The sequence below is a fragment of the Mycobacterium sp. 94-17 genome (assembly GCF_035617725.1).
Classification (GTDB): Bacteria; Actinomycetota; Actinomycetes; order Mycobacteriales; family Mycobacteriaceae; genus Mycobacterium.
On record NZ_JAPIYN010000001.1, the window covers coordinates 170,517 to 225,627 of the forward strand.

59 protein-coding genes (2 of these 59 only partly in view) are annotated in these 55,111 nt (G+C 67.1%); 30 read left to right on the forward strand and 29 right to left on the reverse strand.

What is annotated here, in order from left to right; genetic code table 11:
* A protein-coding gene (locus OQ789_RS00815; protein WP_420716016.1) for a metal ABC transporter solute-binding protein, Zn/Mn family crosses the window boundary here: on the reverse strand, positions 1-284 show its start. The gene continues 658 nt to the left of window position 1, outside the view; the window shows 284 of its 942 coding nt (coding positions 1-284); its start codon is at positions 282-284; the stop codon falls past the left edge of the window.
* Positions 285-406: 122 nt separating this feature from the next.
* Between OQ789_RS00815 and OQ789_RS00820 the strand changes: the two genes are divergently transcribed.
* Positions 407-1,486, forward strand: a complete 1,080-nt coding sequence (locus OQ789_RS00820) for a LacI family DNA-binding transcriptional regulator (RefSeq protein ID WP_324682774.1) — start codon at positions 407-409, stop codon at positions 1,484-1,486.
* A gap of 6 nt (positions 1,487-1,492) precedes the next feature.
* Here the strand turns inward: OQ789_RS00820 and kstR are convergent, their stop codons facing one another.
* Positions 1,493-2,092 carry a cholesterol catabolism transcriptional regulator KstR gene (kstR, locus tag OQ789_RS00825; RefSeq protein WP_324683338.1) on the reverse strand — a complete coding sequence of 200 codons (600 nt, stop codon included), beginning with the start codon at positions 2,090-2,092 and terminating at the stop codon, positions 1,493-1,495.
* A gap of 343 nt (positions 2,093-2,435) precedes the next feature.
* Here kstR and OQ789_RS00830 point away from each other — a divergent pair, with 343 nt between their 5' ends.
* A complete protein-coding gene (locus OQ789_RS00830) occupies positions 2,436-4,559 on the forward strand; it encodes an acyl-CoA dehydrogenase (protein ID WP_324682776.1) in 2,124 nt (707 codons plus the stop codon).
* A 22-nt stretch (positions 4,560-4,581) separates the two neighbouring features.
* Here the strand turns inward: OQ789_RS00830 and OQ789_RS00835 are convergent, their stop codons facing one another.
* Positions 4,582-5,115, reverse strand: a complete 534-nt coding sequence (locus OQ789_RS00835) for a hypothetical protein (RefSeq protein ID WP_324682778.1) — start codon at positions 5,113-5,115, stop codon at positions 4,582-4,584.
* 50 nt (positions 5,116-5,165) lie between these two features.
* The gene (locus OQ789_RS00840; RefSeq protein WP_324682780.1) at positions 5,166-6,260 is read right to left on the reverse strand and encodes a ferredoxin--NADP reductase; all 1,095 of its coding nucleotides are present in this window, start codon (positions 6,258-6,260) and stop codon (positions 5,166-5,168) included.
* A 158-nt stretch (positions 6,261-6,418) separates the two neighbouring features.
* Between OQ789_RS00840 and hsaA the strand changes: the two genes are divergently transcribed.
* The 4 genes from hsaA to hsaB are packed head-to-tail and all read left to right on the forward strand — an operon-like array spanning position 6,419 to position 9,949.
* Complete coding sequence (hsaA, locus tag OQ789_RS00845; RefSeq protein ID WP_324682782.1) at positions 6,419-7,603, forward strand: 3-hydroxy-9,10-secoandrosta-1,3,5(10)-triene-9,17-dione monooxygenase oxygenase subunit; 1,185 nt, start codon at positions 6,419-6,421, stop codon at positions 7,601-7,603.
* A complete protein-coding gene (gene hsaD / locus OQ789_RS00850) occupies positions 7,603-8,478 on the forward strand; it encodes a 4,5:9,10-diseco-3-hydroxy-5,9,17-trioxoandrosta-1(10),2-diene-4-oate hydrolase (RefSeq protein WP_324682783.1) in 876 nt (291 codons plus the stop codon). The genes hsaA and hsaD overlap by 1 nt, the downstream gene beginning before the upstream one ends.
* Entirely contained in the window at positions 8,478-9,380 is a 903-nt protein-coding gene (gene hsaC / locus OQ789_RS00855; RefSeq protein WP_324682785.1) for an iron-dependent extradiol dioxygenase HsaC, read from the forward strand. Before hsaD ends, hsaC begins: the two co-directional genes overlap by 1 nt.
* A gap of 2 nt (positions 9,381-9,382) precedes the next feature.
* Entirely contained in the window at positions 9,383-9,949 is a 567-nt protein-coding gene (gene hsaB, locus OQ789_RS00860) for a 3-hydroxy-9,10-secoandrosta-1,3,5(10)-triene-9,17-dione monooxygenase reductase subunit (RefSeq protein WP_324682787.1), read from the forward strand.
* 12 nt (positions 9,950-9,961) lie between these two features.
* Here the strand turns inward: hsaB and OQ789_RS00865 are convergent, their stop codons facing one another.
* The gene (locus OQ789_RS00865) at positions 9,962-10,456 is read right to left on the reverse strand and encodes a hypothetical protein (protein WP_324682789.1); all 495 of its coding nucleotides are present in this window, start codon (positions 10,454-10,456) and stop codon (positions 9,962-9,964) included.
* A gap of 100 nt (positions 10,457-10,556) precedes the next feature.
* Positions 10,557-11,000, reverse strand: a complete 444-nt coding sequence (locus OQ789_RS00870) for an SgcJ/EcaC family oxidoreductase (protein ID WP_324682791.1) — start codon at positions 10,998-11,000, stop codon at positions 10,557-10,559.
* Between the two features lie 36 nt (positions 11,001-11,036).
* On the opposite strand from OQ789_RS00870, the gene OQ789_RS00875 reads away from it, so the two are divergent.
* A complete protein-coding gene (locus OQ789_RS00875) occupies positions 11,037-11,867 on the forward strand; it encodes an arylamine N-acetyltransferase (RefSeq protein ID WP_324682792.1) in 831 nt (276 codons plus the stop codon).
* An 18-nt stretch (positions 11,868-11,885) separates the two neighbouring features.
* On the opposite strand, the gene OQ789_RS00880 is transcribed toward OQ789_RS00875, so the two are convergent.
* From OQ789_RS00880 to fadD3, 5 genes are all read right to left on the reverse strand, one after another.
* A complete protein-coding gene (locus tag OQ789_RS00880; RefSeq protein ID WP_324682793.1) occupies positions 11,886-13,052 on the reverse strand; it encodes a pyridoxal phosphate-dependent aminotransferase in 1,167 nt (388 codons plus the stop codon).
* Positions 13,049-13,999 carry an acyl-CoA dehydrogenase family protein gene (locus OQ789_RS00885; RefSeq protein ID WP_324682795.1) on the reverse strand — a complete coding sequence of 317 codons (951 nt, stop codon included), beginning with the start codon at positions 13,997-13,999 and terminating at the stop codon, positions 13,049-13,051. Before OQ789_RS00885 ends, OQ789_RS00880 begins: the two co-directional genes overlap by 4 nt.
* A gap of 100 nt (positions 14,000-14,099) precedes the next feature.
* Positions 14,100-15,044: an acyl-CoA dehydrogenase family protein gene (locus OQ789_RS00890; protein WP_324682797.1), complete on the reverse strand. Its 945-nt coding sequence runs from the start codon at positions 15,042-15,044 to the stop codon at positions 14,100-14,102.
* Complete coding sequence (locus OQ789_RS00895; RefSeq protein WP_324682799.1) at positions 15,041-16,186, reverse strand: acyl-CoA dehydrogenase family protein; 1,146 nt, start codon at positions 16,184-16,186, stop codon at positions 15,041-15,043. Before OQ789_RS00895 ends, OQ789_RS00890 begins: the two co-directional genes overlap by 4 nt.
* Positions 16,186-17,721, reverse strand: a complete 1,536-nt coding sequence (gene fadD3, locus OQ789_RS00900; RefSeq protein WP_324682801.1) for a 3-((3aS,4S,7aS)-7a-methyl-1,5-dioxo-octahydro-1H-inden-4-yl)propanoate--CoA ligase FadD3 — start codon at positions 17,719-17,721, stop codon at positions 16,186-16,188. The genes OQ789_RS00895 and fadD3 overlap by 1 nt, the downstream gene beginning before the upstream one ends.
* 118 nt (positions 17,722-17,839) lie before the next feature.
* Here fadD3 and ipdE1 point away from each other — a divergent pair, with 118 nt between their 5' ends.
* From ipdE1 to fadA6, 4 genes are all read left to right on the forward strand, one after another.
* Positions 17,840-18,988 carry an acyl-CoA dehydrogenase IpdE1 gene (gene ipdE1 / locus OQ789_RS00905; protein ID WP_324682802.1) on the forward strand — a complete coding sequence of 383 codons (1,149 nt, stop codon included), beginning with the start codon at positions 17,840-17,842 and terminating at the stop codon, positions 18,986-18,988.
* Entirely contained in the window at positions 18,985-19,773 is a 789-nt protein-coding gene (gene ipdF / locus OQ789_RS00910) for a (5R,7aS)-5-hydroxy-7a-methyl-1-oxo-2,3,5,6,7,7a-hexahydro-1H-indene-carboxyl-CoA reductase (protein WP_324682803.1), read from the forward strand. Before ipdE1 ends, ipdF begins: the two co-directional genes overlap by 4 nt.
* Before the next feature lie 350 nt (positions 19,774-20,123).
* On the forward strand, positions 20,124-20,726 hold the full coding sequence (kstR2, locus tag OQ789_RS00915; RefSeq protein ID WP_324682805.1) for a TetR family transcriptional regulator KstR2: 603 nt from the start codon (positions 20,124-20,126) through the stop codon (positions 20,724-20,726).
* A gap of 3 nt (positions 20,727-20,729) precedes the next feature.
* Positions 20,730-21,890 (forward strand): steroid 3-ketoacyl-CoA thiolase FadA6, encoded by a 1,161-nt coding sequence (gene fadA6, locus OQ789_RS00920; RefSeq protein WP_324682806.1) that lies wholly within the window; start codon positions 20,730-20,732, stop codon positions 21,888-21,890.
* 154 nt (positions 21,891-22,044) lie between these two features.
* Here fadA6 and OQ789_RS00925 read toward each other — a convergent pair whose 3' ends face one another.
* The 3 genes from OQ789_RS00925 to OQ789_RS00935 form a co-directional block, all read right to left on the reverse strand.
* The gene (locus OQ789_RS00925) at positions 22,045-22,782 is read right to left on the reverse strand and encodes a hypothetical protein (protein WP_324682808.1); all 738 of its coding nucleotides are present in this window, start codon (positions 22,780-22,782) and stop codon (positions 22,045-22,047) included.
* On the reverse strand, positions 22,779-23,426 hold the full coding sequence (locus tag OQ789_RS00930; RefSeq protein WP_324682810.1) for a SatD family protein: 648 nt from the start codon (positions 23,424-23,426) through the stop codon (positions 22,779-22,781). The genes OQ789_RS00925 and OQ789_RS00930 overlap by 4 nt, the downstream gene beginning before the upstream one ends.
* 218 nt (positions 23,427-23,644) lie before the next feature.
* Positions 23,645-24,259, reverse strand: coding sequence for a TetR/AcrR family transcriptional regulator (locus tag OQ789_RS00935; protein ID WP_324682812.1), 615 nt, complete (start codon positions 24,257-24,259; stop codon positions 23,645-23,647).
* Between the two features lie 75 nt (positions 24,260-24,334).
* Between OQ789_RS00935 and OQ789_RS00940 the strand changes: the two genes are divergently transcribed.
* Positions 24,335-25,042: a DUF899 domain-containing protein gene (locus OQ789_RS00940; RefSeq protein WP_324682814.1), complete on the forward strand. Its 708-nt coding sequence runs from the start codon at positions 24,335-24,337 to the stop codon at positions 25,040-25,042.
* On the forward strand, positions 25,039-25,428 hold the full coding sequence (locus OQ789_RS00945; RefSeq protein WP_324682816.1) for a VOC family protein: 390 nt from the start codon (positions 25,039-25,041) through the stop codon (positions 25,426-25,428). Before OQ789_RS00940 ends, OQ789_RS00945 begins: the two co-directional genes overlap by 4 nt.
* A gap of 1 nt (position 25,429) precedes the next feature.
* Here OQ789_RS00945 and ipdC read toward each other — a convergent pair whose 3' ends face one another.
* Genes ipdC through echA20 form a run of 4 tightly spaced genes read right to left on the reverse strand, consistent with a single transcriptional unit; the run spans position 25,430 to position 28,870 of the window.
* Complete coding sequence (ipdC, locus tag OQ789_RS00950; protein ID WP_324682817.1) at positions 25,430-26,497, reverse strand: (3aS,4S,5R,7aS)-5-hydroxy-7a-methyl-1-oxo-octahydro-1H-indene-4-carboxyl-CoA dehydrogenase; 1,068 nt, start codon at positions 26,495-26,497, stop codon at positions 25,430-25,432.
* Positions 26,497-27,237 (reverse strand): cholesterol ring-cleaving hydrolase subunit IpdB, encoded by a 741-nt coding sequence (gene ipdB, locus OQ789_RS00955; RefSeq protein ID WP_324682819.1) that lies wholly within the window; start codon positions 27,235-27,237, stop codon positions 26,497-26,499. Before ipdB ends, ipdC begins: the two co-directional genes overlap by 1 nt.
* A complete protein-coding gene (gene ipdA / locus OQ789_RS00960; protein ID WP_324682821.1) occupies positions 27,234-28,118 on the reverse strand; it encodes a cholesterol ring-cleaving hydrolase subunit IpdA in 885 nt (294 codons plus the stop codon). Before ipdA ends, ipdB begins: the two co-directional genes overlap by 4 nt.
* Positions 28,115-28,870, reverse strand: coding sequence for a (7aS)-7a-methyl-1,5-dioxo-2,3,5,6,7,7a-hexahydro-1H-indene-carboxyl-CoA hydrolase (echA20, locus tag OQ789_RS00965; RefSeq protein ID WP_324682823.1), 756 nt, complete (start codon positions 28,868-28,870; stop codon positions 28,115-28,117). The genes ipdA and echA20 overlap by 4 nt, the downstream gene beginning before the upstream one ends.
* A gap of 60 nt (positions 28,871-28,930) precedes the next feature.
* Between echA20 and OQ789_RS00970 the strand changes: the two genes are divergently transcribed.
* Both OQ789_RS00970 and OQ789_RS00975 read left to right on the forward strand, forming a co-directional pair.
* Positions 28,931-29,728, forward strand: coding sequence for an SDR family oxidoreductase (locus OQ789_RS00970; protein WP_324682825.1), 798 nt, complete (start codon positions 28,931-28,933; stop codon positions 29,726-29,728).
* A gap of 13 nt (positions 29,729-29,741) precedes the next feature.
* Positions 29,742-30,647, forward strand: a complete 906-nt coding sequence (locus OQ789_RS00975) for an SDR family oxidoreductase (protein WP_324682827.1) — start codon at positions 29,742-29,744, stop codon at positions 30,645-30,647.
* 273 nt (positions 30,648-30,920) lie between these two features.
* Here OQ789_RS00975 and OQ789_RS00985 read toward each other — a convergent pair whose 3' ends face one another.
* Genes OQ789_RS00985 through OQ789_RS00995 form a run of 3 tightly spaced genes read right to left on the reverse strand, consistent with a single transcriptional unit; the run spans position 30,921 to position 32,961 of the window.
* Positions 30,921-31,379 carry a nitroreductase family deazaflavin-dependent oxidoreductase gene (locus tag OQ789_RS00985; protein WP_324682828.1) on the reverse strand — a complete coding sequence of 153 codons (459 nt, stop codon included), beginning with the start codon at positions 31,377-31,379 and terminating at the stop codon, positions 30,921-30,923.
* 8 nt (positions 31,380-31,387) lie between these two features.
* A complete protein-coding gene (locus tag OQ789_RS00990; RefSeq protein ID WP_324682830.1) occupies positions 31,388-31,774 on the reverse strand; it encodes a hypothetical protein in 387 nt (128 codons plus the stop codon).
* A 23-nt stretch (positions 31,775-31,797) separates the two neighbouring features.
* Complete coding sequence (locus OQ789_RS00995; protein WP_324682832.1) at positions 31,798-32,961, reverse strand: steroid 3-ketoacyl-CoA thiolase; 1,164 nt, start codon at positions 32,959-32,961, stop codon at positions 31,798-31,800.
* Positions 32,962-33,093: 132 nt separating this feature from the next.
* Here OQ789_RS00995 and OQ789_RS01000 point away from each other — a divergent pair, with 132 nt between their 5' ends.
* Genes OQ789_RS01000 through OQ789_RS01025 form a run of 6 tightly spaced genes read left to right on the forward strand, consistent with a single transcriptional unit; the run spans position 33,094 to position 39,041 of the window.
* On the forward strand, positions 33,094-34,344 hold the full coding sequence (locus OQ789_RS01000) for a cytochrome P450 (protein ID WP_324682833.1): 1,251 nt from the start codon (positions 33,094-33,096) through the stop codon (positions 34,342-34,344).
* The gene (locus OQ789_RS01005; RefSeq protein ID WP_324682834.1) at positions 34,344-35,351 is read left to right on the forward strand and encodes an acyl-CoA dehydrogenase family protein; all 1,008 of its coding nucleotides are present in this window, start codon (positions 34,344-34,346) and stop codon (positions 35,349-35,351) included. The genes OQ789_RS01000 and OQ789_RS01005 overlap by 1 nt, the downstream gene beginning before the upstream one ends.
* On the forward strand, positions 35,351-36,514 hold the full coding sequence (gene fadE29 / locus OQ789_RS01010; protein WP_324682835.1) for an acyl-CoA dehydrogenase FadE29: 1,164 nt from the start codon (positions 35,351-35,353) through the stop codon (positions 36,512-36,514). Before OQ789_RS01005 ends, fadE29 begins: the two co-directional genes overlap by 1 nt.
* A complete protein-coding gene (locus OQ789_RS01015; protein WP_324682836.1) occupies positions 36,511-37,473 on the forward strand; it encodes a bifunctional MaoC family dehydratase N-terminal/OB-fold nucleic acid binding domain-containing protein in 963 nt (320 codons plus the stop codon). Before fadE29 ends, OQ789_RS01015 begins: the two co-directional genes overlap by 4 nt.
* Positions 37,470-37,871: a MaoC family dehydratase gene (locus tag OQ789_RS01020; protein WP_324682837.1), complete on the forward strand. Its 402-nt coding sequence runs from the start codon at positions 37,470-37,472 to the stop codon at positions 37,869-37,871. The genes OQ789_RS01015 and OQ789_RS01020 overlap by 4 nt, the downstream gene beginning before the upstream one ends.
* Positions 37,872-39,041: a lipid-transfer protein gene (locus OQ789_RS01025; protein ID WP_324682838.1), complete on the forward strand. Its 1,170-nt coding sequence runs from the start codon at positions 37,872-37,874 to the stop codon at positions 39,039-39,041.
* Between the two features lie 91 nt (positions 39,042-39,132).
* Here OQ789_RS01025 and OQ789_RS01030 read toward each other — a convergent pair whose 3' ends face one another.
* Entirely contained in the window at positions 39,133-39,993 is an 861-nt protein-coding gene (locus tag OQ789_RS01030) for a MaoC family dehydratase (protein WP_324682839.1), read from the reverse strand.
* 1 nt (position 39,994) lies between these two features.
* Entirely contained in the window at positions 39,995-41,677 is a 1,683-nt protein-coding gene (gene kstD, locus OQ789_RS01035) for a 3-oxosteroid 1-dehydrogenase (protein ID WP_324682840.1), read from the reverse strand.
* Between the two features lie 72 nt (positions 41,678-41,749).
* Between kstD and OQ789_RS01040 the strand changes: the two genes are divergently transcribed.
* The 7 genes from OQ789_RS01040 (at position 41,750) to OQ789_RS01070 (ending at position 48,098) form a co-directional block, all read left to right on the forward strand.
* Positions 41,750-42,535: a 2-keto-4-pentenoate hydratase gene (locus OQ789_RS01040; RefSeq protein WP_324682841.1), complete on the forward strand. Its 786-nt coding sequence runs from the start codon at positions 41,750-41,752 to the stop codon at positions 42,533-42,535.
* Positions 42,536-42,587: 52 nt separating this feature from the next.
* Complete coding sequence (locus tag OQ789_RS01045) at positions 42,588-43,520, forward strand: acetaldehyde dehydrogenase (acetylating) (protein WP_324682842.1); 933 nt, start codon at positions 42,588-42,590, stop codon at positions 43,518-43,520.
* Entirely contained in the window at positions 43,517-44,569 is a 1,053-nt protein-coding gene (gene dmpG / locus OQ789_RS01050) for a 4-hydroxy-2-oxovalerate aldolase (RefSeq protein WP_324682843.1), read from the forward strand. Before OQ789_RS01045 ends, dmpG begins: the two co-directional genes overlap by 4 nt.
* A 50-nt stretch (positions 44,570-44,619) precedes the next feature.
* The gene (locus OQ789_RS01055; RefSeq protein ID WP_324682844.1) at positions 44,620-44,931 is read left to right on the forward strand and encodes a hypothetical protein; all 312 of its coding nucleotides are present in this window, start codon (positions 44,620-44,622) and stop codon (positions 44,929-44,931) included.
* Between the two features lie 97 nt (positions 44,932-45,028).
* The gene (locus OQ789_RS01060; RefSeq protein ID WP_324682846.1) at positions 45,029-46,168 is read left to right on the forward strand and encodes a hypothetical protein; all 1,140 of its coding nucleotides are present in this window, start codon (positions 45,029-45,031) and stop codon (positions 46,166-46,168) included.
* Positions 46,169-46,170: 2 nt separating this feature from the next.
* Positions 46,171-46,953 carry an SDR family oxidoreductase gene (locus OQ789_RS01065; RefSeq protein WP_324683341.1) on the forward strand — a complete coding sequence of 261 codons (783 nt, stop codon included), beginning with the start codon at positions 46,171-46,173 and terminating at the stop codon, positions 46,951-46,953.
* Positions 46,953-48,098, forward strand: a complete 1,146-nt coding sequence (locus tag OQ789_RS01070; RefSeq protein WP_324682847.1) for a sulfotransferase — start codon at positions 46,953-46,955, stop codon at positions 48,096-48,098. Before OQ789_RS01065 ends, OQ789_RS01070 begins: the two co-directional genes overlap by 1 nt.
* 168 nt (positions 48,099-48,266) lie before the next feature.
* Here OQ789_RS01070 and OQ789_RS01075 read toward each other — a convergent pair whose 3' ends face one another.
* On the reverse strand, positions 48,267-48,719 hold the full coding sequence (locus OQ789_RS01075; RefSeq protein ID WP_324682849.1) for a hypothetical protein: 453 nt from the start codon (positions 48,717-48,719) through the stop codon (positions 48,267-48,269).
* A gap of 4 nt (positions 48,720-48,723) precedes the next feature.
* Positions 48,724-49,902, reverse strand: a complete 1,179-nt coding sequence (locus tag OQ789_RS01080) for a Rieske 2Fe-2S domain-containing protein (protein ID WP_324682850.1) — start codon at positions 49,900-49,902, stop codon at positions 48,724-48,726.
* Between the two features lie 127 nt (positions 49,903-50,029).
* Here OQ789_RS01080 and OQ789_RS01085 point away from each other — a divergent pair, with 127 nt between their 5' ends.
* Positions 50,030-50,554, forward strand: coding sequence for a gamma carbonic anhydrase family protein (locus OQ789_RS01085; RefSeq protein ID WP_324682852.1), 525 nt, complete (start codon positions 50,030-50,032; stop codon positions 50,552-50,554).
* Here OQ789_RS01085 and OQ789_RS01090 read toward each other — a convergent pair.
* Genes OQ789_RS01090 through OQ789_RS01105 form a run of 4 tightly spaced genes read right to left on the reverse strand, consistent with a single transcriptional unit; the run spans position 50,551 to position 54,283 of the window.
* Complete coding sequence (locus OQ789_RS01090) at positions 50,551-50,958, reverse strand: nuclear transport factor 2 family protein (protein ID WP_324682854.1); 408 nt, start codon at positions 50,956-50,958, stop codon at positions 50,551-50,553. The genes OQ789_RS01085 and OQ789_RS01090 overlap by 4 nt on opposite strands.
* A 41-nt stretch (positions 50,959-50,999) precedes the next feature.
* Positions 51,000-52,199, reverse strand: coding sequence for a thiolase domain-containing protein (locus tag OQ789_RS01095; protein WP_324682856.1), 1,200 nt, complete (start codon positions 52,197-52,199; stop codon positions 51,000-51,002).
* The gene (locus OQ789_RS01100; RefSeq protein WP_324682858.1) at positions 52,199-53,263 is read right to left on the reverse strand and encodes a thiolase domain-containing protein; all 1,065 of its coding nucleotides are present in this window, start codon (positions 53,261-53,263) and stop codon (positions 52,199-52,201) included. The genes OQ789_RS01095 and OQ789_RS01100 overlap by 1 nt, the downstream gene beginning before the upstream one ends.
* Positions 53,264-53,278: 15 nt before the next feature.
* The gene (locus OQ789_RS01105) at positions 53,279-54,283 is read right to left on the reverse strand and encodes a Zn-ribbon domain-containing OB-fold protein (protein WP_324682859.1); all 1,005 of its coding nucleotides are present in this window, start codon (positions 54,281-54,283) and stop codon (positions 53,279-53,281) included.
* A gap of 72 nt (positions 54,284-54,355) precedes the next feature.
* Between OQ789_RS01105 and OQ789_RS01110 the strand changes: the two genes are divergently transcribed.
* Positions 54,356-55,111, forward strand: partial view of an LLM class F420-dependent oxidoreductase gene (locus OQ789_RS01110; RefSeq protein ID WP_324682861.1) — the 5' portion only. It continues 294 nt past the right edge of the window; the window shows 756 of its 1,050 coding nt (coding positions 1-756); its start codon is at positions 54,356-54,358; its stop codon lies beyond the right edge, outside the window.

The following is a 55,111-nucleotide window of genomic DNA, read 5'->3' on the forward strand; positions in this document are numbered from 1 at the left end:
TCGGCGATCGCGGCGGCATCCGCGGGACTCACCTCGTAGGAGTGCGGGTCGATGTCGGCGCCGCTGAGAATGGATTTGACGGTGGTGTGGCGGCCCGCGACCGCGCGCGCCACGCTGCCCCACACGTCGGTGGAGGCGACGATGGAAGCGGCGCGGGGGTGGGCCGGGGCGCCGCAACCGGGGAGCAGCACGCCGCCGGTGAGCAGCAGGGCGGCCAGCAGCCAACGCGTCGCGTCGGCGGTCCTGGCCTCAGCCGTTCGTTGCCGCGTGAGTGCTATGCGCACGTCCGATTTCCTCCCACCGGCCAGCCAGCCGATCCACAATACTAATGAAAACCGTTTCCATTACAAAGCCGCAACCTGAAGCTCATACGCGCGGCACCGAATCCGCTGTAGCCTCACCGAACGTGAGTCCCACACCGCGCCGGCGTGCGACTCTGGCGTCGCTGGCGGACGAGCTCAACGTCTCGCGCACGACGATCTCGAACGCCTTCAACCGCCCCGATCAGCTCTCCCCGGATCTGCGGGAGCGCGTACTGGCGACGGCCAAGCGGCTCGGATACGCCGGCCCCGACCCGGTGGCGCGATCGTTGCGCACGCGCAGGGCCGGTGCGGTCGGCCTGGTGATGGCCGAACCGCTGACGTACTTCTTCAGCGACCCCGCCGCGCGGGACTTCGTCACCGGGGTGGCGCAGTCATGCGAGGCGCTGGGGCAGGGGCTGCTGCTGGTGGCCGTCGGACCCAGTCGCAGCCTCAAAGACGGCACAGCCGCGGTGCTTTCGGCGGGCGTGGACGGCTTCGTGGTGTATTCGGTGTGCGACGACGACCCCTACCTGCAGGTGGTGCTGCAGCGCAGGCTGCCGATCGTGGTGGTCGACCAACCCAAGGGGCTGGCCGGCGTGTCGCGGGTGGGCATCGACGACCGCGCCGCGATGCGCGAGCTCGCCGACTACGTGCTGGGTCTGGGGCATCGCGAGATCGGGCTGCTGACAATGCGATTGGGCCGGGAGCGACGCCAGGGCCTGGTGGACGCCGACCGGCTGCGCTCGCCGTCCTTCGACGTGCAACGCGAACGGATCACCGGCGTGTGGGAGGCGATGACGGCGGCCGGCGTCGACCCGAATGCCCTGACCGTGGTGGAAAGCTATGAGCACGAGCCCGCATCGGGCGGCGCGGCCGCCGAGGTTGCGCTCAAGGCCAATCCGCGGATCACCGCGCTGATGTGCACGGCGGACATCCTCGCTCTTTCCGCCATGGATTACCTTCGGGCACATGGCATTTACGTGCCGGGCCAGCTGACGCTCACCGGTTTCGACGGCGTGCCCGACGCCATCAGCCGCGGCCTGACCACGGTGGCGCAACCCAGCCTGCAGAAGGGCCGCCGGGCCGGGGAGCTGTTGGTGAAGCCGCCGCGATCCGGCTTGCCCGTCGTCGAACTGTTGGACACCGAGCTCATCCGAGGCCGCACCGCCGGTCCGCCGGCGTGAGCTCCGTTACTTGGCCTCTTGGTCGCCGATCAACAGCCGCACGGCGAGTTCCAGCCGCTTGCTGACGTCGGTGGCCGAGGCGCGCCTGGTCAGCCATGCGAGCAGGTTGTTCGTCCAGACATCCGAGATCACCCGGGCGACTTGGTATTGGTGCTCGGTCGGTTCGCCGTCGGCCATCGCCCGCGCGAACATGCCGTCGATCAGCTTCTCTACCTGGTCGACCTCGCTGGAGGCCGACGCGTCGGCGAACACGTAGGCGCGCGTCATCGCCTCGGTGAGCAGGGGATTGCGCTGCATCGCGCGGTTCAGCTTGCCCACCATGAAGTTGAGCCGCTGAAAAGGCGTGCCGTCGGTCATCGCCGAGCGGTCCGTCTTGGCGTCGATGCGGCTGAACTCGCGACCCAGCGCCGACACCAGCAGGTGCACCTTCGAAGGGAAGTACCGGTACAGCGTCCCCACCGCGACGTCGGCGCGATCGGCCACCGCCCGCATCTGGACCGCCTCGTAGCCACCCTTGGACGCGATGGCCATGGTGGCATCGAGGATGCGCTTGCGGCGTTCCCGCTGCGCCTCCGAACCCAGTTCGGACTCCGCCAGAACCGCCACGTTCACGACCTCCCGCGGCTGCGCGTCAGAGACGCGGCCCGGATTTGCGTTGGCTGGCATGTGACGGTTTGCTCCTGTTCCCGGCGGTTCGTTTGCAAACGATACGCATCATGCGTGTGAATTTCCCACCTCCATGCCGCCGCGGACGTCCGCTGTGCTGCTGTAATGCGGTTCGACTTGACGGTCGATCGCTGGCACTATTAGAACACGTTCTAGTCTCCGGAGAGCGGGTTGCGTGCCGACACGTGACGCGGAGATACCCGCTTGCGGGCAGATCGCACAGTCAGGGCAGGGGCCCAGCTCCCTTGTCGCATCGAGAGTCAAGGACGCGGAGGTCCCTCAAGTGGTAGCGACCGTCACCGACGACCAGTTCGCCGCGCGGGCCCTGGTGCGCGACTGGGCCCGCAATTCGACGTCGGGGCCCGGCGGTACCGCGGCAATCCGCGACGTGGAGCAGGGCAAGCCCGACGCCTGGCGGCCGGTGTTTTCCCGGCTGGCCGACCTCGGGATCTTCGGCGTCGCGGTCCCCGAGGAGTCGGGCGGGGCCGGCGGCAGCATCGAAGACCTGTGCGCGATGGTCGAGGAAGCCGCCAAGGCGCTGGTCCCCGGGCCGGTCGCGACCACCGCCCTGGCCACCTTGGTTGTCCCTGATCCGGAGTTGCTGGGCGAGCTGGCCACGGGTGACCGCTTCGCCGGGCTGGCGCTGCGGGGCGACGTCGACTTCGACGACACGACGTCGACGGCCTCGGGCGTCCTGCCGTTCGCGCTCGGTGTGGCCGACGGCGCCGTGCTATTGGCGCCGGCGGGCGGCAAATGGTTGCTGATCGACACCGGCGCTGCGGGCGTGCGGATCGAACCCCTGCAGGCCACCGACTTCTCCCGGCCGCTGGCCCGGGTGGCGCTGGACTCGGCGCCGGCCACCGTGGTGCCGGACAGCCACGAACGCGTCGAGGAACTGGCCGCGACTGTGTTGGCGGCCGAGGCGGCCGGCATCACCCGATGGTCGCTGGAGACGGCCGTCGACTACGCCAAGGTCCGCGAGCAGTTCGGCAAGCCGATCGGCAGCTTCCAGGCCATCAAGCACATCTGCGCCGAGATGCTGTGCCGCGCGGAGCAGGCCGAGGTGGCCGCCGCCGATGCCGCGCGCGCCGCCGCCGAGGGTGACGACGCCCAGTTCGCCATCGCCGCGGCGCTGGCCGCGAGCACCGGGATCGCCGCCGTGCAGGCCAACGTCAAGGACTGCATCCAGGTACTCGGCGGCATCGGCTGCACCTGGGAGCACGACGCGCACCTTTACCTGCGCCGGGCGCACGCCATCGGCCGCTTCCTGGGCGGGCCACAGACCTGGCTGCGCCGCATCACCGCGCTGACCCAGACGGGGGTGCGGCGCCGGCTGGGTATCGACCTCACCGCGGTCGAGGGCCAGCGCCCACAGATCGCCGCGACCGTGGCCGAGGTCGCGGGCCTGCCGAACGAGAAGCGCCAGGCCGCGCTGGCCGAGGCGGGCCTGCAGGCTCCGCACTGGCCGGCGCCCTACGGGCGCGGCGCGGGACCGGCCGAGCAGCTGTTGATCGATCAGGAGCTGGAGGCGGCCGGTGTGGTCCGGCCCGACCTGGTGATCGGGTGGTGGGCGGCGCCGACCATCCTCGAGCACGGCACGCCGGAGCAGATCGAGCGTTTCGTACCGGGCACCACGCGCGGCGAATTCGTTTGGTGTCAGCTGTTTTCCGAGCCGGGAGCCGGTTCGGACCTGGCCTCGCTGCGCACCAAGGCGGTGCGCACCGACGGTGGCTGGCTGCTGACCGGGCAGAAGGTGTGGACGTCGGCGGCGCACAGGGCGCGCTGGGGGGTGTGCCTGGCGCGCACCGATCCCGACGCGCCGAAGCACAAGGGCATCACCTATTTCCTGGTCGAGATGAGCTCACCGGGCATCGACATCCGCCCGCTGCGCGAGATCACCGGCGACTCGTTGTTCAACGAGGTGTTCCTGGACAACGTGTTCGTTCCCGACGAACTGGTGGTCGGCAAGGTGAACGACGGCTGGCGGCTGGCCCGCACCACGCTGGCCAACGAGCGGATCGCGATGGCCAACGGAACCGCGCTGGGCAACCCGATGGAGGAACTGCTCGAGTTGCTGGCCGAGCTCGACCTCGACGCCGCGGAGCAAGACCGGCTGGGGCGGCTGATCATCACCGCCCAGACCGGCGCGCTGCTGGATCAGCGGATCGCACAGCTGGCCGTCGGCGGTCAGGACCCCGGGGCGCAGTCCAGCGTGCGCAAGCTCATCGGTGTCCGCTACCGCCAGGCGCTGGCCGAATACACGATGGACGTGTCCGAAGGCGGCGGCCTGGTGCACAACCAGGCGGTGTTCGACTTCCTGAACACCCGCTGCCTGACGATCGCGGGCGGCACCGAGCAGATCCTGCTCACGGTCGCCGCCGAGCGACTCCTCGGCATGCCCCGCTAGCGGGGATCGGATCCGGCCCGGGTCAGGAGAACGTCGTCACCGCGCAGGTGCTCGGGGACGTGATGTTGACCCCGGAGTAGACCACCTGGATGTGGGTGCAGGCGATGACGTTGTTGTCGGTCTTGGGCTGGCCCGTCTGCCAGTCGGTGGAGTCGATGCGCCCGTTCGTCTGGTACTTGTCCGGCGGGCCCTCGCCCATGTAAATGGTGGTGATCTCGTCGGAGCCCATCGACTTGTGCACCCGCTCGTACTGGCCGTCGGCGTGCGCGTCGAGATAGGCCAGCCGGTTCGACGACCGGATTTCGGTAGTTTGCCGGGCCCACAGGCCCGGCGGGAAGCCGGTCGCCCCGTCGGGCGTCAGCATGTCCGCCCCGGCGGTGAAGTCGCAGTGACCGTCGGCCTTGAAGCAGTTGAGGACGATGCGCGTCTCCAGCTGATTGGGCCCGTCCAGCGGGATCAGCGTGGTGGCGGTGTTGCTTGCCGCCGCGCATACCGCGGCGGGCAGGAACATGGGCATCACCGCGGCGACCGCGAACCCCGACACCAGCCGCATCATCGACGCTCCCTTTCCCGGTTTGCTAACCCAGGGCGAACTTAACCCCGCGACTACTCGTCGTAGGTGACTTCTACCGAATCAGATTCCGGGTGAGATTGACAGGCCAGGATCAGGCCCTCGTCCAGATCCTGCTGCTCGAGCACGTCGTTGACCTCCATGCTCACGTTGCCTTTGCGCAACGTGCACGCACACGCGCCGCAATGGCCCTCGCGGCAGGAGAAGGGGGCGTCGAGGCCCTTGGCCAGCAGCACGTCGAGCAGCTTGGCGTCGCGCGGCCACGACACGGTGTGGGTCTCGCCGTCCAGTTCGACCACCGCGGTCGCGGGCGGCTCGTCGCCTTCGGCCGTGTCGGAGATCTTGATCGCCGCGAACGGATCTGACTCGAGCGACTTGAAGACTTCGATATGTATCTGCGGCGCAGGCACTTTCAGTGTCTCCAGGGCCTGCCTGGCCGAGTCCATGAAGGCGCCCGGGCCGCAGATGAACACCGGGCGATCGGTGTAGGGGGCGGCCAGCCGGGCCAGCGCGGCCACGCCGGGCAGGCCCTGCAGCGATTCCAGCCAGTGCAGCACCGTGAGCCGGTCGGGATACTTGGCCGCGAGCTCGCGCAGGGCGTCGGAGAAGATCACCGAACTGTCGTCGCGATTGGCGTAGAGCAGCGCCACCTGCCCGCTGCCCTCGGCCAGCGCCGACTTGCAGATCGACATGATCGGGGTGATTCCGCTGCCCGCGGCCATCAGCAGGAAGTCGCCGTCCAGCGTTTTGGGCACGAAGTTGCCCGACGGGGCCAGCACGTGGATCCGCATGCCCTCGCGTGCGTGGTCGCACAGCCAGTTGGACGCGTAGCCGTCCGCGGTCCGCTTGACCGTGACCGTCAGCGCGTCGTCGGTGAACGGGGAGCTGCACAGCGAATAGCAGCGGGCCACCGACCCGGTGCGCTCGCTGGGGATGCGCAGCGTCAGGAACTGCCCGGGGGCGTACCGCAGCCGCTCGGGGGGAATGTCGGGGTCGCCCGGGTCGGCCGGTGCGGCGAATACCAACGACCGCGCGTCGTCGGTCTCGGCGATGACCTCGGCGACCTGCAGTTCGAGTACGTGGTCGCCGAGTGGCTCGTCGAGTGCCCGGTCCGGATCAGCCTCGGTCAAGGCCCGTCCCTTTCTGTCGTTGCAACTAGAACATGTTACAGAAAAGCTAATTCGTATCGCTACCAGCCGCAGGAATACCCTGCTCGACACAAATCGGAACGTGTTCTAGTCTCTGGTGTGAGTCCGCTCGGTAAGTCTGGCGCAGGAGGCAAACGTAAGTGACGTCTATTCAACAGCGTGACGCGCAGTCGGTCTTGGCGGGGATCGACGACCTGCTGCCCAAGATCCGGGAGCGCGCTCAGGCGACAGAAGACCTGCGCCGGCTGCCCGACCAGACGGTTGCCGAGCTCGAAGAGGTCGGCTTCTTCACGCTGTTGCAGCCCGAGCAGTGGGGCGGGTTGCAGTGCGATCCGTCGCTGTTCTACGAGGCGGTGCGACGGCTGGCCGGCGCGTGTGGTTCCACCGGCTGGGTGAGCTCGATCATCGGCGTGCACAACTGGCACCTGGCGCTGTTCGACCAGCAGGCCCAGCAGGAGGTCTGGGGCGAGGACCCCGCGACCCGCGTCTCGTCGTCGTATGCCCCGATGGGTGCGGGCGTGGTGACCGAGGGCGGTTACCTGGTCAACGGTTCGTGGAACTGGTCCTCGGGGTGCGACCACGCCACGTGGGCGTTTTTGGGCGGTCCCGTTATCAAGGACGGCCGACCCGTCGACTTCGGCAGCTTCCTGATCCCGCGCAGCGAGTACCGCATCGACGACGTGTGGCACGTGGTCGGCCTGCGCGGCACCGGCAGCAACACCGTGGTGGTTAAGGACGTGTTCGTGCCGCGGCACCGGTTCTTGTCCTACAAGGCGATGAACGACGGCACCGCGGGCGGGTATCAGACGAACTCCGCCGCCGTCTACAAAATGCCTTGGGGCACAATGCATCCCACAACTATCTCGGCGCCTATCGTCGGAATGGCCTACGGCGCCTACGACGCGCACGTCGAGCACCAGGGCAAGCGGGTGCGTGCCGCGTTCGCCGGCGAGAAGGCCAAGGACGACCCGTTCGCCAAGGTCCGCATCGCCGAGGCGGCCAGCGACATCGACGCGGCGTGGCGCCAGCTGAGCGGCAATGTTGCGGACGAGTACGCGCTGCTGTCGGCCGGCAAGGAGATCCCGTTCGACCTGCGGGCCCGCGCCCGCCGCGACCAGGTGCGCGCCACCGGCCGCGCGATCGCCTCCATCGACCGGCTGTTCGAGGCCTCTGGCGCCACGGCGCTGGGCAATGACCAACCGGTGCAACGGTTCTGGCGAGACGCGCACGCCGGCCGGGTGCACGCGGCCAACGACCCCGAGCGGGCCTACCAGATCTTCGGAAACAACGAGTTCGGGTTGCCGCCCGGCGACACCATGGTCTGATGACCGCGGCAACGGGGGAGCTGACCTTCGAGTCCACCTCGCGCTTCGCCGACGTGGACGTCGACGGACCGCTGCGGCTGCACTACCACGAGGCGGGGGTCGGCAACGAGCAGACGATCGTGCTGCTGCACGGCGGCGGCCCGGGCGCGGCGAGCTGGACGAACTTTTCGCGCAACATCCCGGTGCTGGCGCAGCGATTCCATGTGCTGGCCGTCGATCAGCCCGGCTACGGCCACTCGGACAAGCGCGCCGAGCACGGTCAGTTCAACCACTACGCGGCCCGGGCCCTCAAGGGCCTGTTCGACCAGCTGGATCTGGGACGCGTTCCGCTGGTTGGCAATTCGCTGGGCGGGGGCACCGCGGTCCGGTTCGCCCTCGACTGCCCCGACCGGGCCGGGCGCCTGGTGCTGATGGGTCCGGGCGGGGTGAGCGTCAACCTGTTCGCCCCCGACCCGACGGAGGGTGTCAAGCGGCTGGGCAGGTTCTCCGCCGAGCCCACCCGCGAAAACCTCGAGGCGTTTCTGCGGGTGATGGTCTACGACCAGAAGCTGATCACCGACGAGCTGATCGACCAGCGTTTCGCGCTGGCCAGCACTCCGGAGTCGCTGACGGCGACCCGCGCGATGGGAATGTCGTTCGCCGGAGCCGATTTCGAGCTCGGCATGATGTGGCGCGAGGTGCATCGGCTGCGCCAGCCGGTGCTGCTGATCTGGGGCCGCGAGGACCGGGTCAACCCGCTCGACGGTGCGTTGGTGGCGCTGAAAACAATTCCGCGTGCACAGCTGCACGTTTTCGGGCAGTGTGGGCACTGGGCGCAGGTAGAGAAGTTCGACGAGTTCAACAAGCTCACCATCGATTTCCTGGGAGGTGCGTGATGAGCATTCGTTCGCTGGCCTACTTGCGCATCGAGGCCACCGACATGGCGGCTTGGCGCGACTACGGCCTGAAAGTCCTCGGCATGGTCGAGGGCAAGGGCAGCACCGAAGGCGCGCTCTACTTGAGGATGGACGATTTCCCCGCTCGGCTGGTGATCGTGCCCGGGGAGCAGGACCGGCTCATCGAGGCCGGCTGGGAATGCGCGAATGCCGAAGGTCTGCAGGAGATTCGGAATCGCCTCGACGTGGAGGGCACGCCCTACAAAGAGGCCACCGCCGCCGAGCTCGCGGACCGACGGGTCGACGAGATGATCCGGTTCTCCGACCCGTCGGGCAACTGCCTGGAAATCTTCCACGGCGCCGCGCTCGAGCATCGCCGGGTGGTCAGCCCGTACGGGCACAAGTTCGTCACCAACGAACAGGGCCTGGGGCACGTGGTGCTCACCACCCGCGACGACGAAGAGACATTGCACTTCTATCGGGATGTGCTGGGCTTCAAGCTGCGTGACTCGATGCGGCTGCCGCCGCAGGTGGTCGGCCGGCCCGCCGACGGGCCGCCGGCCTGGCTGCGCTTCCTGGGGTGCAACCCGCGCCACCACAGCCTGGCGTTCATGCCCGGGCAGACCCCCAGCGGCATCGTGCACCTGATGGTCGAAGTGGAGGAAGCCGACGACGTCGGGCTGTGCCTGGACCGGGCGCTGCGCCGCAAGGTGCCGATGTCGGCGACGCTGGGCCGCCACGTCAACGACCTGATGCTGTCGTTCTACATGAAGACGCCCGGCGGATTCGATATCGAATTCGGTTGTGAGGGAAGAAAAGTCGACGATATCGATTGGATTGCCCGCGAAAGCACTGCGATCAGCCTCTGGGGCCACGACTTCAGCGTCGGCTTCAAGGGTTAACGTTGTCCGCCGCGCCGATCGACCCGCGCACGTTCCGCAGCGTGCTCGGTCAGTTCTGCACCGGGATCACCATCATCACCACCGTGCGCGACGACGTCCCGGTCGGCTTCGCCTGCCAGTCCTTCGCGGCGCTGTCGCTCGATCCGCCGCTGGTGCTGTTCTGCCCCACGAAGGTGTCGCGGTCGTGGCAGGCCATCGAGGCCAGCGGCCGGTTCTGCGTCAACATGCTCACCGAGCAGCAAAAGCACGTCTCGGCCCGCTTCGGCTCCAAAGAGCCCGACAAGTTCGCCGGGATCGACTGGCACCCTTCCGAGCTCGGTTCCCCGATCATCGACGGTTCGCTGGCCTACATCGACTGCACGGTCGCGTCCGCGCACGACGGCGGCGACCATTTCGTGGTTTTCGGTGCGGTGCAATCGCTTTCGGAGGCACCCAAGATCAAGCCGCGGCCGCTGCTGTTTTATCGCGGGGAATACACCGGCATCGAGCCGGACAAGACGACCCCGGCGCAATGGCGCGACGACCTGGAAGCATTCCTGACCACCACCACGCAGGACACCTGGCTGTAGCGGCGCGGTCGCCTAAGTCGATGCGGTGCGATGCTTTTCGGCGTCGCGGTAGTTGCCCGGCATGTCCTCGGTGGGCGAGTTGTCCGCGATGGGCTGCTCCTGGCTCCACGCTGCGTCGCGGTCGGCGGCGGCTTCGCCTGCGGTCCCGTCCCTTTCGGCCTTCACACTCGGGTCGAGCTTGTCGGCACGCCTCGACTGCTCGTCCAGTTGTTCGCGCGACGACGCGGCTTCGGTCTGGTGCGCCGAGGCCCGGTCCTGCAGCCGGGCGGCCTCGGCCGCCTTGGCCTCGGCTTCGGCCTGCGCGGCACGGGCTTTCGCGGCCGTCTCCGCGGCCAGCGCCTCGCGACGCTCGACCTTGGCCGTGTCCAGCTTGACCTGTTCGCGAATCTTGTCGGCCTCCTGCTGCCGGCGGCGCCTCTTCGCGGCGCGCGCGGCCAGGGCAAGGGCGACGATCACGAGGACGGCCACGATCGCGGCGATCACAATCCATGTGGTGTTGGTGCTCATCTTGGGCTCCGATTCGACGATGTATGGCGGTGCTGGCGCCCGTCTCAACCGGAATCCCCATATTCGACAGAAATAAAACGAGATCGGTACCGGCCCGCCCCTAGCGCGCGTAGGTGGTCTCGGTGTTGGCGTCTTGGAACATTTCCGAGACGATGAGCCAGGAGCCATCGCTTTGCCGTTGCAGAGCACGCAACGAGAAATTGTCCCGATCAAGGGTCCCGCCGCCGACCAGCCCCTGCCCCTTGACCTGGAGGTGCGCGGATACCAGCACGACTTCCGGCGTCAGCACCTTGAAGCTGGCTTCCGGGGACCCGGCGAGTTCGCCGCGGTTGAAATTGCCGTCGGCGAAGAGCCCTCGGAGGTACTCGACGATGTCGTCGCGGCCGCGCTTGACGGTCCCGAACGCGTTGACCCAGTCGGCGTCCTCGGCGTACACGTGCCGGAGGGGCTCGGCGTCGCGGTCGTCGAACGCCTTCAACAGGGTCAGCAGCGTGCGACCGATCGCTTCCTGGTCGGCGGCCGGCAGCGCCGAGAAGTCGGTCATGCAAGAGAATGCTAGGGCGTCGGCAAGAATGACGATATGGCTTTGGACCTGACCGGATACTTCGAGCGCGTCGGTTACGCGGGGCCCGTCGAACCGACGCGCGACGTTCTGCAGCGGCTCATAACCGCCCACACCGGCTCGATCCCCTTCGAGAACCTCGATCCGCTGATGGGCGTCCCGGTCGACGACCTGAGCCCGGAAGCGCTGACCGACAAGCTGGTCCACCGGCGGCGCGGGGGCTACTGCTACGAGCAGAACGGGCTGATGGGGTACGTGCTGACCGAAATCGGGTATCGGGTGCGGCGGTTGGCCGGCCGCGTGGTCTGGATGATGCCTCCCGGCACGCCGCCGGGCGCCCAGACACACACCGCGCTGGCGGTGACGTTCCCGGGCTCCCAGGGCTCGTTCCTGGTCGACGTCGGCTTCGGTGGCCAGACCCTGACCTCGCCCATCCGCTTACAGACGGGCAACGCCCAGCAGACCACGCACGAGCCGTATCGGCTCAACGATCGCGGCGACGGCCTGATCCTGGAGGCCCTGGTGCGGGGCGAGTGGCAACCGCTGTACATACTCGGCACCCGGACCGTGCCGCAGATCGATCTGAGGGTGGGCAGCTGGTACGTGTCCACGCACCCGTCGTCGATCTTCGTGACCGGCCTGATGGTCGCGTTGACCACCGACGACGCCCGCTACAACCTGGCCGGCCGGGACCTGACCATCCACCGCGCCGACGGCAGCGAGAAAATTCGCCTCGACGATGCCGCAGCGGTTGTCGATGCGCTCGGTCAGCGGTTCGGCATCGACGTCGCCGACCTGGGTGACCGCGGTGCGCTCGAGGCGCGCATCGCGGCGGTGCTCAAAGATTAAGCGCCAGGCGAGCTTTCGCTAGCGCGCCGACAACCATGGCCCGAGCCTTCGCAGCGCTTCCTCGATGTCGTTCGTCGGCCCCGCAAACGACAGCCGCACGAACGAATTCCCCCGCGCGGTGTCGAAGTCTATACCGGGCGCAATGGCGACACCTTTGTCTTCCAACAGCTTTGAACAGAACTCGATGGAGTTGTCGGTGAACTGCGAGACGTCGGCATAGACGTAGAAGGCGCCGTCTGCCGGGGCCAGGCGCTCGATACCGATGCCGCGCAGCCCGTCCAGCAGCAGCGCGCGGTTGTTAGCGTAGTGGTGCAGGTGGCCGTCGGCCTCGGCGGTGGCCTCCGGGGTGAACGCCGCTACCGCGGCGAGTTGGGAAAGCACGGGCGGGCAGATGGTGAAGTTCCCGGTCAGGCGGTCCACCGCCCGGCGCAGCGCGGCCGGCACCAGCAGCCAGCCCAGTCGCCAGCCCGTCATCGCGTAGTACTTCGAAAAGCTGTTGACCACCACGGCATTTCGCGACGTCTGCCACGCGCAGCTGGTCTGCGGCGCACCGTCGTAGACCAGACCGTGGTAGACCTCGTCGCTGACCAACCGGGCCCCCGACGCATCACACCAGCCCGCGATGGCGGCCAGCTCGGCCGGGTCGATGATCGTGCCCGTGGGGTTCGCGGGGCTTGCCACGATGACACCCTGCACGCCAGGGTCGAGTTCGGCGAGTATCTGCGCGGTCGGCTGGAAGCGGGTCTGCGGGCCGCAGGGGATTTCTACGACCTCACATCCCAACGCCGACAGGATGTTTCGGTAGCACGGATAGCCCGGGCTGGCCAGCGCAACCCGGTCGCCGACGTCGAAGCAGGCCAGGAAGGTGAGCAGGAAGCCGCCCGAGGAGCCGGTGGTGATCACCACCTCGTCGGCGTCCACGTCGAGCCCGTGCCGGCGTCGGTAGTCCGTGGCGATCGCGGCGCGCAGCTCGGGGATGCCCAGCGCCACCGTGTATCCCAGCGTGTCGGCGCGCACGGCCGCGGCCGCCGCCACCCGCACCGGCTCGGGCGCACCCACGCTGGGCTGGCCCGCCGACAGGTTGACCACGTCGCCGTGGCTGCGCTGGCGTTCCGCGGCCGCCAGCCAGACATCCATCACATAAAACGGCGGGATGCCGGCACGCAGCGAAACACGGTCGGTCACGGCGTCTCGAGTACCTCGGATTCCAGTCGCTTGAGCACTTCTTGCGAAGTATCCAGCAGGTGCGCGCTGCCGTGGGCGCGTTTGAAGTACAGGTGCATGTCATGCTCCCAGGTGATCGCGATGCCGCCGTGCAGCTGAATGCCCTCAGCGGCCACCGCGTTCAGCGCCTCGGTGGCGGCCAGCCGGGCGGTGGCGGCGTTGGTGGGAGTCAGGTTGTCGCACGCCTCGTCGACGACGGCCTTTGCGGCGGCGACACTGACATACAGGTCGGCCATCCGATGCTTGAGGGCCTGGAAGCTGCCGATGGGCCGGCCGAATTGCACACGGTCCTTGCTGTATTCGACCGTCAGTTCCAGGCAGCGTTCGGCGGCGCCGACCTGCTCGGCGGCCAGCAGGACGGCCGCCTGGTCCGCCAGGCCCGGGTCGGCGCCGATCGGCTCGGACTCTTCGGGTTTCACCCGCGCCAGGCGGCGGGTCGGATCCATGGTGGTGACGGGCTCGGCGTCGAACTTGATCCACCGGTTCAGCCGGCCGTCCTCGACGGCGACGACGACGTCGGCGATGTCGCCGTTGATCACGTAGTCGGCGTCGAGCACCAGCGCGCCGATCGAGGTGCCCTCGGCGAGGGCTTCCAGAGACGCGGCGTCCGGCTCGGACGCGCTCAGCAGCGCCAGCTCGGCCAGTGTGGTGCCGAGCAGCGGGCATGGCACCAGCGCGCGGCCCAGTTCCCGCAAAACCACTGCGGCGTCGGCCAATTCGCCGCCCGCGCCGCCCAACTTCTCGGGCACCAGCAGGGCCGCGGCCCCGACCTGTTCGCACAGCAGCTGCCAGAGCGATTCGTCGTAGCCGCGGGCGGACTCCATGGCCTCGCGCACCGCCGCAGGCCCCGCGTGCTTGGCCACCAGGGCGGCGACGGTCTCGGCCAGCATCTGTCGTTCGTCAGTCATGGGCGCCGCTTCTCCTCATCGCTTCGCTCTGCATCGTCGCGGCGCGAGTCATGGGCGCCGCTTCTCCTCATCGCTTCGCTCTGCATCGTCGCGGCGCGAGTCACAATGCCTCCAGCACTCGCCGCCGGTGTTCCTCCGGCGTCCCCCAGGCGGACCGCAGCGCCTGCACGCGCAGCAGCAACAACGACAGGTCGTGTTCCTGGGTGAAGCCGATGGCACCGTGGGTTTGCAGCGCCGACCGCGCCGCCAGCAGCCCCGCCTCGGACGCAGCCGCCTTGGCCGCGCTGACATCGCGCGGCTCCATCGTCAGCGCGGCGCCGTACACCAGCGGCCGCGCCAGCTCGATCGCGATGTGCACATCGGCCAGCTTGTGCTTGATCGCCTGATACGAGCCGATCACCCGGCCGAACTGGGTGCGTTGCTTGGCGTAGTCGACCGCACCGTCCCGCAGCGCATCGGCCGCACCGACCAACTGCGCCGCGGTGGCCAGCGCACCGAACTCGTAGGCGCGCTTGGTATCCGCCTTCCAGCTGTCCCCGGCGGCGGTCACGTCGGAGAGCTTGCGACTGGGGTCGACGGAGTCGTGCACGTCGCCCGGGGTGGCCTCCGCGACGTCGCCCTCGCCGGCCAGCAGCACCAGCCCGGCGTTCTCGGCGTCGACCGCGAGCGGCACCCGGGGCGGCAGTGCGACCGTGGCGATCAGCTCGCCCGAAGCCAACGCGGCACCCCGGCCGCCGTGATCGTCAGAGGCGAGCAATACCGGTGCCACGGCGATGGATTCGGTCACCGGCCCCGGCACGCACCACCGCCCGAGACGCTCCATGGCGACGACGAGGTCGACCGGGTCGGCCTCGAGGCCGTCGAACTTCTCCGGCACGGCCAGGGCGGTGACGCCCAGGTTGGCCAGCTGCTCCCAGACCTTGCGGCCTGGTGCCGTGTCGCCGGCGGACCACGCGCGCACCGCGCCGGGCAGGTCCGCGGCGCCGAGCGCGGCGTCGATGCTGGCCGCGAAGTCGCGCTGCTGTTCGTCTAGCGCAAATTTCACTTCTTGCCCCCGGACTTCTCGCGCGGCAGGCCGAGCAACCGCTCGGAGATGATGTTGCGCTGAATCTCGTTGGTGCCGGCGTAGATCGGGCCACCAAGCGCGAACAGCAGGCCCTCAGTCCACCGGCTGGTGAGCTCGCCGTCGGCGGCGAGCAGGTCGAGCGCGGTCTGGTGCAACTCGACGTCGAGGTCCGACCAGAACACCTTGGTCACCGACGATTCGGCGCCCAGCTCACCGCCGAGGGCCAGCCGGGTCACCGTGCCGAAGGTCTGCAGCCGGTAGGCCTGCGCCTTGATCCAGCCGTCGGCGACCCGGTCGGCGAACGCGTCGGGTGAGCCTCTGTCCTTCCACAACGTCACCAGCCGCTCCGCGGTGGCCAGGAAACGGGCCGGGCTGCGCAGTGACATGCCGCGCTCGTTGCTCGACGTGCTCATCGCTGCGCGCCAGCCCTCGTGCGGGGTGCCGATCACGTCTTCGTCGGGCACGAACACGTCGTCGAGGAAGATCTCCCCGAAGCCGGTGTCGCCGCCTAATTGGACGATGGGTCGCACCGTCACGCCGGAGGCCTTCAGGTCGAACATGAAGTACGTCAGCCCGTTGTGGCGCTCGGCACCGGGAGTGGAACGAAACAGGCCGAATCCCCGCTCCGCGAACGGTGCCCGTGAGCTCCAGATCTTCTGCCCGGTGAGCAGCCAGCCGCCGTCGGTCTGGGTGGCGGTGGACCGTAGTGATGCCAGGTCGCTGCCGGACTCTGGCTCCGACCACGCCTGCGCCCAGATCTCTTCGCCGCTAGCCATTTTCGGCAGGATCCGGTCGCGCTGTTCCTCGGTGCCGTGCGCGAACAGGGTCGGCGCCAGCATCGAGGTGCCGTTCGCGCTGGCCCGGCCCGGCGCACCCGCCCGGAAGTATTCCTCCTCGAACACCACCCAGTGCAGCAGCGGTGCGTCACGGCCGCCGTACTTTTTCGGCCAGGTGATCACCGATAGGCCGGCGTCGAACAGCACTTTGTCCCAATGTCTGTGCTGGGCAAAGCCTTCGGCGCCGTCGTATGACTTCGTCGGGATCGAGTCGGCGTTGGCCGACAAGAACTCCCGCACCTCGGCCTGGAAGGCCAAGGTGTCTTCATCGAGTTGCAGATCCATCAGTTATGCTCTCGCAGTTGTGGTTTGACCACCTTGCCGCCGGCATTGCGCGGCAACGCGTCGACGAACCGCACCGAACGCGGTGCCTTGAAGTTCGCCAGATGCTCACGGGTGTAAGCGATCACAGATTGTTCGTCGAGCCGGGCGCCGGGCCGGGTGACCACATACGCCCGGCCCACTTCGCCGAGCCGCTCGTCGGGAACTCCGATCACCGCGGCGTCGGCGATGCCTTGCATCCGGGCCAGCACCTGCTCGACTTCGGCGGGGTAGACGTTGAACCCGCCGCAGATGTACATGTCTTTGAGCCGATCGGTGATGCGCAGGTTGCCGGCGGCGTCGACGGTGCCGATGTCCCCAGTGTGCAGCCACCCGTCGGCGTCGATGGCGGCCGCGGTGGCCTCCTGGTCCTCGAGGTAGCCCAGCATCACGTTCGGTCCGCGCAGCAACACCTCGCCCGATTCCGCGTCCGCATCGGCGTCGACGCGCAATTCGAAGTCGGCGAATGGGCGCCCGCAGGTGGTGGCCACGGTGATCGCGTCGTCGTCGGCGCGGCACATCGTTCCCATGCCGTTGGCTTCGGTCAGCCCGTAGGCGGTCAGGACGATGTCGATATCGAGTTCGGATTGCATGCGTTCGACCAGCACCACCGGCACGGTTGCGGCGCCGGTTACCGCGAACCGCAGTGAGCTCAGGTCGTAGTCGTCGCGTGCCGGGTGGTCCAGCAGGGTCTGGTAGATGGTGGGCGGGCCGGGCAGCACGGTGATGCGGTGTTGCTCGATGGCCTGCAGTGCGCGAAGCGGGTCGAAGGTCAGGTGGGGGATCAGCGTCGCGCCGGTCTGCAGGCAGGCCAGGATGCCGGCCTTGTAGCCGAAGTTGTGGAAGAACGGGTTGATGCACAGGTAACGGTCGTCACTGGTGACCTTGCCGTTGGCCGCCCATGATGCCGAGGCCGACAGCGACTGCCGGTGCGCGCACAGCACGCCTTTGCTGCGGCCGGTGGTGCCGGAGGTGAAGAGGATGTCGCTGACGTCGTCCGGGGTGACGGCGGAGGCGCGGGTGTTCACCGCGGCGAGATCGGTGCCGCGGGCCACGAACTCGTCCCAGGTGCCGTCGGCCGCCTCGATCGGTATCCGCACGATGTGGCGGAGCGCGGGCAGCCGCGCGCGGTCCAGGTCGGCGACGCGGTCGTTTGCCAGGAATCGGCCCATCGCGAACAACACGGGCGCGCCGGTGCGGGCCAGGATATCGGCGGCCTCGGCGGCGGTGTAGCGGGTGTTCAGCGGCACCATGGCCGCCCCGGCGTGGTGGATCGCCAGGCAGGCAACCACCCAATGCCAGGTGTTCGGCGACCAGACGGCCACCCGGTCGCCGGCCCGTACACCGAGGTCGATGAGCGCGGCGGCGGCCCGGCGCACCTCGTCGCGCAGTCCGGCGGCGGTGAAGGACTGTTCGTCGGTGATCAGCGCGTCGTGATCGGGGAGCCGGCCCGCGAGGTGATCCATCGCCGCGGGCACCGTGCGCGGCTCGTTGGTCATCGGAGGCTCCTGTGGCGACGCTGGCGCGTTGTGATGGCTCGATCCTCCTCGCGCCGGCCCGCGGCGCGCATCGTCACCGAGCTACAAAGCAAGTGCTTGGTAGGTTAGCCTACAGGGCATGCAGGACGTCGAGGAGTTCCGGGCGGAGGTCCGTCAGTGGCTCGCCGACAATCTGGTCGGCGAATTCGCAGCTCTCAAGGGTCTCGGCGGGCCCGGGCGCGAGCACGAGGCATTCGAAGAGCGCCGGGCGTGGAACCAGCATCTGGCGGCGGCGGGGCTGACCTGCCTGGGCTGGCCCGTCGAGCACGGCGGCCGGGGGCTGTCCACCGCGCACCGGGTCGCGTTCTACGAGGAGTACGCCAAGGCCGACGCCCCGGACAAGGTCAATCACTTCGGCGAGGAACTGCTCGGCCCGACGCTGATCGCGTTCGGGACGCCCGAGCAGCAACAGCGATTCCTGCCCAAGATCCTCGACGTCACGGAGCTGTGGTGCCAGGGCTATTCGGAGCCCGGCGCCGGCAGCGACCTGGCCAACGTGGCGACCACCGCCGAACTCGACGGCGACGAGTGGGTGATCAACGGGCAGAAGGTCTGGACGTCGCTGGCGCACTGGGCGCAGTGGTGCTTCGTGGTCGCCCGCACCGAGAAGGGCTCCAGGCGGCACGCAGGGCTGTCGTATCTGCTGGTGCCGCTCGACCAGCCCGGTGTGAAGGTGCGTCCGATCATCCAGCTGACCGGCGACTCGGAATTCAACGAGGTGTTCTTCGACGACGCCCGCACCGAGGCTCAGCTGGTGGTCGGCGAGCCGGGCGACGGCTGGCGGGTCGCCATGGGTACGCTGACCTTCGAGCGTGGTGTGTCGACGCTCGGACAGCAAATCCGTTATGCGCGTGAGCTTTCCAATCTTGCCGACGTCGCCCGGCGCACCGGCGCCGCCGACGACCCGTTCATCCGGGAGCGACTGACCCGGGCGTGGACCGGGCTGCGGGCCATGCGGTCGTATGCGCTGGCCACCATGGACGTCGAACAACCCGGGCAGGACAACGTGTCGAAGTTGTTGTGGGCCAACTGGCATCGCGATCTGGGCGAGCTGGCCATGGACGTCATCGGCAAGCCGGGACTGACGCTGGCCGACGGCGAGTTCGACGAATGGCAGCGGCTGTTCTTGTTCACCCGCGCCGACACCATATACGGCGGATCCAACGAGATCCAGCGCAACATCATCGCCGAGCGGGTACTCGGCCTGCCTCGAGAGGTTAAGGGATGAGCCTGTCCGAAGTTCCGAAAGAGATTGCCGGACACGGACTTCTGCAGGGCAAAGTGGTCGTGGTGACCGCGGCCGCGGGCACCGGCATCGGCGCGGCGACGGCGCGACGGGCGCTGGCCGAGGGTGCCGATGTGCTGATCTCGGATCACCACGACCGGCGGCTGGGGGAGACGGCCGACGAGCTCACCGCGCTGGGACGGGGCCGCGTGGAAAGCGTGTTGTGCGATGTGACGTCCACCGCGCAGGTCGATGCGCTGTTCGCGTCGGCCACCGCCCGGATGGGGCGGGTCGACGTCCTGGTCAACAACGCCGGGCTGGGCGGGCAGACGCCGGTGGTCGACATGACCGACGAGGAGTGGGACCGCGTCCTGGATGTGACGCTGACGTCGGTGTTCCGCGCCACGCGCGCGGCGCTGCGGTACTTCCGCGGCGCGCCGCACGGCGGGGTGATCGTCAACAACGCCAGCGTTCTGGGCTGGCGCGCCCAGCACTCGCAGTCGCACTATGCCGCCGCCAAGGCCGGCGTGATGGCGCTGACCCGCTGCAGCGCGATCGAGGCCGCCGAGTACGGCGTGCGGATCAACGCGGTGTCGCCGAGCATCGCTCGGCACAAATTCCTGGAGAAGACGTCCTCGTCGGAGTTGCTCGACCGGCTGTCGGCCGGCGAGGCCTTCGGCCGCGCCGCCGAGCCGTGGGAGGTGGCGGCCACCATTGCGTTCCTCGCCAGTGACTACTCCAGTTACCTCACCGGTGAGGTCATCTCGGTGTCCAGCCAGCACCCGTGAGCTGCGATATCGCCGACTGGCGCCGGCCCGTGACGTGTCTGCAATTGCCCGCCAACGCGTTTGACGCAGGTGGGAGAGTGTTGTGAGGGAAGGGCCGGGTCAGCGACCGTGGGGCGATAACCTGACTCCGGCCAGCACGCCCGGCCAGCCCCCGGGTGCCCCCTGGCAGTCCGACGCCGGCTGGCCGGGACAGTGGGGTCAAGGGGGCCAGGCATAACGCGTTCGTGTCCGGCAACGCCGACGAGTCGCAAAGCCCGCCGGCGGTCTCATCGCGCTGACCGGGCGACGGCAGCGGAACCGAAAATCGAGCCCCGGTGGCCAAGCAAGCGCTTGGTTGATACTCTGACCGGGTGGACCGAGCGCCCGGTCAGGCCAACAGCCGTCGAGACGAGCTACTGGAGCTTGCCGCAACCATGTTCGCCGAGCGTGGATTGCGCGCGACCACCGTGCGCGACATCGCCGATAGCGCCGGCATCCTGTCCGGCAGCCTGTATCACCACTTCTCCTCCAAGGAGGAGATGGTCGACGAGGTCTTGCGCAGTTTCCTGGACTGGTTGTTCACGCGCTACCGCGAGATCGTGGACAGCGAGGCCAATCCCTTGGAGCGGCTCAAGGGACTGTTCATGGCGTCGTTCGAGGCGATCGAGCACCGGCACGCGCAGGTCGTCATCTACCAGGACGAGGCACAGCGGCTGTTGTCCCAGCCCCGGTTCGCCTACATCGAGGACATGAACCGGCAACAGCGCAAGATGTGGCTCGAGCTGCTCAATCAGGGCGTCGAGGAAGGCTACTTTCGGCCCGACCTCGACGTCGACCTGATTTATCGCTTCATCCGGGACACCACGTGGGTGTCGGTGCGTTGGTACCAGCCGGGCGGGCCGCTCACCGCCGAGCAAGTCGGTCAGCAATACCTCGCCATCGTTCTTGGCGGGATCACGAAAGAAGGAGTCTGAAAGATGCCTGAGGCGTATGTCATTGACGCTGTGCGTACCGCGGTCGGCAAGCGCGGCGGATCGCTCGCCGGGGTTCACCCGGTGGACCTGGGTGCGCTGGGGTGGCGCGGGCTGCTCGACCGGATCGACGTCGATCCCGCCGCGGTCGACGACGTGATCGCCGGCTGTGTCGACGCCATCGGCGCGCAGGCGGGCAACATCGCCCGGCTCTCGTGGCTGGCCGCCGGCTATCCCGAAGAGGTGCCCGGCGTCACCGTCGACCGGCAGTGCGGTTCCAGTCAGCAAGCGATTTCCTTTGGCGCACAGGCGGTTATGTCGGGAACCGCCGACCTCATTGTCGCGGGCGGCATGCAGAACATGAGCCAGATCCCGATCTCGTCGGCCATGACGGTGGGCGAGCAGTTCGGGTTCACCTCACCGACCAACGAATCCAAGCAGTGGCTGCACCGCTACGGCGACCAGGAAATCTCGCAGTTCCGCGGTTCGGAGATGATTGCCGAGAAGTGGAACCTGTCGCGCGAGGAGATGGAACGCTACGCGCTCACCAGCCACGAACGCGCGTTCGCGGCCATTCGCGGCGGCAACTTCGACAACGAAATCCTCACGGTCGAAACGGAATCCGGGCCGTTCCGGGTCGACGAGGGGCCGCGCGAGTCGTCGCTGGAGAAGATGGCCGGGCTCAAGCCACTGGTCGAGGGTGGCCGGTTGACGGCCGCCATGGCCAGTCAGATTTCCGACGGGGCCAGCGCGGTGCTGCTGGCGTCCGAAAAGGCGGTCAAGGAGCATGGCTTGACCCCGCGCGCCCGCATCCACCACATCAGCACCCGGGGCGCCGATCCGGTGTTCATGCTGACCGGGCCCATCCCGGCGACTCGCTACGCGCTGGAGAAGTCGGGGTTGTCTATCGACGACATCGACACCGTCGAGATCAACGAGGCGTTCGCGCCGGTGGTGCTGGCCTGGCTCAAGGAGATCAAGGCGGACCCGGAGAAGGTCAACCCCAACGGCGGCGCGATCGCGCTGGGCCATCCGCTGGGCGCCACCGGGGCGAAGCTGTTCACCACCATGCTCAACACGCTGGAGCGCACCGGTGGTCGCTACGGCCTGCAGACGATGTGCGAAGGCGGCGGCACCGCCAACGTCACGATCATCGAGCGCCTGTAACTGTCACGTAGCCCAGTCTTGCGCCGAGTGTGCGTTTCCCGACGCGCAAACTGATATCCCGACGGCATGTGCAACCTCCCAGAATCTACGGATGTTGCACTGACCGTATGAATCCACCCCGCGTGCCACGTCGTGAAATGCACACTCGCGCTGGTCAAGTCGCCACAACCAGACCGATGCCGCCCAGGGCGAGCAGCCAACTCGTGAAGCTGCCGACCAGGAAGTACTCTGTCACCTCGTCGATGCCGACGCCGCCGTTGCGGTTTGTCTGAGCATTCAACTCCGGAAACCGGATGATGCCCTTGGCGGCGACGACGGCGCTGGCCGCGGCCACCTGTCCGCCGACGCCGAGGCTCAGGATCAGCAGGCGTTCCAGCGGTCCCAGCAGCCTGCCGCCTTTGAGGCGGTCCGACGGCTGCGGTTGACCGGCCGGCCGCACCGCGCCAACCGAGCCAAGCACCAAGCGCACCAACTGGTTTGCGGTGGCGAACTGGACCAGGACCACGCCGATGAGCATCAGCAGCCGGGTGGGCGCGACGTCTCCCATCGGCAGATGCACCCAGGCCGACCACCGGGCCACGGCACCGCCCGCCGGTGAGGACCAGCCCGACGCCACCGCCAGCAGCGCCAGCGCAGAGCCGAAAACGGCCAGGGGTGCGCCCTGTGCTGTGCCGCTGCGCTCGCACCGCGCGCAAAGCCATTCCCAGGCGACGACCGCCGCGGCCGCCGGCACGAGCAGCGTGATGTCCCCGGCGTGCCACAGGGCGCCGAGCACCGCGCACGCCAAGACCGCGACCGGTCCGGCCACCAGCGGTGGCCAGGCGGCGCCGGTCGCTCGCCGACAGAGGTCGGCGACCCCGAGCGCGATGAGCAAGACCGCGACGGCGCTCACGGCAGGCCCCGAAGATATTGGCTGGCAAGGACAATCAGATCCAGGCCGTCACGGCTGGCGCGTTGCGACACAGCCGACGGGCTGATGCCCTCGTCCGCGGCGAGTTCCTTTTTGGTCCGTCCCGTCATCAGCCCCCTCACAATCCGCAATGATCTCTCGTCGAGCGATCCAAGCAGATGGTCCCGACAGAGCAGGGCCGCATTGACCGCGGCGGCGTCGCCGCGTGTGTCGCCGTCGGCCCGGAACGTCGTGCGTATCAGCGTGAAGCCGGGCTGCCGCTGGGCCCGCGCGGTCTGCTCGATGGCCGCTCGCGCGGCCCACCAGCCCGGCCCGTCCTGAATCCTCGCGTCGGCGTCGAGGACGGTGACCGCGCCCCGGCCGATGCCGAAGCGGACATCGACTTCGGGGCCGACGGCCAGCCGCAGCACCAGCGCGGCGTCGATCGCGGCGCCCACGGTCGCGTAGCTGCCCTGGAACTCGTCGCCGACGGTGAACGCCGGCGGGTCGATCGCGCCGTCGGCGACCTCGCGCAGTGCGGTGCTCACGCGTCGATGCACGGCAGACCGATCGACGGCGCGCCGGGACGCGACCACGTCGCCGATCACGGTGGCCACCAGTAAAGGGCTACGCTTAACTCTCGACATATGAAGACTATAGCTTCACTCTGTAGGAATGTAGCTATTGGGTTCAATGCCGCTGCCCCTGACGGTCTGTTCGAACTCATCGCGCCCGGCGCGATCAGCCGCGCGGTGACCGGCGAGATTCTCACCACGCCCGAAGAGATCCGCGCTGAGATGGCCGGCCGCGGCTGAAAACCCCGCTCACATGCGGTATGTGAGTCGGCGGTCCGTCGGTGTCACCATCATCGAGCAGCCGTCACGCCGGCGATGATGTTGTCGACCGTGCGCCCCGCCAGCGCTTCGACATCACGGCGGGCGGCGTGACGCAGCGGTCCGCGCAGGGCCAGTTCGGCGAACCCGTGCACGGCGGACCAGCATGGCCATTCGGCGCCTTCGCGTTGCGCGGGCGACAGCGCTCCCACGTCCCGCATCGCATCGAGCGCCTCGACCAGCGCCACATACGGTGGGGCGCCGGCGGTCTCGCTGGTCAGCCCGGCAAGGTCGGCTCCGAAGAAAGCCACCGTGAACCAACCCGGCTCGTCGAGCGCGAATTTGATGTAGCCGACCCCGACCGCGCGCAGCCGGTCACAGGCTTGCGTTTCAGTGGTGCCTCGCCTGCGTGTCGAGCCGTGCATCCGCGCCGCCATCCGATGCTGGATCGCGATCGCAACCGCGCTGAGCAGCGCTTCGCGATCGGCGAAGTGACGATAGGCCGCATTGGGTGAAACCCCAACGCGCCGAGTCGCTTCCCGGATGGTGAGCGCTTCCGGTCCGCCTGTCCTGGTCAGATGTAGGCCGGCGTCGATCAACGCCGCGCGTAGGTCCCCGTGGTGGTAACCGGTCTTCAACGTGGTCAACGCTTGACCCTTCTCGGGCGCAAAGTGTACGGTGTGTACATTATCATGTTGACGGCGTGAACATTGGAGGAGTTCGTGGTTAGCACCGTAGTATTGCCGCCCGTCGTGGACGCGCAGGAGTGGCAGCGCGAACTGGACGCGCTGCGCGTTCGAGAGAAAGCGGCCACTCGTGAGCTCGACGCGATTGCCGCGCAGCGCCGGCGACTGCCGATGGTCGCCATGCCCGACTATGTCCTGGAGGGCGAGAATGGACCGGTGCGGCTGGCTGACGTGTTCCAAGGCAAGTCCCAGTTGATTGTGTACAGCCACATGTGGTCTCCCGGCGAGGAGTGGCAATGCCCGGGTTGCACCGGGTTCACCTCGCAGTTCACTCGGCTGGAGTTCTTGGACAACTACGATGCCCGGTTCGTCATCGTCACCCAGGGACCCATCGACGAAGCGCTCGACTACAAGCGGCGGGTGGGCAATCGGATGACCTGGTACTCCACCGCCAACAGCACGTTCGGTGCGGATGTCGGTGCCCCACCGGGCGGCGGCTTTGCCGTCAATGTATTTATGCGCGACAGCGATCAGGTGTATCGGACCTGGCGCACGGACGGCCGTGGATGCGAACAGCTGAGCCACTCGTTCGCTTTGGTCGACCTGCTGCCTTACGGGCGCCAGGAAGACTGGCAGGACTCACCGGACGGTTGGCCCCAACGCCCCACTTACAGCGGCTGGGCCGGCTCGCAGGATATCGCCCGCGCTTACGGCGTCGACGCCCAACCAGGAGGTGCAGCATGACCACAACGACAGCAGGTCTGAAGACGATGAGCCTGGTGTGCGTGCCAACGCCCGAACAGGACAAAGCAGTCGAGTTCTACGCGTCACTCGGATTCGAGAAGCGAACCGATACGCCGTTCGGCGGCAGCTACCGATGGATCGAGGTGTACCCGCCGGAGGGCACGACGGGCATCGCGCTTGCGCCACCGCCACCAGACGGTGGACCGGTGCAGCCGACCAACACGGGAATCACGTTGACCACCAGCGACATCGACGCCACTCACGCGGCGATGAAGGAACTCGGCATCGACGTCGACGCGCAGGTGGCGCGTATGGGCGAGCCGGTGCCACCGATGTTCTGGTTCCGTGACCCGACCGGACACACGCTGATGATCGTCGAGTCCTGAACTACTCCACGAAAGCCGATGCCGCCTGCAGGTGCTCAATCGCGTCGCGCACGACCGCCTCGATCAACTCCGCGCAAGACGGTAGGTCCTCGAGAATGCCGGCCACCTGTCCGGATGCCAGCACGCCGGCCTCGGTGTTGCCGTCGACCAGGCCGGCTTTCAAGAGCATCGGCGTGTTAGCCGCCATCACCACCTGCGACCAGGTCAGCTCCTTGCCGCGGCGCATCGCCAGGCCGTCTTGCATTATCGACCGCCAGGTCATCTGGGACATGTGCTTGAACCTGGCGGCATTGCGCACGGCCGCGGTGAGACCGCGCACCGGCGAACCGCCCTCCAGCTTCTCGACCAGGCCGGTGCGCAGCACCCGGTGTGGCATGCCGTCGACCCGGGTCGTCACCACCGTGCCGTCGAGGGCCGCCTCGAGGTAGCGCTTCTTGACGGCGTCGGGCACGGTGGAGTCCGACGTCAGCAGGAAGCGGGTGCCCATCGCGACGCCGGCGGCACCGTAGCTGAGCGCGGCCGCGAGGCCACGCCCGTCGAAGAATCCACCCGCGGCGATCACCGGGATTCCGCTGCCCCGCACGGCATCCAGCACGGAGGGCAACAACAGCGTGGTTGCGACGGGGCCGGTATGCCCGCCGCCCTCGCCGCCCTGCACGATCATCGCGTCGGCGCCCCAGCCGGCCACTTTGCGGGCGTGCTTGGCCGCGCCGATCGACGGAATCACCACGGCACCGGCATCTTTGAGCCGGGCGATGAGTTCCTGCTTCGGAGCCAGCGCGAACGACGCCACCTTGACGCCTTCGCGGATCATCAGGTCGACGCGGTCGCCGGCGTCGGCGGCGTCGGCGCGGATGTTCACGCCGAACGGTTTGTCGGTGGTGGCCTTGACTTTGCCGATGGCCGTGGCCAATTCGTCCAGCGTCATGGTGGCCGAGGCAAGGATGCCCAGACCGCCGGCGTTGGCGGTGGCGGACACCAGCCGCGCGCCGGCCACCCAGCCCATCCCGGTCTGCACCACCGGGTGCTCGACGCCGACCAGCTCGGTCAGCGGCGTGCGCAGCTTCATCAACGGATCTCTCTGTCGCGCAATGATTTCGGGTCGATGATCTCGCGGATCAGGCGCAGCTCGTCGTCGGTCGGCAACCGGGTCTCGGCGGCGCTGTCGAGACCGTCGATCTCGAACGAGGTGCTTTCGGCGACCTCGCCGGCCGAGACGCCCGGATGCAGGGACACCGCCCGCATGGTGCGGTTGGGCCCGCCGAAGTCGAACACGCCGAGGTTCGACACCACCCGATACGTGTTGGCGAAGCGGAATGCCGGGTTGTCGGAATCCACGTTGTCCCAGCCGATTCCGCAGACGATGTCGACCTTCTCGCAGAACACCCGCTTGGAGTGGTTACCCACCCAGTAGCTGGTCGCGTGGTTGATGGCGTTGCCGGGTGCGCCGCGGACGCCGAACATCTGGCGTTTAGGCTGCTGCAGCGGGCCGAATGCCGAGATGTTCTGATTGCCGAAGCGGTCCACTTGATTGGCGCCCATCACCACGTGGCGCCGGCCCCAGGCCAGGGTTTCGAAGACCCGGCCGAACGGCATCCAGCCCTCGGCGGCCGCCGAAGCACCCAGGGCTGGGGTGTCGGCGATCAGCTGCGCCTCGCCGTCGGTCAGCAGGATGTCCGGCGAAAACGTCAGCCGGGCTAGCCGCGCGCCGACCGAGGCCATGTTCGTCATGGGGCTGACCATGATTTCGCCCGCGTTCCGGAATAATTCGGCGCAGGCCACGGCGCACACTTCGGCTCGGCTGCTCACTTGGATGCCTCTTCCTGGAAAGCTTTCACGGCCGCCTGATAGTCATCCTCGCTGCCCGAAAGATAAGTTGCCACGAACTGCTGCCAACCGCCTTCTGTGGACGCCGCTTCGGCGTAGTGCCGCTGGAACTTCTCGTCGCGGCCGTAATCCGGTGCGGCGGTGGTGAAGTGCGCACCACCCGGCGCTTCGACCACGCCGTCGACCATCATGCGGTTCACCAGCAACGCCTGCGGCGGAACCGCCTTGACCAACTCCTGGGTGGACACGACCCGCTCCACCGACAGAAAGCGCTTCTCGGCGGCCATCAGGAACAGGTCGTCGAAGTACGGGTCGATCCCGGTGTAGGCCGCATTGCCCCGCGCATCACCGAGGTTGAGGTGTGCGAACGCGGCGTCCAGCCGCAGCGCCGGCATCGCGATCAGGGTCTCGTGCCCGCCGCCGGGCGCCGGGTACGGGCTGGTCACCGTCTGCAGCTCGCCCTCCCAGAAGTCCGGCACCGAGCTGCCCAGCCCGGCCCGAATCGGCAGGAACGGCAGGCGTTGCGCGGCGGCCTGCAGCCCGCAGCGCAGCATGCCCTCGTCCATCTCGCGGGCCTCGATGCCCCCGGCCGCGCGCGCTTTAGCGAACCATGGGTCGTAGAAGGGCGGGGAGTCCAGCGAGACGAATCCGTAGTAGACGCGCTTGACCTTGCCGGCGGAACACAGCAGGCCCAAGTCCGGTCCGCCGTAGGTGACCACGGTCAGGTCGGTGATGTCGGTGCGCAGCAGCGCGCGTACGAACGCCATCGGCTTGCGCCGCGATCCCCAGCCGCCGATACCGATCGTCATGCCGCTCTCGATCGACGCGACGGCGTCGTCCAGGGTGGTCCTCTTGTCGCTCACTTTGCGCCCTTGTCGGTGCCGGCGAACGCGTCGCGGTGCTCGTCGGCGACCCCGGCGAGGTTGAGCTCGAACGTAAAGCCTTGCTCCATGCGGTAACTCGAGTTGACTCGTTGCACGTCGATGAGGTTCAGCGCTTCCTTGGCCGCCCGGATGACGCGGGTGTCCTTGGCGGCGATGTCGCGCGCGACCCGCAAGGCGGCCTCGTCGAGATCGTCGCGCGGCACCACCTCGTGTACCGAACCGAAGTGGTGCAGGGTGGCGGCGTCGACGGTGGCCGCGGTGAAGAACAGCCGCCGCATCATGTGCTGCGGAACCAGTCGCGACAGGTGCGTCGCCGCGCCGAGCGCGCCGCGTTCCACCTCCGGCAGGCCGAAGGTGGCATCGTCGGAGGCCACGATCACGTCGGCGTTGCCGACCAGGCCGATCCCACCGCCGACGCAGAATCCGTTCACGGCGGCGACGACGGGCACTGCGCACTCGTAGACCGCGCGGAACGCGGCGAAGCAGCCGCGGTTGGCATCGATCAGGGCGGTGAATCCCTCGGTGCGCTGCATCTCTTTGATGTCGACCCCGGCGTTGAAGCCGCGGCCGGCGGCGCGCAGGATCACCACGTGGGTGCCGGGGTCTCGGCCGGCGGCGGTGATGGTGTCGGCGAGCTCGAACCAGCCGCGCGACGGGATGGCGTTGACGGGCGGGAAGTCGACGGTAACCGCGACGATGCCCGGTTCGGTGGTGGTGGAGGTGATGGGCAAGGTGCCACTTCCTTGTGGGGGTAACTACCTAAGCAAGCACTTGCTTGGTACGCTAGCACAGTGACTCGCGCCGAAGCATGCCCCCCATTTGCGGAAGCCATCAACCTGGGGCTGTCCGGTCGGGTAGTTCTCGTCACCGGCGGCGTTCGCGGGGTGGGTGCCGGCATCAGCTCCGTCTTCGCCGAACAGGGCGCCACCGTCGTCACCTGTGCGCGGCGGGCGGTGGAGGGCTTGCCCTACGAGTTCCACTCGTGCGACGTCCGCGACGACGACGCCGTCAAGGGATTGATCGACACCGTCGTGGATCGGCACGGCCGGCTCGACGTCGTCGTCAACAACGCGGGGGGATCGCCCTACGTGCTCACCGCGGAGTCCAGCGCCAAGTTCAACCGCAAGATCATCGAGCTCAATCTGATTGGTGCGCTGTCGGTTTCGCAGCACGCTAACGCTCACATGCAAAGTCAGCGGCAGGGCGGGTCGATCGTCAACATTTGCAGCCTCAGCGGCCGACGGCCGACGCCGGGTACCGCGGCATACGGCGCGGCCAAGGCCGGCCTGGAAAACCTCACCCAGACGCTGGCCGTGGAGTGGGGTCCGAAGGTCCGGGTGAACTCCTGTGTGGTCGGCATGGTGGAGACCGAGCAGTCCGAACTGTTCTACGGGGATGCCGACTCCATCGCCGCGATCTCCAACAACGTCCCGCTGGGGCGGCTGGCCAAACCGGAGGATGTCGGCTGGGCCGCAGCCTTTCTGGCGTCCGATGCGGCGTCCTACATCAGCGGAGCTTCGTTGGAGGTGCACGGCGGCGGCGAGCCGCCGCACTATCTGGCCACCACGACCGCGAGTGCGATCAAGTAAAGGAGACAAAACAATGGGAGTGGTTGACGGCCGCGTCGTCATCGTCACCGGAGCGGGCGGCGGTATCGGTCGCGCGCATGCCCTGGCCTTCGCGGCCGAGGGTGCGCGCGTCGTCGTCAACGACATCGGTGTCGGCCTGGACGGTTCGCCGGCGGGGGGCGGCAGCGCGGCGCAGGGCGTCGTCGACGAAATCACCGCCGCCGGTGGCGAAGCCATCGCCAACGGATCCAACATCGCCGACTGGGACCAGGCCGCGGCGCTGGTGCAGACCGCCGTCGGCACCTTCGGGGGCCTGGACGTGTTGGTGAACAACGCCGGCATCGTGCGCGACCGGATGATGGCCAACACCAGCGAAGAGGAGTTCGACGCCGTCATCGCCGTGCACCTCAAGGGGCACTTCGCCACCATGCGCCACGCCGCGGCGTACTGGCGCGGCCTGTCCAAGGAGGGCAAAACTGTTGAGGCGAGGATCATCAACACCAGTTCCGGTGCCGGCCTGCAGGGCAGCGTCGGGCAGGGTAACTACAGCGCCGCGAAGGCCGCCATCGCCACGATGACTTTGGTCGCCGCCGCGGAGATGGGACGCTACGGCGTCACCGTCAACGCCATCGCTCCCTCGGCCCGCACCCGCATGACCGAGACGGTGTTCGCCGAGATGATGGCGACGCAGGAGCAGGACTTCGACGCCATGGCCCCGGAAAACATTGCACCGCTGGTGGTTTGGCTAGGCAGCGCCGAATCGCGCGACGTCACCGGCAAGGTGTTCGAAGTCGAGGGCGGCAAGATCCGGGTTGCCGAGGGCTGGGCGCACGGGCCGGAGATCGACAAGGGAGCGCGGTGGGATCCCGCGGAACTGGGACCCGTCGTCGCCGACCTGCTGGCCAAGTCGCGGACCCCGGTCCCCGTCTACGGCGCCTAGTAGGGGCGGTCCTGCACCGCCGCCGGCGTCGAGGACGGAAGTAACGGCCGCCCGGCGAGCTATCGACGATCCCAGCGCGATCGCGGAAAGCGCGGCGGTGTCCATCACCACCGTCAGGACGCATATTCAACGCATCTTCCGCAAGACCGGCACTCACCGCCAGGCGGAGCTGGTGCGTCTGCTCGTCGCGGTCGTGGCGTAGCGGTCAGCGCCGGGCGTGAACGTAGGGCGACATTTTCGCCATTTTGCCGCCGTCCTGCACGCTCGGCGAACCTAAGCGGGCGGGTCGCAGATCACGATCGGGATGACGCGGTCGGTCCACGACCGGTAGTCGTCGAACGACGGGTACATGGCGTCCAGCTTCGGCCAATACTCCGCGCGCTCGGCCTCGGTGGCATCGCGAGCCTGCAGCTGCAGCACCTCGTCTTTGATCTGCATCGAAACCTTGGGATTCGCCTTGAGATTGAGATACCACAGGGGGTTCTTGTCGCTGCCGCCCCTGGACGCCACCAGGACCACGCGATTCCCCTCGCGCAGGTAGAGTAGCGGGCTCACCCGCGGTTGACCGGTCTTGCGGCCGGTGGTGGTCAGCAACGCGACCGGCGCGTTGCCGAAGGTGCCGCCAAGTTGGCCGTTGCTGCGTCGGTAGATCCACGAGTTGCCCTTGGCCATCCACTTGACGAAGAAGTTGACCCACGGTGCATTCAACGAGCGTGGCTTTGGTTTCGGCATGACTTTCCTTAGCGCTGGATAAATGGTTGGAAGCGAACCTTGATGTGCTGGATTTCGGCTTTCCCGCTTGTAGTTTCGGCGGGGATGACGAAGGTTTCGTTGACGTGCGCGGCCAGCCGCCGGCCACCGAACGCCGCTTTGGTCAGCACCTGGTACTCCGCGTGCACCCGGTCGCCGTCGATGCGGTAGTCCGGCGGCGTGGTGTCCGCGAGGAACCGGTACTGAGGTCCGCGATTGAGACTGCGCCGCAGATGATTTCCGGAGAACCCGTTTTTGATGCCCTGCTCGATGCGGGTGCAACCCGCCGCGAATGGAACGGCGTCGCCGTCATGGCTGACGAGCGCGTCGATGTAGGACTGTGCCGCGGCGATGCGGCTGTCGTCGGAGACGCTCACTGGGAGGCTGAGACGACCGAGAGCTAGATGCGCTCGATGATGGTGCCGGTCGACAGAGCACCGCCGGCGCACATGGTGATCAGCGCGGTGGTCTGGTCGGTGCGTTCCAGCTCGTGCAGTGCGGTGGTGATCAGCCGGCTGCCGGTGCTGCCGACCGGGTGCCCCAAAGCGATGGCCCCGCCGTTGACGTTGACCTTGTCCATGTCCGGGTTGTGGACGCGCGCCCACGACAGCACCACCGATGCGAATGCCTCGTTGATCTCGGTGATGTCGATGTCGCCCATCTTCATCCCGGCCTTCTCCAGCACCTTCGCCGTCGACTGCACTGGGCCGTCGAGGTGGTAGTACGGCTCGGCCCCGACCAACGCCTGGCTGACGATGCGCGCCCGCGGCCGTAGCCCGAGCGCCTTGGCCTTGTCCTCGTCCATCCACAGCACGGCCGCGGCGCCGTCGGAGATCTGCGACGACGTTCCCGCCGTGTGGATTCCGCCCTCGATGACCGGCTTCAGCGCGGAGAGGCCCGACAGCGTGGTGTCGCGCAAGCCTTGGTCGCGGCTGATGGTGACGCGCTCGGACGTCGGTTGCTTGTTTTCGTCGAGCGCCGGGGCCTCGATGGGGGAGATCTCCCGATCGAAACGGCCCTCTTCCCACGCCTGCCTGGCCTTGGTCTGGGATGCCAGGCCGAACTCGTCGATGTTTTCGCGGCTGATGCCGCGTCGCTTGGCGATCCGCTCGGCCGCGGTGAACTGGTCGGGCAGATCGATGTCCCACGACGCGGGCCGCAGGATGGTGCGGTCCGGACCTGCGTTCGCGCCGAGCCCGACGCGGCTCATGGCCTCGATCCCGCACGCGACGCCGATGTCGATGGCACCCGCCGCGATCAGGCCGGCGACTAGGCCGTTTGCCTGCTGGCCGCTGCCGCACTGGCAGTCCACGGTCATGGCGCCGACGTGGTCGGGCAGCCCGGCCACCAGCCAGCTGACCCGGCTGATGTTGTTGGACTGCTCGCCGTACTGTGTCACGCAGCCGCCGATGACCTGTTCGACGTCGCCGGCGTCGATGCCGGCCTTCTCGACCAATGCCTTCTGGACCGCGCCCAACAGCTCGGTGGCGTGCAAACCGGACAGCCATCCGTTCCGTTTACCGATCGGGCTGCGAGTGGCTTCAACGATGACAGGGTTACCCATTCCGTCAGGCTAGAACACGTTTCATTAGTCTGACAAGCGAGGATGGTGACCTGCCTTTTATCTGCGCAGGAGGCATGTTTTACTGGCACTAGAACACGTTGCAATTAGTGTTGTAAAAGGAGCGCACCCTACATGGCACCCCCCAACATTCCCGCCGACTTCGACTTTCTTGACCCGGACGTCAACCTCGCCGGGTTGCCCGTCGAGGAGCTCGCCCAGCTGCGCAGGGCCGAGCCGATCCATTGGGTCGACATCCCGAACGGCGCGGGCGGATTCGAAGACCACGGATATTGGCTCGTCACCAAGCACGCCGACGTCAAGGAGGTGTCCAAGCGCAGCGACATCTTCTCGAGTTGGCTGAACGGCGCCATCCCCACCTGGCCACCGGAGATGACGCGGGAGCAGGTCGAGCTGCAGCGCAGCGTCATGCTCAACATGGACGCACCGCACCACACCCGGCTGCGCAAGATCATCTCCCGCGGGTTCACGCCGCGCGCCATCGGCCGGCTCGAAGCCGAGCTGGCCCAGCGCGCCCAGAACATCGCCGAAACCGCCGCCAAAGAGGGCAGCGGTGACTTCGTGGAGCAGGTGTCGTGCGAGCTGCCCCTGCAAGCCATCGCGGGTCTGCTCGGCGTGCCCCAGGAGGATCGCGACAAGCTGTTCCGCTGGTCCAACGAGATGACGGGCGGGGAAGACCCGGAGTATGCCACCGTCGATCCCGCGCAGTCGTCGATGGAACTGATCATGTACGCCATGGCCATGGCCGCGGAGCGGAACGAGAACCCCACCGACGACATCGTCACTGCGCTCATCCAGGCCGACATCGAGGGCGAGAAGCTTTCCGACGACGAGTTCGGTTTCTTCGTGGTCATGCTGGCCGTGGCCGGCAACGAGACGACGCGGAACTCGATCACCCACGGCATGATCGCGATGGCGAACAACCCCGATCAGTGGGAGCTCTTCAAGAAGGAGCGCCCGGCGACCACCGCTGATGAGATCATCCGTTGGGCCACACCGGTTTCGGCCTTTCAGCGCACTGCCAATGAGGACACCGAGTTGGGCGGCGTGCAGATCAAGAAGGGGCAGCGGGTGGTGATGTCGTACCGCTCGGCCAACTTCGACGAAGAGGTCTTCGACGACCCGCACACTTTCAACATCCTGCGCGACCCGAACCCGCACGTAGGGTTCGGCGGCACCGGAGCCCACTACTGCATCGGCGCGAACCTGGCCCGCATGACGATCAACCTGATCTTCAACGCGGTCGCCGATCACATGCCGGATCTCAAGGCGATCGGCGAGCCCGAGCGGTTGAGGTCGGGCTGGCTCAACGGCATCAAGCATTGGCAAGTCGATTACGCCGGCAAGGCCGCGGTGAAGTCCTGATGGACTTCGACCTCACCGCGACGCAACAGGCCGTCGCCGATGTCGTGACGTCGGTCTTCGAGCGTGAATCGAGTTGGGACGCCTTGGTGGACGGGGGTGTGACGGCACTGCCGGTGCCCGAACGTCTCGGCGGTGACGGCGTGGGTCTGCCCGAGGTCACGACCGTGCTGACCGAGATCGGTCGCCACGGCGCCATCACACCGGCCCTGTCCACGCTGGGTTTCGGCGTGCTGCCGCTGCTCGATTTGGCCTCCGACGAACAGCAGGATCGGTTTTTGGCTTCGGTCGCCAAAGGCGGGGTGCTGGCCGCCGCCCTCAACGAGCCGGGTGCCGCATTACCGGACCGGCCCTCGACCGCGTTCGCGGACGGCCGGCTGTCGGGCACCAAGGTCGGCGTTGGCCATGCCGCACAAGCAGATTGGGTGATCGTCACCGCCGACAGTGCGGTCGTCGTGGTGTCGCCGAAGGCCGACGGGGTCGAGGTGGTGCAAACCCCGACCTCCAACGGGTCCGCGGAGTCCACTGTCACGTTCGCCGACGTGACGGTCGAAGAGTCCGGCGTTTTGGCGGGCGCCACGGCCCACCGGGTCAACCAGCTGGCGCTGGCCGCGATCGGCGCCTACGCCGACGGGCTGGTGGCGGGGGCGCTGCGGCTGACCGCCGACTACGTGGCGAACCGAAAGCAGTTCGGCAAGCCGCTGTCGACTTTCCAGACCGTCGCGGCTCAGCTTGCGGAGGTCTACATTGCCTCGCGCACCATCGATTTGGCGGCGAAGTCGGTTGCCTGGCGGCTCGCCGAAGGGCATGACGCCGATAGCGACCTCGACGTCCTTGGCTACTGGATCACGTCGCAGGCGCCGCCGGTGATGCAGCTCTGCCATCACCTGCACGGCGGCATGGGCATGGACGTCACCTACCCGATGCACCGGTACTACTCCACGATCAAGGACCTGACCCGGCTGCTGGGCGGCCCTTCGCATCGTCTCGATCTGGTGGGAGCTCCGTAATGTTCATCGATCTGACTCCGGAGCAGCGCCGCCTGCAAGCGGAACTACGGGAATACTTTTCGAACCTGATCTCGTCCGACGAGATGAAGGCGATGGAGCAGGACCGGCACAACGAGGCCTACCGCGCGGTGATCCGGCGGATGGGTAAGGACGGCAAGCTCGGCGTCGGCTGGCCAAAAGAGTTCGGCGGCCTGGGTTTCGGCCCGATCGAGCAGTCGATCTTCGTCAACGAGGCGCACCGGGCCGACGTGCCGCTGCCCGCCGTGACGTTGCAGACCGTCGGTCCGACCCTGCAGCAGTTCGGTAGCGACCTGCAGAAGAAAAAGTTCCTGCCGGCCATCCTGGCCGGTGAGGTTCACTTCGCGATCGGCTACACCGAGCCCGAGGCCGGCACCGATCTGGCCTCCCTGCGAACGACCGCCGTGCGTCAGGGCGACGAGTACATCGTCAACGGACAGAAAGTCTTCACCACCGGAGCCCACGACGCCGACTACATCTGGCTGGCCTGCCGCACCGACCCGGAAGCCGTGAAACACAAAGGAATTTCGATCCTGATCGTCGACACCAAGGATCCCGGCTACTCCTGGACGCCGATCATCCTGTCAGACGGCGCCCACCACACCAACGCCACCTACTACAACGACGTACGGGTGCCCGCGGAGATGTTGGTCGGTGAGGAGAACGGCGGATGGCGGCTGATCACCACCCAGCTCAACAACGAGCGGGTCATGCTGGGCCCCGCCGGCCGCACCGCCGGCATCTACGACCGGGTGCATGCCTGGGCGTCCAAGCCGGGTAGCGACGGCGTCACGCCGATCGAACACCAGGACGTCAAGCGGGCGCTCGGTGAGATTCACGCGATGTGGCGGATCAACGAACTGCTCAACTGGCAGGTGGCGGCCGCGGGTGAGGACATCAACGTGGCCGATGCCGCATCGACGAAAGTGTTTGGTACCGAGAAGATTCAGTACATCGGGCGGCTTGCCGAGGAGATCGTCGGCAGGTACGGCAACCCCGCCGATCCGGAGACCGCCGAGCTGCTCAATTGGCTGGACTCGCAGACCAAGCGCAACCTGGTCATCACCTTCGGCGGGGGCGTGAACGAAGTGATGCGTGAGATGATCGCCGCATCCGGCCTCAAAGTGCCGAGGGTGCCTCGATGACGGACATTCAGGACGCCGTCGCGGAAATCACGGCAACCGTCGTCGCCCAGCCGCGGGACGCCCGGGATCCGGTGAACCAGCCGACGATCAGCAACTGGGTCGAGGCGATCGGCGACACCAACCCCATCTACGTCGACGAGGCCGCCGCCCAGGCCGCGGGCCATCCCGGAATCGTCGCACCACCGGCCATGATTCAGGTGTGGACGATGTTCGGCCTGGGTGGCGAACGCCCGACGGACGACCCCATGGGCCCGATCATGCAGCTGTTCGACGAGGCCGGCTACATCGGTGTGGTCGCGACCAACTGCGATCAGACCTACCACCGGTATCTGCGTCCCGGCGAGCAGGTCACCGTCGCTTCCGAGATGCGCGACGTGGTGGGACCCAAGCAGACCGGGCTCGGTGAGGGCTGGTTCATCAACCAGCACATCACGTGGCGGGTGGGTGACGAGGACGTCGCCGAGATGGCTTGGCGCATACTAAAATTCAGACCGCGCGACGACTCCGCCGCCACCTGCTCCGTCCCCGAGGACCTGGATGCCGATGCCATGATGCGTCCCGCGGTGTCGCGCGACACCGCCTTCTTCTGGGAGGGCGTCAAGGCGCACGAGCTGCGAATCCAGCGCCTCGCCGACGGCAGCCTGCAGCACCCGCCGGTGCCGGCGGTGTGGCAGGACAAGACCGGGCCGATCGACTACGTGGTGGCCAGCGGTCGCGGTACGGTGTTCAGCTTCGTGGTGCACCACGCACCGAAGGTGCCCGGGCGCACACTGCCGTTCGTGATCGCGCTGATCGAACTGGAAGAGGGCGTTCGCATGCTCGGCGAGCTACGCAACGTCGAGCACAGCGATATCAAGGTCGGAATGCCGGTGCGCGCAACCTATATCGACTTCCCGGCCGGTGAATCCGGCCCGGAGTGGAGCCTCTACGCGTGGGAGCCCGGGGAGGATCGAGCATGAGCGCCCCCGTCATTGAAGTGGGTACCACCCTGCCGGAGCTCAAGCTGTACGGCTCGCCCACTTTCATCATCTCAACTGCGCTGGCCACCAGAGACTTTCAGGACGTGCACCACGACCGGGACTTGGCCCAGGCGAAGGGGTCCAAAGACATCTTCGTCAACATCCTCACCGACACCGGGCTGGTGCAGCGCTACGTCACCGACTGGGCGGGTCCCACCGCGCTGATCAAATCGATCGGGTTGCGACTCGGCGTGCCGTGGTATGCCTACGACACCGTCACCTTTTCCGGCGAGGTCACCGCAATCGATGACGGCCTGATCACCCTGAAGGTGTTCGGTCGCAACAGCCTTGGCGACCACGTCATCGCGACCGTGACGCTGACGATCGGGGGTGCCTAGATGTTGTCGGGTAAGGCCGCGATCGTCGGCATCGGCGCCACCGACTTCTCCAAGGAATCCGGCCGTAGCGAGCTGCGATTGGCCGCCGAGGCCGTCCTGAATGCGTTGGATGACGCCGGGTTGAGCCCGTCCGATGTCGACGGGCTGACCACCTTCACGATGGACACCAACAACGAGACCGCCGTCGCGCGGGCGACCGGCATCGGTGACCTGAAGTTCTTCTCGCAGATCGGGTATGGCGGGGGCGCCGCGTGCGCGACCGTTCAGCAGGCCGCGATCGCCGTGGCCACCGGGGTCGCCGACGTCGTCGTCGCGTACCGGGCGTTCAACGAGCGTTCGGGCATGCGGTTCGGTCAGGTGCAGACCCGGTTGGTGGGAAATGCCGGCGTGCAGGCCGATTCGACCGCGGCGGACAACTCCTTCTCCTACCCGCATGGGCTTTCCACCCCCGCCGCGCAGGTCGCGATGATCGCCCAGCGCTACATGCATCTGTCCGGTGCGACCAGCCGGGACTTCGGCGCGATCTCGGTGGCCGATCGCAAGCATGCGGCCAAGAACCCCAAGGCGTACTTTTACGAGAAGCCGATAACCATTGAGGACCACCAGAATTCGCGATGGATCGCCGAACCGTTGCGGCTGCTGGACTGCTGCCAGGAGACCGACGGCGCGGTCGCGATCGTGGTGACGTCGCCGGAGCGCGCGAAGGATCTCAAGCAGCGACCGGCGATCATTGAGGCGGCAGCGCAGGGCTCCAGCCCCGACCAATACACGATGGTCAGCTACTACCGGCCCGAGCTCGGCCTGCCCGAGATGGGCGTGGTGGGCCGGCAGCTCTGGCAGCAGTCGGGCCTCAACCCGTCCGACATCCAGACCGCCGTCCTCTACGACCACTTCACCCCGTTCACGCTGATTCAATTGGAAGAGTTGGGATTCTGCGGCCGGGGTGAGGCCAAGGATTTCATCGCGGACGGTGCCATCGAGATCGGCGGCCGGCTTCCGATCAATACCCACGGTGGCCAACTCGGCGAGGCTTACATCCACGGCATGAATGGCATCGCCGAAGGTGTGCGGCAGCTGCGGGGAACGTCGGTGAACCCGGTACCCGACGTCGAGCACGTCCTCGTCACCGCCGGAACCGGGGTACCGACCTCCGGCCTGATCCTGGGCTAGCGAGCCGGCCGGCGGGGACTGGCGAGGGCCGGCCTTCGCGGCTTCGCGCCCAGGGTGCGGCTTGCCGCACACTCGGTGCCAAAAGCGAGACTTACGCCGGGACTAACTCGACCCCCGACAGCACCACAGCGTTGTCGCGGGAGGGCGCGACAACGCCTGCCACGAAACGGCCATCTTCTTTCCAGACATTGACGCGCAGCGTCTCGCCTGGATACGCGACGCCGGCAAAGCGCGCGCCATAGGCGGCCACGGCAGAAGTATCGCCATCCAGCAGCGCATCGACGATGGCCTTGCAGGTCATGCCGTAGGTGCAAAGGCCGTGCAGAATGGGCCGCGGAAACCCTGCGGCAGCAGCGAATTCGGGATCGGAGTGGAGCGGGTTGCGATCCCCGCACAGCCGGTACAGCAACGCCTGCTGCGGCAGGATGGGCACGTCGAGCTCTAGGTCGGGAGCGCGGTCCGGCGCGGCGTCGCCTCCTGAAGGACCGCGCTCGCCGCCGAATCCACCTTCACCGCGGGCGAAGATGGACCGGCGCTGCGTCCACAGCAGGGTGCCATCTGGCGCGGTCGCCGTCGTCTCGCTCCAGATCACCGCCGCCTTGCCCTTGTCCCAGATGTCGGTGAACCGGGTGACGGCGGTGGCCGAGCCCGAAGGTGGCAGTGGCGCGGGCGCGATCACCTGCTCACTGGCGTGCAGGACCTTGCTCAGCTCGATGTCGATGCCGGGGAATTGCACGGTCGGCGGCTTGGTGGCGTGGAAGGTGGCCGCAACGTTGCCGAATGTCGGGAGCACCTGCGGGGTGTCGTCGACCAGGTAGCGCAGCTCGCGCGGGTCCATCGGGTCGGCACCCGCGCCCAGTCCCAGATGGTAGAGCTGCACATCGCTGCTGCTCCAAGAGAATTCGATCGGATCGAGTTCGGCGGCGAGCGCGATGTCTACGTCGATGGGCATGTCAGTTCTCCCCCGCAAGATGCAACGCCGCCAGGTAGCCGAACGTCATAGCCGGGCCGATGGTGCCACCCGGACCAGGGTAGGTGTGGCCCATCACCGGAGCGCTGACGTTGCCTGCGGCGTAAAGGCCTTCGATGATACTGCCGTCATCGCGCAGCGCCCGGCCGTGGACGTCGGTGCGGATGCCGCCCTTGGTGCCCAAGTCACCGGGCACCATCTTCGCGGCGTAGTACGGCGCGTGACTGATCTCGCCGAGGTTCGGGTTGGGCTTGTTCGTCGGGTCGCCGTAGTACCGGTCGTAGGCGCTCTCACCGCGCTGGTAGTCCTCGTCGACACCGGAGCGTGCGAAGCCGTTGAAACGTTGCACCGTCGCGATGAACTCGTCCACCGGCAGGCCCGCCTTCTGCGCCAGCTCCGCCAGCGTGTCGGCCGTGATGATGACGTTGGAATCCAGCCACTTGCGCGGAATGCGTTGTCCAGGCTGCAATCCCGCGAAAATGTAGCGGTCCCGGTACTGCTGGTCGAATACCAGCCACGCGGGAATGTTCTCGCCCGGTCCGGGTCCCTGACCGTATTCGCCGCCATACATGTGATGGCAGGCTTCCACGTAGGGCATCGATTCATTCATGAACCGGTTGCCCGACATGTTGACGATGATCGACCCCGGGGAGTTGCGTTCGGACAGCGCGAACCAGGGCGCGCCCACCAGCGGGACGGTCGGCCCCCACCAGGCGTCTTCCATGATGTCCAGTGCGGCGCCGAGCTTTTCGCCCGCCAGGATTCCGTCGCCGGTGTTGGCGACCGCGCCGACGGTCCACTCGGTTGTGATCGGTGCGCGCTGGTATTTCACCCGCATCTGCTCGTTGTGCTCGAAGCCGCCCGAGGCCAGGATCACGCCGCGCCGGGCCCGGATCATCTGCGGCTCACCCGTTTCGGCAGCGCCGGCATCCCGTACATAAACCCCGCGCACGGCGCCGTCTTCGACGTAGACGTCGGTAAGCGCGGTGTTGAGCACCACTGGAACCCCGGCCCGCTGCAACCCGATTCGCAGCGGCCCGATCAGCGCCCGGCCCATGCCGACGAGGTTCTTGCCGGTCGCTTTGGCCCACACGGTGCGGGCACCGACCTTGAGGCTGCGCAGCACGCCGCGGGGGTGGCGCTTGAGCTGGTTCAGCCGAACGTAATCCTGTTGCATCACCACGACGTTCAGCGGAACCTTGCCATACGCCGGTTCCAAGCCCGATTCGTCAGCGCCGAGCTTGCGGGCGTTGAACGGCTTCGGCTCGATCGACCGGCCCTCCGCGCGTCCGCCCGGCGACTCGGGGTAGTAGTCGGAGTATCGCGGCACCCAGCACATCTTCAGCGGGGTGTGCTCGAGCACGAACGACAGCATCTCGGGGCCGCGTTCGAGGTAGGTGTCGATGCGTTCGGGCTCGACGACGTCGCCGATGATCCCGTGCAGATAGGTGCTCGCCGCCTCGGGGGTATCGCGCACCCCGGCACGCTTGAGCACTTCGTTGTTTGGGATCCAAACACCGCCGCCCGAGCGTGCGGTCGAGCCGCCGAAGTGAGGGGCCTTCTCGATGACTATGGTGGAAAGACCCCGGTGAGCGGCGGTAAGGGCGGCCACCATGCCGGCTCCGCCGCTTCCGACCACGACGACGTCGTACTCCTGCGCTGACATGTAGAACACGTTATAGAATTGCCCGGGGCGGCCGCTACTTGCCCGGTCGACGGTACGAGGAGACTTGGAAGAATGCTCAGTGTTGCCACCCGCGACGAGCTGGCCGCCGACTTGGCGCAGGCCGAGCGCAGCGGTGAGCCGATCGCCCCGCTGACGTCGAGCTACCCGGATATCGACGTCGTCGACGCCTACGAGATTCAGCTGATCAACATCCGTCAGCGCGTCGCGGAGGGGGCTCGGGTGCTGGGCCACAAGGTGGGGCTGTCCAGCAAGGCGATGCAGCAGATGATGGGGGTCGACGAGCCGGACTACGGCCATCTGCTCGACGAGATGCAGGTGTTCGAGGACACCCCGGTGAAGGCGGGTAAATACCTGTACCCGCGAGTGGAGGTCGAGGTGGGCTTCATTTTGTCTGCCGACCTGCCGGGCGCCGGGTGCACCGAGGACGACGTGCTGGCCGCCACCGAAGCCCTGGTGCCGGCGATCGAGCTGATCGACACCAGGATCACCGACTGGAAGATCGGGCTGTGCGACACGATCGCCGACAACGCGTCGTCGGCGGGTTACGTGCTGGGTGAGGCCCGGGTGTCACCGGCCGAACTCAATGTGAAGGCGATCGACGCGGTGCTGACCCGCAATGGCGAGGTGATCGCCGAGGGTCGCAGCGACGCCGTGCTGGGCAATCCGGTGACCGCCGTGGCCTGGCTGGCGCGCAAGGTGGAGAGCTTCGGAGTGCGGCTACGCAAAGGCGACGTGGTGCTTCCCGGCTCCTGCACGAAGGCGATCGATGCCCGCCCCGGCGATCATTTCGTCGCCGATTTCACAGGGCTGGGTTCGGTTCATTTGTCGTTTGAATAGGCTCGGATTAGCTTTGAATCGATCGATTTAAAGCTTCGAAAAAGGGAGCATAATGCCGTCGAAGGCAAGCGTCGCCATTGTCGGATCGGGAAATATCAGCACTGATCTGCTCTACAAGTTGCTGCGGTCGGAGTGGTTGGAGCCGCGGTGGATGGTGGGTATCGACCCGGACAGTGAGGGGTTGGCCCGGGCCCGAAGGTTGGGGTTGGAGACCACGCATGAGGGTGTGGACTGGTTGTTGGCTCAGTCGGAGAAGCCGGACTTGGTGTTTGAGGCGACCAGTGCTTATGTGCATCGTGACGCGGCGCCGAAGTATGAGGCGGCCGGGATACGGGCTATCGATTTGACGCCGGCCGCGGTGGGACCCGCGGTGATCCCGCCGGCCAACCTGCGCCAGCATCTGGAGGCACCGAATGTCAACATGATCACCTGCGGTGGGCAGGCGACGATCCCGATTGTGTACGCGGTGTCGCGTGGCGTCGCCGACCTCGGCGGGGTGCCGTATGCCGAGATCGTGGCGTCGGTCGCCTCACTGTCGGCCGGCCCGGGCACGCGGGCCAACATTGATGAGTTCACCAAGACCACCAGTCGGGGTGTGGAGACTATCGGCGGGGCGAAGCGCGGTAAGGCGATCATCATCCTGAATCCGGCGGACCCGCCGATGATCATGCGCGACACCATTTTCTGCGCGATCCCGGAGGACGCCGACCGGGACGCGATCGCGGCGTCGATCCACGACGTGGTGGCCGAGGTGCAGACCTATGTGCCGGGGTACCGGTTGCTCAACGAGCCGCAGTTCGATGATCCGTCGATTAATTCCGGTGGGCAGGCGTTGGTCACCACGTTCGTCGAGGTGGAGGGTGCGGGTGACTATTTGCCGCCGTACGCTGGGAATCTCGACATCATGACCGCCGCGGCGACCAAGGTCGGCGAGGAAATCGCCAAGGAGTCGTTGAGCGCGGCGGCCGGAGGGGCGCAATCATGAGTGACATTTTCTTCAACCCGATCTGGGATGTCCGGATGACCGATACGTCGCTGCGGGATGGGTCGCATCACAAGCGGCACCAGTTCAGCCTCGGGGAGGTCGGCGCGGTCGTGGCTGCGCTGGATGCCGCGGGGGTGCCGGTGATCGAGGTGACGCATGGTGATGGGCTGGGTGGGTCGAGTTTTAACTATGGGTTCTCCAAGACTCCCGAGCAGGAGTTGATCAAGCTGGCCGCTCAGACGGCCACCGAGGCCAGGATCGCGTTTTTGATGTTGCCCGGGGTGGGCACGAAGGAAGACATCAAGGAGGCGCAGAACAACGGCGGCTCGATCTGCCGGATCGCCACGCATTGCACCGAGGCCGATGTGTCGATCCAGCATTTCGGCCTGGCCCGCGAACTCGGCCTGGAAACGGTCGGGTTCTTGATGATGAGTCACACCGTCTCTCCGGAGAAGCTGGCCGCCCAGGCCCGGATCATGGCGGATGCGGGCTGTCAGTGTGTCTATGTGGTCGATTCGGCGGGGGCGTTGGTGCTCGAGGGTGTGCGGGATCGGGTCGCGGCGTTGGTCGCCGAGCTCGGTGAGGATGCCCAGGTGGGTTTTCACGGCCATGAGAACCTCGGGCTTGGGGTGGCCAACAGTGTAGAGGCGGTGCGGGCGGGCGCTAAGCAGATCGACGGTTCGTGTCGGCGGTTCGGCGCCGGGGCGGGCAATGCGCCGGTCGAGGCGCTGATCGGGGTGTTCGACAAGATCGGGGTGAAGACCGGGATCGACTTCTTCGACATCGCCGACGCGGCCGAGGAGGTGGTCGCCCCGGTGATGCCCGCCGAGTGCCTGCTGGACCGCAACGCCTTGATCATGGGCTATTCCGGGGTGTACTCGAGCTTCCTCAAACACGCCATCCGCCAGGGTGAGCGCTACGGGGTCCCCCCGCACGAACTGCTGCACCGCGCCGGGCAGCGCAAACTCATCGGCGGCCAAGAAGACCAACTCATCGACATCGCACTCGAAATCAAGCGCGAGCAGGAGAGCGGCGCGGCCACGCGCTGACGTCCGGATCACACACCCCACGCAAAGCTGCCGGGGGTAATCTGGCGCGCATGAGCACATTCAGCACAGTCGGCGCCCGTCGCCGCGGGCGCTACGGCCTGCTCGCCGGGGGATTACTGACCGCTGCCGCAGCGACGGCGATCGCGCTGCCCCTGGCCGGCACGGCCAACGCGAGCCCGCCTTGCAACCAGACCGTGGGCAACTCGATCGACGCCTACCTGCAGAAGCATCCCGACCTGCACCAGCAACTGCAGGCCAAGTCCGAGGCGGAGGGCGGTGGCCCCAACGTCATCGACTACCTGAACCGGCACCCCGATGTGCGGCAGCATCTGATCGACCTGTCGCAACAGTGCGCACCCTAGCGAGTCGGCTTAGCCGTTCAAGTCGTTGAGCGCCGCGGCCGACGCGCGGGGATGTTCGCCATTGACGAAAAAGTAGAACACGTTCTAGCGTCTAGGCGTGTTCTCTGAATCCTTCTCGGGCCCGCTCATCGAAGCCATCGCCGAGTCCGAAAAGCTGGTCGCCACCGCACCGCACATCGAGACCGAGGCCGACCTGCTGGAAGGGCTGCAATACCTGGCCGGCTGCATCTCCGGGTGCATGCACCTGTCGTTCGACTACGAGCGTGACCATCCCTTCCTGCAGTCGGGCACCGGGCCGTTCACCAAGATGGGCCTGGACAATCCCGACACGCTCTACTTCGGCACGCGGGTGCATGCCGATCACGACTATGTCGTCACCGGCCGGCGCGGCACCACCACCGACCTGAGTTTCCAGCTGCTCGGCGGCGAGTACACCGACGACAACGTCCCGGTCAGCCAGGCCGCGTTCGACGACCGGGAACTGCAGATCGCACCTGACGGCAGCTTCGAGTGGCGGGTGCGGCCGACGAGTCCGGGTCAACTGGTCATCCGCGAGGTGTATGGCGACTGGTCGGCGCAGCGCGGCACGCTGGCCATTTCCCGGCTGGACACTGCTGGCACCGCGCCGCCGCCGCTGACCCGCCAGGCCATCGAAAAACGTTATGCCACAGCTGGAAAGCAACTCGTGAACCGGGTGAAGACCTGGCTGCAGTTCCCGCAGTGGTTCTACTTCAACATCCCGGTCAACACGATGGTCGCACCCCGGCTGACACCCGGCGGGCTGGCGACCCAATACTCGTCGGTGGGGCACTACGAGCTGCGGCCGGACCAGGCGCTGGTGATCACCATCCCGGTCACCGACGCGCCCTACCTCGGCTTCCAGCTGGGCAGCCTGTGGTACATCTCGCTGGACTACATCAATCACCAGACCTCGCTGAACAACACTCAGGCACAGGCGGATCCGGACGGCAAGGTGCGCATCGTCGTCGCCGACCAGAACCCGGGCGTAACCAACTGGGTCGAAACCCTGGGGCATCGCAAGGGCATTCTGCAGTTCCGCTGGCAGCGGGTGTCGCGTCAACTCACCGCAGCCGACGGCCCGACCGTGGAGCTGGTCGAGATCGACGCCATACCCGCCACGCTGCCGTACTTCGAACACAATAAGATTTCCGACGACGAATGGCGCGCGCGAATCACGCTGCGCCAACAACAGATTGCGGCGAGGATGCTGGGGTGACGATGTCAGGGATGCTCAACGGCAAGGTAGTGATCATCAGCGGCGTCGGGCCGGGACTCGGTACCACGCTGGCACACCGGTGTGCCGACAACGGTGCCGATTTGGTGCTGGCGGCCCGGACCGTCGAGCGGCTGGAAGAACTTGCCAAGCAGGTCAACGACTCCGGCCGCAAGGCCTTGGCGGTGCGAGCCGACATCACCGACGACGACGAGGTTGCCTACCTGGTCGAGACGACCATGGCCACCTACGGCAAGGCCGACGTGCTGATCAACAACGCGTTCCGGGTGCCGTCGATGAAGCCGTTGGCCGGCACCAGTTTTCAGCACATCCGGGACGCGATCGAGCTCAGTGCACTGGGCGCGCTGCGGCTGATCCAGGCTTTCACTCCGGCGCTGGAGGCGTCACACGGGTCGATCGTCAACGTCAATTCGATGGTGCTGCGCCACTCGCAGGCGAAATACGGCGCATACAAGATGGCCAAGTCCGCGCTGCTGTCGATGTCCCAGTCGCTGGCCACCGAGCTGGGCGAGAAGGGCATACGGGTCAATTCCGTTGCGCCGGGCTATATCTGGGGTGACACGTTGCAGGCCTACTTCGAACATCAGGCGGGCAAGTACGGCACCACCGTCGACGAGATCTATGCGGCCACCGCCGCGAACTCCGACCTCAAGCGCTTGCCCACTGAGGATGAAGTGGCGTCGGCCATTCTGTTCATGGCCAGTGCCCTGTCCAGCGGCATCACCGGGCAGACCCTGGACGTCAACTGCGGGGAGTACCACGTCTGATGGCGGAGCGTACCGACATCGCAACCGTCGACGAGCTGCACGCATCGGCCACCAAGCTGACGGGGCTCGACAACTTCGGCGCCGACGACGACAACTATCGCGAAGCGCTGCAGGTGCTGCTGGATTCCTACCGGAACGAAGCCGGGCTTACGGTGTTGGGCAGCAAGATGAATCGGTTCTTCCTGCGCGGCGCGCTGGTGGCGCGGCTGCTGTCCGAGTCCGCCTGGAAGCAATACCCGGAGTATGCCGGAGTCGCCGTCGAACGGCCGATCTTCGTCACCGGCCTGGTGCGCACCGGGACCACGGCGCTGCACCGGCTGCTGGGCGCCGACCCCGCGCATCAGGGCCTGCACATGTGGCTGGCGGAGTTTCCGCAACCGCGCCCGCCACGCGAGACCTGGGAATCCAACCCGCTCTATCAGCGGCTCGATGCGCAGTTCACCCAGCACCATCAGGACAACCCGGGCTACACCGGGCTGCACTTCATGGCCGCCTACGAGCTGGAGGAGTGCTGGCAGCTGTTGCGGCAGTCGCTGCATTCGGTGTCCTACGAAACGCTGGCGCACCTGCCGAGTTACGCGCGGTGGCTCTCGGAGCGGGATTGGACGCCGTCGTATCAGCGGCACCGCCGCAACCTCCAGCTGATCGGACTCAACGATGCCGACAAGCGTTGGGTGCTGAAGAATCCCAGCCACCTGTTCGCGCTGGACGCGTTGATGGCGACCTACCCCGATGCGCTGGTGATCCAGACTCATCGCCCGGTCGAGACGATCATGGCCTCGATGTGCTCACTGGCGCAGCACACCGCCGAAGGGTGGTCGACGAACTTCACCGGTGCCCAAATCGGCGCTGACGCAATGGAAACCTGGTCGCGCGGGCTGGAGCGGTTCAACGCCGCTCGGGCCAAATACAGTCCGTCGCAGTTCTACGACGTCGACTACAAGGACTTGATCGCCGACCCGATGGGAACCGTGGCTGACGTGTACCGGCACTTCGGGCTGACCCTGACCGACGAGGCCAAGGCCGCCATGGAGAAGACGCACGCCGACAGCCAGTCCGGCGAGCGCGCGCCGAAGCACACCTACTCGTTGGCCGACTATGGCCTGACCACCGAGGCGGTCAAGGAGCGATTCGCGGGCCTGTAGTCACAGGCGCCACAAGGGTTTCTGGATTGGTGGGTGCACCTTTTGCCCGCCTCGGAGCGACAAATCCACGGCTTCCGCCGGCGCGCCCGCACTGTCGCTCGAAGGCGGGCACAACACCGATACCTCGCCGGCGCGGGCGCGAGCCGCGGGACCGAGCGCGACCGGCGCTCAGTCTTCGCCGGGATCGTCGTCGAGATAGCCCTCGGCGACGGCATGCTCAATGCTGTCGCCGAGTTTGGGGCACGACCTCGTACGCGCCGTGTCGCCCCCGGACTCACGCACCTGTGTGAAGTGCGCGCAGCGCTGCCACGCTTCAGTGTTCCATTGCACCGCAGTGTGTCCCGGCCCCAGCCTGCGAACGGTGACCCGCACGTGGCAGAAGCGGCAGTCCACGGGCAGCAGACCCGAGTTGAGGTAGCGCTCGCGGTCGGCACGACTGGCGTCGGCGACCGCAGCGGCGCGCTGCGGATCGTCGGCGAAATCCCTAGATTTCGACCAGGATCCGCCCTTGCGCTCGGGGCCGGGCGGATGTTCGTCGTGGTCGTGAGAATCGCCGTGCAGCAACAACATCGACCGCGCAAGCTGATCGACGTCAGGTACCACCGGCTGATCGTCGCCCATGTTCCTAGTGTTGCTCGGCCGGCACGTCGTCGGTGACCGGCGCCTCGGCCTCGGAGTCCTTGGCCTTGAGGTTCTCCTCGACCTCGGCGTTCCAATACTCGTTGGCCCGGGTGGTGTCCACCTCGATCTCGAAGCGCTCCACCATCTCCGGCTCGATGTCGGCGGCGTCGACATAGAACTGCTGATACCAGCGACGTAACTGGTAGACAGCACCGTCCTCTTCGACCAGCAGCGGGTTGTCGATGCGGGTCTTGTGCTTCCAGATCTCGACGTCCTGCAAGAAGCCCTTGCTGACGCCCTCGGTGAACACCTTGGACAGCTTGTCGGTCATCGCCTCGTCCATGCCCTTGGGCTTTTCGACGATGACACCCCATTGCAGCACGAACGAGTTCTGGGTCACCGGGTAGTGGCAGTTGATCAGGATCGACTCTGCCTTAAAGCCGCCGTAGCTGTTGTGCAGCCAGTTGATCATGAACGACGGCCCGAAATAGGACGCCTCGGAGTCCAGGTGCGCCTCGCCGTAGGACGTGCCGAGGTCGTTGACATCGGGCCGGCCCACGTTGTGCAGGTACTGCGACGCGATGTGACCTTCGAAGACGTTCTTGAAGTACGTCGGCAACCCGAAATGGATGTAGAAGAAGTGCGCCATGTCGGTGACGTTGTCGATGATGTCGCGGCAGTTGGATCCCTCGATGAGGATGCTGTTCCACCGCCACTCGGTCCACTCGTCGCTGTGGGACTCCGGGATGTCCGGAATGCGCACGGCGGGGTCGGGTGGATTGTTCTCGTGGTCGTGCCAGACGAACAGCAGGCCGCCCCGCACGTCGGTCGTCCACGACCGGGTCCGCGCCGTCTTTGGGGTGCGCTTGGCGTACGGGACCAGCTTGCAGCGGCCGTCGCCGCCCCAGCGCCAGTCGTGGAAGGGGCAGGCGACCTCGTCGCCCTTGATGGCGCCCTCCGACAGGTCGCCGCCCATGTGGCGGCAGTATCCGTCGAGGACCTTGACGTCGCCGTGCGAGTCGGCGAACACCACCAGCTTGGTGCCGAAAGCCTCGATCGAGTGGGGCTTACCGTCTTGGAAGTCCTTGGCCACGCCCAGGCAGTGCCAGCCGCGGGCGTACCTGGTCGGCAGATCACCGGGATCGATTTCCCGGATGCCGACCGCCTTGGTGTCGGTACTCACCAGTCACCTCCAACTCACTGGGCCTCTAACTAGAACACGTTACAGTTTTGCGGCGGCCACGCGCAACGACGGCGAGCCTGGCTGCGATTTCCCGCGGCGTGCGCGCGCTCGGGGGTATATCTAGACGATGCCGCTGTTTGCGTTCGAGGGCCGTGCGCCACGGGTAGATCCCACCGCTTTCGTGGCCCCGACGGCCACGCTGATCGGCGACGTCGTGGTGGAGGCGGGGGCCTCGGTCTGGTTCAACGCCGTGTTGCGCGGTGACTACGCGCCCATCGTGGTGCGCGAGGGCGCCAACGTCCAGGACGGTTCGGTGTTGCACGCCCCTCCCGGCATCCCGGTCGACATCGGTCCCGGTGCGACGGTCGCGCATCTGTGCGTCATTCACGGGGTTCACGTCGGGCAGGAGGCGCTGATCGCGAACCACGCGACCGTGCTGGACGGCGCGGTGATCGGCGCGGGCAGCCTGGTCGCCGCGCACTCGCTGGTGACGGCGGGTACCCAGATCCCCGCCGGGATGCTGGTGGTCGGCGCCCCGGCGCAGATCAAAGGCCCGGTCGCCGGGACCGGCGCCGAGATGTGGGTCAAGATCAACCCGCACGCCTACCGGGAGCTCGCCCAGCGGCATCTTGCCGGGCTGGAACCGCTCTAGACCTTGCGCGTGCTGGCCGCCGCCCGCTCCATCTCCCAGTAGGCGCGCAGGGCGGTCATCTTGCCCTCGGCGTCGACGCGGTAGGTGAAGACGCCCTCGGCCGTCGTCTGGAACTCCCCTGTCGTGATGAGAATGTGCCCGACGTTGGCTTCCTCGTTGCCGCACTGATAGGTGTCGCGGAAGAAGAACTCGATCTTCGTGGTGGGGGCGATGGCCTTGTCCCAGAAGGCCGAGATCGCGTCACGGCCGCGATGCCCCACGCCTTCGGGGTCGAATACCGAGGGCCCGATCGGGTCCTCGACGATCGCGTCGTCGGCGAACACCGCCAGCCAGGCGTCCTTGTCCCGGGCCGCCACCGCCGCGCGGGAGCGGCGCCCGGCCTCGTGCGCGGGATGCTCAGTCAACGGTGCCGCTCCTCCTCATCGCTGCATCGTCGTCGGCACGCTCACGCATCGACCTTCTGGGCCGCGGGCTTGTCGGCGCCCACCACCCACATCGAGTAGTACTGCGAGCCACCGCCGTAGGCGTGCCCCAAGGCCTTTCGCGCACCGGGCACCTGATGGTCGCCGCCCTTGCCCATCACCTGGATGGCCGCTTCGGCGAAACGGATCAGGCCGGACGCGCCGATCGGGTTCGACGACAGCACGCCGCCCGACGGGTTCACCGGCAGCCGGCCCCCGATCTTGGTTTCGCCGGCTTGGGTGAGTTTCCACCCCTCGCCCTCAGGGGCAAACCCCAGGCTTTCCAACCACATCGGCTCGAACCAGGAGAACGGCACGTAGATTTCTGCGGCGTCGATCTCGTCGATGGGGCTCGTGATGCCGGCGGCCTTCCACAGTGCGGCCGCGGCGTCGCGACTGGCCTGCGGGCTGACCTGGTCGCGGCCGGAGAACTGGAGCGGCTCCGTGCGCAGCGCGGTGGCGTGGATCCATGCCACCGGATGGCCTTGTGCCAGGCGGGCTTCGGCGGCCTGCTCGTCGCCGATCACCACGGCGGCGGCACCGTCGGACGACGGGCAGGTCTCGTCGTAGCGGATCGGGTCCCACAGCATCGGGGACTCCATCACCTTCTCGACGGTGATGTCGGGCTGGTGCAGGTGCGCCAGCGGGTTCTTGCTGCCGTTGAGCCTGTCCTTGACCGCGACCACGGCCCCGATGTTCGTTGGCGCACCGGACCGGCGGATGTACGAGCGCACGTGTGGGGCGAAGTACCCGCCCGCGCCGGCGCCGACAGGCTTGATGAAGGGGATCGGAATCGACAACGCCCACATGGCGTTTGACTCCGATTGCTTCTCCCAGGCCATCGCCAGCACGCGCCGGTACTTGCCGGACTGCACCAGGCTGGCGGCCACTATCCCGGTCGAGCCACCGACCGATCCCGCGGTGTGCACCCGGATCAGCGGCTTGCCGGTGGCGCCCATGGCGTCGGCCATGAACAGCTCGGGCATCATCACACCCTCGAAGAAATCCGGTGCCTTGCCGACCACGACGGCGTCGATGTCGTCGAAAGTGGATCCGGAGTCTTCCAGCGCCCGGTCGATCGCCTCGCGCACCATGCCGTTCATCGACACGTCTTTGCGCTTGGCCACATACTTCGTCTGCCCGGTACCCAGTACCGCGGCGAGGTGCGCGCCTGCACCGGCCATCAGTTCTTTCCTTCCATCACCGCGACCAGGTTCTGTTGTAGCGCAGGACCGCTGGTGGCGTGGGCGAGCACCCGCTCGGCCGAGCCGTTCCAGATGTGTTGTGCCGCAAAGCCGATGCGCTCGAGACCGGCGACGAACATGGGATTGGCCGCGAGCGCTCCGCCGGACGGATTGAGCTTGGTGGGCCCCGGGATCCGGATGGCTTCCGCGAGGATCAGGTGCTGGTGCGTGAAGGGCGCGCAGATCTCGGCCACATCGAGGTTGCCGGTCGTGCCCCCCGTGGCCGCAAGAGCCGCGGCCTTGGCCGACGGAGACTCGGTGAGATCACGCGCGCCCAGCAACGGGGTTTCGATGCGGTGCTCGATTCCGGTGATCCAGGCCGGATTTTCGCGCAACTCGCGCGCCCGGTCGCCGGCCGCGAGCACGATCGCCGCGGCGCCGTCGGTGATCGGCGCAATGTCGTGCCGGCGCAGCGGGTCGGCGAAGTACGGCCGCTCGAGCAATTCGGCCACGCTGATCGACCCCTCCACATTGTCCACGCGGCGTGCATTGGCAAAGGAGTCGAAAGCTACGCGCGCCATCTGCTCTTCGGTCCACTTGCCGCTGTCCAGCCCGATGCGCGCCTGCAGCCCCGCCATCGAGATCGAGTCGGGCCACAGCGGCGCGACGGTGTAGGGATCGGTCTGCCGCGAGAGGATCTGGCGCAAGGTGCCGGCCGAGGACTTACCGAAGCCGTACACCAGGGCGGTGTCGACCTCGCCGGTCAGGATTTTGATGTACGCCTCGTAAAGTGCCCAGGCGGCGTCCATCTCGACGTGCGATTCGTTGATCGGCGGGACGGCACCGATCGAGTCGATCGCCGAGATGAACGAAAAAGCCCGTCCGGCAAGGTAATCAGATGATCCGGAACACCAGAATCCGATATCGGTCCTGCTGATGCCCAGCTCTTCGTACAGCTGGGCGAAGCACGGGATCAACATCTCGACACCGTTGGTGGTGCCGTCGGTGCGGCGGACGTGCGGGGCGTGCGCGAAGCCGACAACCGCAACATTGCGTTCGCTCATGTGCAGATAAGCCCTTTACAGGTGGTGCTTGTAGGTGTCGTAGCCGGCGTCCGGTTCCCCGGTCGGCCGGAAGTACTCGATGTTGTCGATGCCAAATCCCCACTCCTCGCGGGGTTTCCACACCGCCTCGACGCGCATGCCCATCCGCACCTCGTGGGCGTCGATGTCGGCGACCAAGTGCAGGAACGGGATGTCACTGCCGTCGAGCAGCACGTAGGCCGCCACGTAGGGCGGTTTGATGCGCTGGCCCTGGAACGGGATGTTGATGATCGCGAATGTCGTGACGATGCCCTTGTCCGGCAACTCGACGAACTCGGTGGTCGGCAGGCCGGTCGCCGGGTCGGCCCCATGCGGCGGGAAGTACACCTTCCCCTTTTCCCCGGTCTTGGCGCCCAGCAGCTTGCCCTGGGCGATGGCCCGCAGGTAGGCGCTCTCCTCGTGCGAGGCGGTGTGCTGGATGGTCAGCGAGATCGGCGTGACGATCATGGTCACCGGGTCTTTGTCGCCGCCGGACTGTTCGGCCACGGCTTCGGCTTCCTCGCCCAGCGCGAAATAGGCGATATCCGTGATGGCGCCGACCGTCTCGTCGGCCCAGTGCACATGCACCCGGGAGCCGGTCTTGATGGCGCTCGGCTCGCCCGCGGGTCCCACATCAACGGCGTGGATCAACGGAGTGTCCGCACCGTCCAGCTTGATCAACGCCCAGGCGAACGGCCGGTCCAGCGGCTGGCCCTCGAGCGGTGCGGGCTGCCAGGTCCACGAGACCACCGTGCCGACACTGGACACCGGTACCATCTCGCCCAGCGGCTCATAGGTGACCGGGTCATATTCCGCCGGCGGCACATGCACCCGGCCATCCGATCCGCGCACGCCCAGGACGTGGCGGTCACGCAGCGCGGTGAAGAACTTGCTCAGGGTGGGGCCGACCGAACGGGTGTAGTCGAAGGACAACGTCAGTGGTGCGGCGAGCGGTGGCTCAGGGTGATCCATCAGGGGCGGGCTACTCGAGCTGGCTGTCACGCCATCGAGTAGAACAGGTTCTAAGAATCGTTTCAATATCGGGTCGGAGTTCAGGCAGGAAGGGCAGAGACGATGAAGCTGGGATTGCAGCTGGGATATTGGGGCGCTCAACCGCCGCAGCACCACGGCGAGCTGGTTGCCGCCGCCGAGGAGGCCGGATACGACGCCGTTTTCACCGCCGAGGCGTGGGGTTCGGACGCCTACACACCGCTGGCCTGGCTGGGTTCGTCGACGTCGCGGGTGCGGCTGGGCACCTCGGTGGTGCAGCTGTCGGCCCGCACCCCGACGGCGTGCGCCATGGCGGCGCTGACGCTCGACCACCTGTCCGGTGGCCGGCACGTCCTCGGACTCGGTGTCTCCGGCCCGCAGGTGGTCGAGGGCTGGTACGGCCAACCGTTCGGCAAGCCGCTGGCCCGCACCCGGGAATACATCGACATCATCCGGCAGGTATGGGCGCGCGAGGCGCCGGTGACCAGCGCGGGGCCGCACTACCCGCTGCCTTTAAAGGACGGGGTCCGGGGGCCGGCAACGGGTCTGGGCAAGCCGCTCAAGCCCATCACCCATCCGCTGCGGGCCGACATTCCGATCATGCTGGGCGCCGAGGGGCCGAAGAACGTCGCGCTGGCCGCCGAGATCTGCGACGGCTGGCTGCCGATCTTCTACACGCCGCGCATGGCCGACACCTACAACGAGTGGCTCGACGAGGGATTCGCCCGGCCCGGTGCACGCCGCAGCCGCGACGACTTCGAGATCTGCGCGACGGCCAACATCGTCATCACCGAGGACCGCGCGGCGGCATTCGCGGCCATGAAGCCCTACATCGCGCTC

Coding starts and splice junctions, on each gene's coding strand:
- OQ789_RS01040 (WP_324682841.1), top strand. CDS start 41,750: ATGCTCAGTGTTGCCACCCGCGACGAGCTGGCCGCCGACTTGGCGCAG.
- ipdF (WP_324682803.1), top strand. CDS start 18,985: ATGAGCCTGTCCGAAGTTCCGAAAGAGATTGCCGGACACGGACTTCTG.
- OQ789_RS00870 (WP_324682791.1), bottom strand. CDS start 11,000: ATGACCGACTTCTCGGCGCTGCCGGCCGCCGACCAGGAAGCGATCGGT.
- ipdC (WP_324682817.1), bottom strand. CDS start 26,497: ATGAAGCTGCGCACGCCGCTGACCGAGCTGGTCGGCGTCGAGCACCCG.
- OQ789_RS01095 (WP_324682856.1), bottom strand. CDS start 52,199: ATGGCCGGTGCAGGCGCGCACCTCGCCGCGGTACTGGGTACCGGGCAG.
- OQ789_RS01065 (WP_324683341.1), top strand. CDS start 46,171: ATGTCAGGGATGCTCAACGGCAAGGTAGTGATCATCAGCGGCGTCGGG.
- kstD (WP_324682840.1), bottom strand. CDS start 41,677: ATGTCAGCGCAGGAGTACGACGTCGTCGTGGTCGGAAGCGGCGGAGCC.
- OQ789_RS01015 (WP_324682836.1), top strand. CDS start 36,511: ATGACGGACATTCAGGACGCCGTCGCGGAAATCACGGCAACCGTCGTC.
- OQ789_RS01000 (WP_324682833.1), top strand. CDS start 33,094: ATGGCACCCCCCAACATTCCCGCCGACTTCGACTTTCTTGACCCGGAC.
- ipdE1 (WP_324682802.1), top strand. CDS start 17,840: ATGCAGGACGTCGAGGAGTTCCGGGCGGAGGTCCGTCAGTGGCTCGCC.
- OQ789_RS00885 (WP_324682795.1), bottom strand. CDS start 13,999: ATGACTGACGAACGACAGATGCTGGCCGAGACCGTCGCCGCCCTGGTG.
- hsaC (WP_324682785.1), top strand. CDS start 8,478: ATGAGCATTCGTTCGCTGGCCTACTTGCGCATCGAGGCCACCGACATG.
- OQ789_RS00865 (WP_324682789.1), bottom strand. CDS start 10,456: ATGAGCACCAACACCACATGGATTGTGATCGCCGCGATCGTGGCCGTC.
- fadE29 (WP_324682835.1), top strand. CDS start 35,351: ATGTTCATCGATCTGACTCCGGAGCAGCGCCGCCTGCAAGCGGAACTA.
- dmpG (WP_324682843.1), top strand. CDS start 43,517: ATGAGTGACATTTTCTTCAACCCGATCTGGGATGTCCGGATGACCGAT.
- OQ789_RS00895 (WP_324682799.1), bottom strand. CDS start 16,186: ATGGATCTGCAACTCGATGAAGACACCTTGGCCTTCCAGGCCGAGGTG.
- OQ789_RS00985 (WP_324682828.1), bottom strand. CDS start 31,379: ATGCCGAAACCAAAGCCACGCTCGTTGAATGCACCGTGGGTCAACTTC.
- OQ789_RS01025 (WP_324682838.1), top strand. CDS start 37,872: ATGTTGTCGGGTAAGGCCGCGATCGTCGGCATCGGCGCCACCGACTTC.
- OQ789_RS01100 (WP_324682858.1), bottom strand. CDS start 53,263: ATGAGCGAACGCAATGTTGCGGTTGTCGGCTTCGCGCACGCCCCGCAC.
- OQ789_RS00995 (WP_324682832.1), bottom strand. CDS start 32,961: ATGGGTAACCCTGTCATCGTTGAAGCCACTCGCAGCCCGATCGGTAAA.
- OQ789_RS00875 (WP_324682792.1), top strand. CDS start 11,037: ATGGCTTTGGACCTGACCGGATACTTCGAGCGCGTCGGTTACGCGGGG.
- fadD3 (WP_324682801.1), bottom strand. CDS start 17,721: ATGACCAACGAGCCGCGCACGGTGCCCGCGGCGATGGATCACCTCGCG.
- OQ789_RS01075 (WP_324682849.1), bottom strand. CDS start 48,719: ATGGGCGACGATCAGCCGGTGGTACCTGACGTCGATCAGCTTGCGCGG.
- OQ789_RS01030 (WP_324682839.1), bottom strand. CDS start 39,993: ATGCCCATCGACGTAGACATCGCGCTCGCCGCCGAACTCGATCCGATC.
- OQ789_RS01070 (WP_324682847.1), top strand. CDS start 46,953: ATGGCGGAGCGTACCGACATCGCAACCGTCGACGAGCTGCACGCATCG.
- OQ789_RS00945 (WP_324682816.1), top strand. CDS start 25,039: ATGACCACAACGACAGCAGGTCTGAAGACGATGAGCCTGGTGTGCGTG.
- fadA6 (WP_324682806.1), top strand. CDS start 20,730: ATGCCTGAGGCGTATGTCATTGACGCTGTGCGTACCGCGGTCGGCAAG.
- OQ789_RS01085 (WP_324682852.1), top strand. CDS start 50,030: ATGCCGCTGTTTGCGTTCGAGGGCCGTGCGCCACGGGTAGATCCCACC.
- OQ789_RS01045 (WP_324682842.1), top strand. CDS start 42,588: ATGCCGTCGAAGGCAAGCGTCGCCATTGTCGGATCGGGAAATATCAGC.
- OQ789_RS01005 (WP_324682834.1), top strand. CDS start 34,344: ATGGACTTCGACCTCACCGCGACGCAACAGGCCGTCGCCGATGTCGTG.
- OQ789_RS00930 (WP_324682810.1), bottom strand. CDS start 23,426: ATGTCGAGAGTTAAGCGTAGCCCTTTACTGGTGGCCACCGTGATCGGC.
- OQ789_RS00975 (WP_324682827.1), top strand. CDS start 29,742: ATGGGAGTGGTTGACGGCCGCGTCGTCATCGTCACCGGAGCGGGCGGC.
- OQ789_RS01055 (WP_324682844.1), top strand. CDS start 44,620: ATGAGCACATTCAGCACAGTCGGCGCCCGTCGCCGCGGGCGCTACGGC.
- OQ789_RS01020 (WP_324682837.1), top strand. CDS start 37,470: ATGAGCGCCCCCGTCATTGAAGTGGGTACCACCCTGCCGGAGCTCAAG.
- hsaD (WP_324682783.1), top strand. CDS start 7,603: ATGACCGCGGCAACGGGGGAGCTGACCTTCGAGTCCACCTCGCGCTTC.
- OQ789_RS00835 (WP_324682778.1), bottom strand. CDS start 5,115: ATGATGCGGCTGGTGTCGGGGTTCGCGGTCGCCGCGGTGATGCCCATG.